Annotated in this window: 39 protein-coding genes and 1 riboswitch; of the genes, 5 read left to right on the forward strand and 34 right to left on the reverse strand. The window is 33.4% G+C overall.

What is annotated here, in order from left to right; genetic code table 11:
• The 8 genes from DES33_RS07190 to DES33_RS07225 form a co-directional block, all read right to left on the reverse strand.
• Positions 1 to 385 (reverse strand): helix-turn-helix domain-containing protein (locus tag DES33_RS07190; protein ID WP_110058531.1); only part of this gene is annotated, 385 nt, incomplete at its 3' end.
• The gene (locus DES33_RS07195) at positions 355 to 714 is read right to left on the reverse strand and encodes a CRISPR-associated endonuclease Cas3'' (protein WP_227930611.1); all 360 of its coding nucleotides are present in this window, start codon (positions 712 to 714) and stop codon (positions 355 to 357) included. The genes DES33_RS07195 and DES33_RS07190, both read right to left, overlap by 31 nt.
• Positions 715 to 726: 12 nt before the next feature.
• A complete protein-coding gene (gene cas5, locus DES33_RS07200; protein ID WP_227930610.1) occupies positions 727 to 1,530 on the reverse strand; it encodes a CRISPR-associated protein Cas5 in 804 nt (267 codons plus the stop codon).
• Positions 1,508 to 2,389 carry a type I-B CRISPR-associated protein Cas7/Cst2/DevR gene (cas7i, locus tag DES33_RS07205; RefSeq protein ID WP_094224249.1) on the reverse strand — a complete coding sequence of 294 codons (882 nt, stop codon included), beginning with the start codon at positions 2,387 to 2,389 and terminating at the stop codon, positions 1,508 to 1,510. The genes cas5 and cas7i overlap by 23 nt, the downstream gene beginning before the upstream one ends.
• Positions 2,390 to 2,411: 22 nt before the next feature.
• The gene (locus DES33_RS07210) at positions 2,412 to 4,181 is read right to left on the reverse strand and encodes a Cas8a1 family CRISPR/Cas system-associated protein (RefSeq protein WP_094224248.1); all 1,770 of its coding nucleotides are present in this window, start codon (positions 4,179 to 4,181) and stop codon (positions 2,412 to 2,414) included.
• Positions 4,182 to 4,190: 9 nt separating this feature from the next.
• A complete protein-coding gene (gene cas6 / locus DES33_RS07215; RefSeq protein WP_094224247.1) occupies positions 4,191 to 4,910 on the reverse strand; it encodes a CRISPR-associated endoribonuclease Cas6 in 720 nt (239 codons plus the stop codon).
• A gap of 228 nt (positions 4,911 to 5,138) precedes the next feature.
• Positions 5,139 to 6,749, reverse strand: a complete 1,611-nt coding sequence (locus DES33_RS07220) for a hypothetical protein (RefSeq protein WP_094224246.1) — start codon at positions 6,747 to 6,749, stop codon at positions 5,139 to 5,141.
• Positions 6,742 to 7,443 carry an ABC transporter ATP-binding protein gene (locus tag DES33_RS07225; RefSeq protein ID WP_094224245.1) on the reverse strand — a complete coding sequence of 234 codons (702 nt, stop codon included), beginning with the start codon at positions 7,441 to 7,443 and terminating at the stop codon, positions 6,742 to 6,744. Before DES33_RS07225 ends, DES33_RS07220 begins: the two co-directional genes overlap by 8 nt.
• 86 nt (positions 7,444 to 7,529) lie before the next feature.
• On the opposite strand from DES33_RS07225, the gene DES33_RS07230 reads away from it, so the two are divergent.
• On the forward strand, positions 7,530 to 8,084 hold the full coding sequence (locus DES33_RS07230) for a CD3072 family TudS-related putative desulfidase (RefSeq protein ID WP_094224244.1): 555 nt from the start codon (positions 7,530 to 7,532) through the stop codon (positions 8,082 to 8,084).
• Between the two features lie 57 nt (positions 8,085 to 8,141).
• Here the strand turns inward: DES33_RS07230 and DES33_RS07235 are convergent, their stop codons facing one another.
• From DES33_RS07235 to DES33_RS07245, 3 genes are read right to left on the reverse strand one after another with little or no spacing between them, the layout of a single operon-like run.
• On the reverse strand, positions 8,142 to 8,672 hold the full coding sequence (locus tag DES33_RS07235) for a hypothetical protein (protein WP_094224243.1): 531 nt from the start codon (positions 8,670 to 8,672) through the stop codon (positions 8,142 to 8,144).
• Positions 8,672 to 8,974 (reverse strand): MTH1187 family thiamine-binding protein, encoded by a 303-nt coding sequence (locus DES33_RS07240; RefSeq protein ID WP_094224242.1) that lies wholly within the window; start codon positions 8,972 to 8,974, stop codon positions 8,672 to 8,674. The genes DES33_RS07235 and DES33_RS07240 overlap by 1 nt, the downstream gene beginning before the upstream one ends.
• Positions 8,975 to 8,993: 19 nt before the next feature.
• Complete coding sequence (locus DES33_RS07245; RefSeq protein ID WP_094224241.1) at positions 8,994 to 9,863, reverse strand: D-alanyl-D-alanine carboxypeptidase family protein; 870 nt, start codon at positions 9,861 to 9,863, stop codon at positions 8,994 to 8,996.
• 159 nt (positions 9,864 to 10,022) lie between these two features.
• Here DES33_RS07245 and DES33_RS07250 point away from each other — a divergent pair, with 159 nt between their 5' ends.
• Positions 10,023 to 10,412: a hypothetical protein gene (locus DES33_RS07250; RefSeq protein WP_110058532.1), complete on the forward strand. Its 390-nt coding sequence runs from the start codon at positions 10,023 to 10,025 to the stop codon at positions 10,410 to 10,412.
• Between the two features lie 43 nt (positions 10,413 to 10,455).
• Here DES33_RS07250 and DES33_RS07255 read toward each other — a convergent pair whose 3' ends face one another.
• The 4 genes from DES33_RS07255 to pflB all read right to left on the reverse strand — a co-directional run bounded on the left by DES33_RS07255 (position 10,456) and on the right by pflB (position 16,062).
• Positions 10,456 to 11,625: a cation:proton antiporter gene (locus tag DES33_RS07255; RefSeq protein ID WP_094225160.1), complete on the reverse strand. Its 1,170-nt coding sequence runs from the start codon at positions 11,623 to 11,625 to the stop codon at positions 10,456 to 10,458.
• A gap of 40 nt (positions 11,626 to 11,665) precedes the next feature.
• A riboswitch (Fluoride riboswitch) is annotated at positions 11,666 to 11,740 on the reverse strand.
• Positions 11,737 to 12,153, reverse strand: a complete 417-nt coding sequence (locus DES33_RS07260; protein WP_094225161.1) for a hypothetical protein — start codon at positions 12,151 to 12,153, stop codon at positions 11,737 to 11,739. (Overlaps the previous riboswitch by 4 nt.)
• Before the next feature lie 72 nt (positions 12,154 to 12,225).
• Positions 12,226 to 13,731, reverse strand: a complete 1,506-nt coding sequence (gene pflA / locus DES33_RS07265; RefSeq protein ID WP_094225162.1) for a pyruvate formate-lyase-activating protein — start codon at positions 13,729 to 13,731, stop codon at positions 12,226 to 12,228.
• A 54-nt stretch (positions 13,732 to 13,785) separates the two neighbouring features.
• On the reverse strand, positions 13,786 to 16,062 hold the full coding sequence (gene pflB, locus DES33_RS07270; protein WP_110058533.1) for a formate C-acetyltransferase: 2,277 nt from the start codon (positions 16,060 to 16,062) through the stop codon (positions 13,786 to 13,788).
• Between the two features lie 171 nt (positions 16,063 to 16,233).
• Between pflB and DES33_RS07275 the strand changes: the two genes are divergently transcribed.
• Positions 16,234 to 16,746 (forward strand): hypothetical protein, encoded by a 513-nt coding sequence (locus tag DES33_RS07275; RefSeq protein WP_110058534.1) that lies wholly within the window; start codon positions 16,234 to 16,236, stop codon positions 16,744 to 16,746.
• Positions 16,747 to 16,761: 15 nt separating this feature from the next.
• On the opposite strand, the gene ypfJ is transcribed toward DES33_RS07275, so the two are convergent.
• The 5 genes from ypfJ to DES33_RS09815 all read right to left on the reverse strand — a co-directional run bounded on the left by ypfJ (position 16,762) and on the right by DES33_RS09815 (position 28,094).
• The gene (gene ypfJ / locus DES33_RS07280; RefSeq protein WP_110058535.1) at positions 16,762 to 17,622 is read right to left on the reverse strand and encodes a KPN_02809 family neutral zinc metallopeptidase; all 861 of its coding nucleotides are present in this window, start codon (positions 17,620 to 17,622) and stop codon (positions 16,762 to 16,764) included.
• Between the two features lie 49 nt (positions 17,623 to 17,671).
• Entirely contained in the window at positions 17,672 to 18,298 is a 627-nt protein-coding gene (locus tag DES33_RS07285; RefSeq protein WP_110058536.1) for a ComF family protein, read from the reverse strand.
• Positions 18,285 to 20,516: an SF1B family DNA helicase RecD2 gene (gene recD2 / locus DES33_RS07290; RefSeq protein ID WP_110058537.1), complete on the reverse strand. Its 2,232-nt coding sequence runs from the start codon at positions 20,514 to 20,516 to the stop codon at positions 18,285 to 18,287. Before recD2 ends, DES33_RS07285 begins: the two co-directional genes overlap by 14 nt.
• Before the next feature lie 63 nt (positions 20,517 to 20,579).
• On the reverse strand, positions 20,580 to 21,851 hold the full coding sequence (gene murA, locus DES33_RS07295) for a UDP-N-acetylglucosamine 1-carboxyvinyltransferase (RefSeq protein WP_110058538.1): 1,272 nt from the start codon (positions 21,849 to 21,851) through the stop codon (positions 20,580 to 20,582).
• 147 nt (positions 21,852 to 21,998) lie between these two features.
• Positions 21,999 to 28,094, reverse strand: coding sequence for a leucine-rich repeat protein (locus tag DES33_RS09815; protein ID WP_110058539.1), 6,096 nt, complete (start codon positions 28,092 to 28,094; stop codon positions 21,999 to 22,001).
• Positions 28,095 to 28,244: 150 nt separating this feature from the next.
• On the opposite strand from DES33_RS09815, the gene DES33_RS07305 reads away from it, so the two are divergent.
• On the forward strand, positions 28,245 to 28,796 hold the full coding sequence (locus tag DES33_RS07305; RefSeq protein WP_002835767.1) for an ECF transporter S component: 552 nt from the start codon (positions 28,245 to 28,247) through the stop codon (positions 28,794 to 28,796).
• 52 nt (positions 28,797 to 28,848) lie between these two features.
• On the opposite strand, the gene sdaAA is transcribed toward DES33_RS07305, so the two are convergent.
• From sdaAA to DES33_RS07370, 13 genes are all read right to left on the reverse strand, one after another.
• Positions 28,849 to 29,748: an L-serine ammonia-lyase, iron-sulfur-dependent, subunit alpha gene (sdaAA, locus tag DES33_RS07310; RefSeq protein WP_094225170.1), complete on the reverse strand. Its 900-nt coding sequence runs from the start codon at positions 29,746 to 29,748 to the stop codon at positions 28,849 to 28,851.
• A 9-nt stretch (positions 29,749 to 29,757) separates the two neighbouring features.
• A complete protein-coding gene (gene sdaAB, locus DES33_RS07315) occupies positions 29,758 to 30,420 on the reverse strand; it encodes an L-serine ammonia-lyase, iron-sulfur-dependent subunit beta (RefSeq protein WP_094204420.1) in 663 nt (220 codons plus the stop codon).
• Between the two features lie 111 nt (positions 30,421 to 30,531).
• Positions 30,532 to 32,052, reverse strand: coding sequence for a cell wall-binding repeat-containing protein (locus DES33_RS07320; protein WP_094225171.1), 1,521 nt, complete (start codon positions 32,050 to 32,052; stop codon positions 30,532 to 30,534).
• Positions 32,053 to 32,340: 288 nt separating this feature from the next.
• The gene (locus DES33_RS07325) at positions 32,341 to 34,374 is read right to left on the reverse strand and encodes a cell wall-binding repeat-containing protein (RefSeq protein ID WP_110058540.1); all 2,034 of its coding nucleotides are present in this window, start codon (positions 34,372 to 34,374) and stop codon (positions 32,341 to 32,343) included.
• Positions 34,375 to 34,427: 53 nt separating this feature from the next.
• A complete protein-coding gene (locus DES33_RS07330) occupies positions 34,428 to 36,263 on the reverse strand; it encodes an ABC transporter ATP-binding protein (protein ID WP_110058541.1) in 1,836 nt (611 codons plus the stop codon).
• Complete coding sequence (locus tag DES33_RS07335) at positions 36,247 to 38,049, reverse strand: ABC transporter ATP-binding protein (RefSeq protein ID WP_110058542.1); 1,803 nt, start codon at positions 38,047 to 38,049, stop codon at positions 36,247 to 36,249. Before DES33_RS07335 ends, DES33_RS07330 begins: the two co-directional genes overlap by 17 nt.
• Positions 38,050 to 38,128: 79 nt before the next feature.
• The gene (locus DES33_RS07340; RefSeq protein WP_110058543.1) at positions 38,129 to 38,794 is read right to left on the reverse strand and encodes a sensor histidine kinase; all 666 of its coding nucleotides are present in this window, start codon (positions 38,792 to 38,794) and stop codon (positions 38,129 to 38,131) included.
• 7 nt (positions 38,795 to 38,801) lie between these two features.
• Positions 38,802 to 39,497, reverse strand: a complete 696-nt coding sequence (locus tag DES33_RS07345) for a LytR/AlgR family response regulator transcription factor (RefSeq protein ID WP_110058544.1) — start codon at positions 39,495 to 39,497, stop codon at positions 38,802 to 38,804.
• Positions 39,498 to 39,580: 83 nt separating this feature from the next.
• A complete protein-coding gene (galU, locus tag DES33_RS07350; protein ID WP_110058545.1) occupies positions 39,581 to 40,444 on the reverse strand; it encodes a UTP--glucose-1-phosphate uridylyltransferase GalU in 864 nt (287 codons plus the stop codon).
• 730 nt (positions 40,445 to 41,174) lie between these two features.
• Entirely contained in the window at positions 41,175 to 43,760 is a 2,586-nt protein-coding gene (gene clpB / locus DES33_RS07355; RefSeq protein ID WP_110058546.1) for an ATP-dependent chaperone ClpB, read from the reverse strand.
• A gap of 18 nt (positions 43,761 to 43,778) precedes the next feature.
• Positions 43,779 to 44,723, reverse strand: coding sequence for a DnaJ domain-containing protein (locus DES33_RS07360; RefSeq protein WP_110058547.1), 945 nt, complete (start codon positions 44,721 to 44,723; stop codon positions 43,779 to 43,781).
• Positions 44,724 to 44,888: 165 nt separating this feature from the next.
• Positions 44,889 to 45,554 (reverse strand): nitroreductase family protein, encoded by a 666-nt coding sequence (locus tag DES33_RS07365; protein WP_110058548.1) that lies wholly within the window; start codon positions 45,552 to 45,554, stop codon positions 44,889 to 44,891.
• A 150-nt stretch (positions 45,555 to 45,704) separates the two neighbouring features.
• Entirely contained in the window at positions 45,705 to 46,244 is a 540-nt protein-coding gene (locus DES33_RS07370) for a sigma-70 family RNA polymerase sigma factor (protein ID WP_110058549.1), read from the reverse strand.
• 238 nt (positions 46,245 to 46,482) lie between these two features.
• On the opposite strand from DES33_RS07370, the gene DES33_RS07375 reads away from it, so the two are divergent.
• The gene (locus tag DES33_RS07375) at positions 46,483 to 46,938 is read left to right on the forward strand and encodes a hypothetical protein (protein ID WP_110058550.1); all 456 of its coding nucleotides are present in this window, start codon (positions 46,483 to 46,485) and stop codon (positions 46,936 to 46,938) included.
• Positions 46,939 to 47,038: 100 nt separating this feature from the next.
• Here DES33_RS07375 and DES33_RS07380 read toward each other — a convergent pair.
• Positions 47,039 to 48,539 (reverse strand): albumin-binding GA domain-containing protein (locus DES33_RS07380; RefSeq protein WP_146199872.1); only part of this gene is annotated, 1,501 nt, incomplete at its 5' end.

A 48,539-nucleotide genomic window follows, 5' to 3' on the forward strand; every position in this document is an offset into this window, starting at 1 on the left:
ATTTTTTATTTGATTTGGTCATTTCTTTTTTAGGCCTTCCTCTTTTATCTTCTAGCCCAGAAAGACCATGTTCTTGATAAGTTTTCTCCCATCTGCATACCATAGATTCATTTACAAGGTCGAAGTGCTCTACAGTCTCTCTAAGCGAAGTATTATTGATTTGCCTATATTGTATTACAGATAACTTAAATTCACTAGTGTAATTATTATTTTTTAACTTTTTAGATAAGTTATCAAATCCTCCAGATTTGTATTTATTTATCCAGTTCCGCATGGTTGAATATGGAATATCATATTTTTTAGCCACACTTTTATGACCCCCTGTTTTTCCTGATAAATATTCTAGTACTAATTTTATTTTAAATTCTTTTGTGTATTTTGGCATACAAAAACCCCTCCATCCGTATTCCGGATTTTGGGGTTCAGGTTATTTCGGAGTTTTTTAGTATCAATAAATAATGTACTTAGTACTCCGTGTGGAAATTCTTCATTATTCGTTATACTATCAGATAAATTTTTATCTACTTTTTTCTGGAAGCTTATTGAAATTTTACCCAAGTCATGATATAAACAAGCATAATACAATAAATCAAAATTAACGTTTATTTTAGGATATATTGATTTTAAAATTTCCAATTGTTTTAAAAGATTATCTGTATGTTGTTGTATAGTTTCTTCTGGATTTGATTTCGCTAAATATCTGTTATGATGCATTCAATTCTCCTTTTATGCAAAAAACACCAAATCTCCCGTATCATCCATTAAAATTTCAAAATCAGAATCTGCGTAAATATGGGATGTGTACAGCACTTCTATTTTATTCCATATTCTAAATTTTTTAGGATTTTTTTTATTTCCGTAATCTACGCTCTCGTAATCTTTGTTCAAGATATATTTTGTACCTCTATGAGGAACTCCTGATTTTGCTTTTGATCTGTAGATTGAATTATTCAAATAGTTGTACTTATCCGAATCAAAATCTTTACTGCTTTCAGAAAATTTTAAAGGAATATATGCGTACATATCTTTATCTAAATACACACTTCTCTCAACATCGCATTCTTTGACTTCAACAATTTTTACATCATCTATTATTACTAAGTCCTCTCTTCTTCCTAAAGATGGATACTCCCACGGCTTTTTAAATGCTTCATAAATTTCTGTTACTTGATCTTCATTTTTTGGCATTACGTGAATAACTAGTTCTACTTGCGAAAGCAACTCAGTGGTAGAAATACCTCGCCCTATTCCATATCCATCGACGTTTATTTGGTGTCTTGATGCTTCAAATTTGTATCCATTTTTGAATTCATATCTAGTGTACAAATCATTAACCTTAGAAACATACTTACCTTTAACGCTTATATTCATTTGTTGATATTGTGTATATCTACACATATTATGAACCATTCCAATTACCGTAGAATAAGGTGGAAGAGGATAAGTTTCTTTTATTTGAAAACTCATTGGTTTTCTATAATTTACTAAATCTTGAAATAAATGTAGTTTAACAGCCTTCATAATATTCATTAACCTTATCTTTAATGACCTTAAAGAATTCAGACATTGATATAGTATTCAATTCATTTTTTATTTGTGAATCATTTTCGAATTTCTTTGATAAAACCGCACAATAAGTTTCTTTTTCTACGCTTTCTGGCATTGCTTCTCTTATTGCTTCAACATCAATGTTTTTATCTTTTACATCTACCAAATTATGGAAAAATGGATTTTTGGTATCATAAACACCGCCAATAACGAATAATGGTTTTAAGTCTTCCCTTCTTCCTCTTATATCTCTATAAAGCATTGATACTGTATCCAACAGTTTATTTACTCTTCGTACTTTTTCTTCTTTTGGAAGATTAATATCATAGACTTCATCTATCCCAATTTGGTCCAAATCACAAGTGATAGTATATTTATATAATGATTTGTGGATTTCAGATTGCGCTAAATTCATGTTTTCAGATAATCTATCCGCTAAACCCTTATTAGTTAGAAAATCCAAATCTCCCTTGTATGTTTCTAATGATGTTGCGTTTGATAATCTAACTTTAGCGCTTCTCTTTTTACCACCAGTATTTTTTTCTGTCTTTAAATATCCAAAAAAGTCTATTTCAGGATACTTCTCAATAGTTGCATCTTTACTAAATTGTACAACCTTTTTTTCGCCTTTTCCTTCAGCACTTACAGGAGCTAAGTCTTCTCCTAATTGCTCAACAATATTATATCTAATGGCTTGTCTAGAAATGTATGAATATTGTTCTCCGTTATTTCTCGCAACTTTCTTTAATGATGCCACATTTCCAATTGATTCTCCATAATTGGCACTTTCAGCCTCAAATATTATTGTTAGTGTTAATCCTTTTGGTTTAAAATTATTCATTTGTATCCTCCTATTTGTTTTCTTATTTATCTTTGTTTTCTTCTTTTATATAGCCTATCATTCCAGTAATAAAAGCATATCCAATATTTTTAAATACTAAATCATCTTCCAAATTCTCAGCAAATATTTTTGGAATACTCTTACCAACATACATATAAGCGTTAATCAACGTATCCATAAAAGAATGCTTGTTATTAGTTTTTAGTGCATTTAACATTCTATAAGCTATGCCGTTAAGCTTTTTATTATATGCTAAATTATTATTCTTTTTATTATCTTCACTTTCACTAGATTCTTGTTGTAATACTTCGTCAATTTCCACTTTACCTTTTCCTGAAATATTGTATGCTTTTTGAAGATAGTACCCAGCAATCCTAGCTTCGTCAACTAAATTATTTTCTAGGTTTTTCACGTAACCTGCCTCCTCTAAATATTTAATATTAATTTTTAATATACTTGAGACAATACCCGCATTATAATACGTACTGTCAGGCATTGATAACTTATAATGAAGTAATTTTTGTACTAACAAAAATTGATTTTGATTATTTAATAACTTTTCCATTACCTCATTGTAGATATACTTATCATTGGAATTTTCGCTATATTTCCCTTGTTTTATCGTATTCAATTCAGTTTTGCAACTGGATATTGTCTCTAATACAACCTTGTTAATTATGTTGAAGTTATATTTTATAGAGTCTTTATCTACATCTCTATAAAATCTAACCACTTGCACATCTGATAGTTCATACTGAGAGTTATCGTTTAAATTCTCATTCATGTTATCTTGTATTGATTTATAAATAGATATTCCCGAATAGCTGTTTTCATGTAACTCAAAATTTATCTTCTTATTAATTTTAATTAGATTGTTCAAATCCATTGAATAATTAATGAAGATTCCTTTATTAAATGCGTAGTTAATACCAGCTGGTACACATGAATACACCAATCTACATATCGGACAGATAGCTACATAATTATTAAAATCCCATACATGAGATGTCTTTCTATTTGTATCAAATCCCATTTCTCGTATAAAACCAATATCTGAATTCAAGTCTTTTATTTTAGAAGAACAAGCTAAACATTGATACTTGTATTTTGCTTTGTTTTTATCGAAGTTTTCTATATATTCTATTGCTGGATTAACAAAATAATCTTGATATTCCTCATACATATCTGGATTTTTGCATTGACGATTTAAAAAGCTGACTCCGTCCCATGCATTTCTAATTATATTGTAAATCGCGTTTTTCGCTCCAATGTATTTAATTGCATCATAGCTTTTAAAATAGTTAATTATTTCTTTCATTGTAGCTATCTGACTTTTTATATCTTCTATTCTATCTAAAACCTTTTCTTTTTTCTTTAGTTTGATTTTTTGAAGTTTTTTTTCTAATAATTCAGGATCTACATTTCTACCTATCAATTTATAAGCACTTTTGTAGCTATTACTTTTTATATATTTCTTGAAATTTTCAATGTTCAAATTAAGTAAATCAAGTTCTTTTTTCTCAAATTTTTCGAAGTCATTTTCAATCCAGTTGTCTAATAATTTTTCTGTGTTAATAATTCTGAATAATGAGAAAGTATCCTTGTAGGTTTCTATCAAATAATTAAAAAACATATCTGAGAATCCTTTTAGCAATTCTACAGGAAATTTTATTTCATCCGAGCTCACTTCTATCTGATCTTTATATCCAGCTTTTTCCAATATATTGTATAAACCACAAATACCAGCATTTTTTAGCCAATCATCAGATCTTATTGTTATTATTTCTCCCAAACTAACCTCCTACATTAAATTCAACATCCCAAAACCTGCTGATTTTAAAGATCCTATTCCGCTTTTATGCAAATGATTAAGAATATATGGTTTTGTTTTAATATCAAATATGCAAAGATTTGATTGAATCCAAATGTCATAGTATTTTATTACTGTTTTCTTACTAGAAATAATTCTCACATCAATATTATCAACATCATACTTAGATTCTGGTAACTCTTCTAAAAGTTGATTTTTTAAATTTCTTATGAAAATTTCCTTCCCTTTTTGATCGCAAATATCATAGTACCAGGTATTTGAGTTGTCTTCGTGATCTCTAATCACTAAAGGTGACATAGTTTTAAAAACTACCTCATTGTCTATAATATTTCTTTCTTTAATCATTTGAATTTGTTTAATAGTTAATTCAATATTTTTGTACAAATAAGGATGTGATTTTCCTTCCACCATAGCATTGTAAAATTCAATGCCAAAAATCATATCAGATGTTGAAAAATACAAAATTATGGTTTTATCTGGAATATTTATGAAATCATTTTCAAACTTTGCGTCTTTTAAATAAAGCGAAAAAGTTGATTTTTTTCTGTCTACATTTCCTTTTTTGTACATTTTTTCATAGAATTCTTTATTGCTTCGTTCTAGATAATGTTTAAAAAATGATAATATCATCCTATTTTTATCTATTGGGATATTTGTAGTATTTAAATCAATACTTATTTTAAATCGCATTTTATTTCGCCTCCTTTTTTATTATTCCCTATATTAGTAATAGTATCACTGAAAAATTAAAAAGTCAACTGGTTTTTTAAAAAAATTTGTGATAAAATATTTTTATTAAAATATACTCATAGTGAAATGTAAATATATTTGTAATTCTTAATTCACAATAAAATCTAACCAAAATGGAAAAACAAGCCTTTCGGCTTGTTTTTTTAATTTAATATTGTATTTTCATTTCTAACTTTTCTTCAAATTAAATGTTTTATCCCCCTTAGCCAACACCAAGAAATATCCTACAACTGTATAAATCACGCAGATTGCCAATGCTACTAATCCTATATTGAAATTCAATTTTATTTGAAGGATTATTATTCCCCAAAAAAGTAATGATTCGAATGTGTTGAGTATTGAGTAGACTACGTTTTTACTTTTGAGTCCTACTGTGAATGGTTGAAGTAGCATGTACATGTAGAGTTGTTTTACTGATTGATACAAGTAAATTATGATGACTGACACTGCGGCTTTTATTAACAAATCTGTTGTGTTTAATTTTGCGGCGAATATCCAACTTATTATCAATAATAACACCAATCCAAATGTAGGTGCGTTGTCTTTTAAATTTTGTTTTATTCTAAAATTTAGTGTGTCTTTTATGTTTTGTTTATTTGCGTAAATCATTTGTTTCATCAAATATCTATCCATATTCAAAAACATAAATCTGTTGAATGATTCTGGAATTGCTATTTGTATTCCGAAATACAACAAGATTATCGGAAATACTGACACTAATATTTTCAAATCGCTTGGTTTTGGATTGATTATGAGTCCTCTTAGTACGATAAATCCAATTACACCAACAGCCAAGATTATCCCTGAACGAATTAGTATCATTTTTTTGTATTTGTGTTTGAATCTGTAGCGGAATAATTTGTTGATGTATTCAATCCCGTTGTAATTATCGTAAATTTTTCCTTTTTCTTGTGCTATTTTTTCGTCGTCGATTTGGTATGCGACTGTGTTGATGTCTTTAAATGTGTTGTCGCGATCGATTATGGATTTGTTTGTGATTTCAATTCTAGCGATGTGTCTGATTTTTTCTGTTTTATGAATGAAAATCGCACCGACAATATATGCAACAATTCCGAAAATAAGCGCGTAAGTTGAATAAAATATTTGTACAAAATATTTGGATTTCGTGCTGTACAACACCAAAAGTCCCATTCCAGATAATAAAATTATCCACATGCAGATGTAGTTTTTAGTTAAGTGTTTGTGACTTTTAGTCGAATACGCACAAATATTTATGTATTTTATTAATTTTCTAAATCCAAGGCAGAATACAGTGATATTCATTGCATTCATTGGGTTGATGTCGAATATAGCGAAAAATATCGCAAATATTATTCCAGAGATTGCAAAACTAATGTCTGACAAATAATCCTGCAAAATCGTGTATTTTTTGGCGTCAAGTTTCAAGGCTTTGACACAAATCGAATCCTCGTTATCGAAACTTACGTACATAAATTGTGAAATCATGCTTCCGATTACAACAGACAAATAAAAGAACGTTATAAGTATATTTTGTTGAATCGTTCCTTTGAAAATCTTTGCAGCTCCTATAACTGCTATTCCATAAACTGCTGCACAGTACAAAATTTTGAAAAATAGTGTCTTAACTACATATGAAATGTAAAAAATCGCAGAATAGCCAAAGCTCAACACGTCATTTCCGTAAATATCCGCAGGAATAATCTTCTTGAAAATTGAAAGTTCACGAAGTTGATACATTGTCTGATTGAGCTTCATCTTCATAACTAATCTCAAATAAGTGCTAAGATAATTACTCATCAGACTCATCCTTTAAAATGTCGTAAAGTTCTGCATCGAATTTGTCATCGTTCTTGTCCAAATCCAATTTTTGTAATTTCTTGTGGTGTAGTAGCACGATTTCTTCGCTCATTTGTTTTGCCAAATCCAACATGTGCGTAGACAAAACAATAATTCTTCCCTGTGATTTCAATTCCATCAGCAATTTTTTGATTTGCGTACTGATTACAACATCCAAGCTTGTCAACGGTTCATCTAATAACAAAACTTTCGGTCTTGAGATGAACAATGTTATCAAAGATATTTTACTTTTCATTCCATGCGAATAATCTTTGATGAGTCTGTTTTGATCTTTCTTGGAAAATTCCATCATTTCCATGTAATCTTCAACCGTTTTTATATCGTTAGGAGAGTTAATATCGCGATAGAATTTGATGTATTCGTAACCTGTTAGAAATTCAGGAAGGAAATTTTCAGAAAAAAGCATTCCTATGTCTTCTTTATCAAGTTTTTCAGTTGAACCTTCATTTTCCAAGTAGAATTCTCCTGAATCAAAATCTATCTCATCGTATAAGACGTTAAACAAAGTTGTCTTTCCGGCTCCATTTCTACCCAAAACAGAAGTGATGACTCCTTCTTTGAATTCGTAATTTACTTCGTCTAGTACCAATTTGTCATCGTATTTTTTAGTCAAATTTTTGATTACTAATTTCATTTTCTCCTCCTGTTTACTAATGTATTAATTATATCACACATTGTAGTGTTTGAAAAATATGCTATAATTATCTTACAGAGGTGCGTATGCAAGAATATAAGAATATAATTTTGGTGTCACATTGTTTATTGAACGAACTTGCTGTTGTAAAAAACGATGCTAGCAGGAAAGATAATTTGAGTTTGATTAAAAATTTAATGAAAATGAACGTTGGAATATTCCAATTACCTTGTCCAGAAAATAGAATGTACGGGCCCAATCGCTGGGGAAGCGTGTACGAACAATTCGACAATAATTTTTACAGACAAACAAGCCGTGATTTATTAAGCCCAATTGTCAACGAAATCTCCGATTATATCAAGGACGGAGTAAATTTTTTGGGAGTTATAGGAATAGACGGTTCTCCTAGCTGTGGAATCGGGCTTACTTGCAAATCAGAAGAATTCAAAGGAGAAATCTCCGCTATAAAAGACATTGCTCATTGTGTAAATTCCGTAGAAATGACAGATGACAAGGGAGTCTTCATGGAAGAATTGGAAAAATTATTCGAAAACAAAAATATCGAGTCAAAATTTTACGGCTATAATGACAGAAACGTAGATGAAATAACAGAAAAAATCGAACAATCTATAAAAAAATAACGCATTCAAAAACTGTGTGAAGTCAAATTCACACAGTTTTTTATTGAAATTAAATTATCAGCTGAACAAATTATAAAACACATTCGTCGGTATCAAAAACAGATACGGTGCTGTTATTATTGCCAATGTCAAAGAAACTTTTTTGATTTGAGATTCTGACAAATCAGTATTTCTGAATGAAAATTTGCGGTTGAATATATACACCAAAAATCCTGCAAACATTACTGCTAGAACCATAACCAAAATTCCCCAAGGCGTTTCGTAATAATCGTTCATTATCGGAATTGAAATATTATCGTAGAACCATTTTGCAATATTATTTCTTGTTCCATTAATCCCGAATGATAAAACCATCAATACCGCCGTAGCGATAATGTCTGCGACAAATCCAAGTGCAACTGTTTTTGCGATCGATTTTTTTATAACCTCCATCGGTTTTTCTATTTTAATTAATTTCAACGCCAACAAAGTTACCAAGAAATCCACTAATATATTCAACGGTACAATCCCAACCCAAGTTACTGGATAAAGCCACACAATCCAGACTGGAAATATCAAATTGTACAGTTTTACAGATTTTTTGTTCATTATTTTAATTTTTTATTTACAGAGTCTAATTTTTGCTCAAATGATGCATCCTTATCTCTTCTGTCATCAATTTTAATCACAGAATACACTCTGTCAACTCCTTCTTTAAATACAGATTCTTGCATATCGCGAACAGCTTTCAATAATTCGTCGATATCTCCTTGCATAACAGTTCCCATTGGATTCAATTCAACTTTTATATTTTCTTTATTTCTTACATTGTCATAAGCTTTTGCAACGTATTGTGATAAACTTGTAGTTTGTGTTCCTATTGGAACTAATGTTAATTCTAAAATAGCCATTGTAATCTCCTTATAAATCTTATAAATTCTTCAAAATCTTAATCGTATCTTGGATTTGTCCATCTCCAGGATTTTTAATATCGTCAAAATCAACACCCATTACAATAATGATGTATTTCTTGCCATTTTTTTCGGACAAAGTTGCCCAACAAAGCCCTGCTTTTTCCGTAGTACCACTTTTGCCGCCAATAATTTTGAAGCCATCTTGATCATAATCTTTCAATCTACCAAGAACTGTACTTTCGATTTCAATTCCTTTTGGATGATCCAAAGTTTTAGTAGAAATGTACTTATTGGTCGTGAAAATCTTGTAGAATTTTTCATTTTTCAATGAATTTTTCAACAAAAACGCCATATCTTTTGCACTTGAATAATGATCATCCTCATCCATTCCCTCAGGATTTTTGAAATTCGTATTAGTTAATTCCATATTCTTTGCGTTTTCGTTCATTAAATCCACAAATTTTTCCTTGGAACCACTTGCATTAATAGCCAAGCTGTCTGCACATTCTCCGGCAGAGGCAAGCATAGTACCATACAACAAATCGTCGAATGTTGTGGGTTCGTTGCCATAAAAACCTGCCATTGAAGCGTTTTGTGCAACAAGTTTTTGGTAGCTTTTCTTATCTATCGGAGCTTTTTTATCAAAATCTTCAATTTTTCCTATAGCTGTATACACCGTCATCATCTTGGTTAAAGACGCAGGATACACTTTCTTGTCTGGATTTTTGGAGAAAATTTCCTTCTCATCATCAATTGAGTAAACGTAAATACAATCCGCATTAAAACTAAGCTTGTCAAATTTATTCTCGTTTGCAAATTTGAAAATGAAGAACACTCCAACGACAATCAACAGAGTAATCCCTGCTATCTCAAGTTTCTTTTTCATAATTCACCCCATTTGTTCATTTCAATTATACCACTAATTTTTTCAAATAAATCTCATTTGACATATCTTAACATTTTTATCTTGACATTATTTTTTATTTTGATATGATTTAGGTAAATAAATGATTTAGTTAATTAATTATATATCAGAGGTGTTTTAATGAAAAAAATAATAATATTCGTAATGATATTCGTATTGATAATTTTCCTATTAATATATTTCTTTCATACAACTAAAAAAGAAAAAAAAGTAGTACTATTGGGAGTAGAATGTGAGATAATAGACGTTAATAGATCCGACAAAACACTTACAATTATAGGTGCTGAAGGTGGCAGAAAAATTATTCAACAAGAGTCAAAAATTGACTGCAAAGATTTAGAAAAAGATGGCAAAATAGTAGAATTTAATTCCTCGAACCAACCAAAGATTATAAAATTTGATGATTTAAAACAATCTGACAGGATTAAAATAAATATAGATGAAAAACAACTACAAAACAATAATGAATTTTTGAAAGTAAAACAAATCGAATTGATAAACAAAAACTAGAATAAATTGGCTCCAAACGCCAATTATTCTAGTTTTTTAATTTTTATCTTGTTAACAATTTCTTATACAAATTATCCACCATTATCGCTCCAAATGGTGCAGTAATCAAAATAGAAATAACCGCTACAGTCAATGCCATATCCCCCACTTTCAATCCCATAGATAGAGGAATTGCACCGATTGCTGCTTGAACAGTCGCTTTTGGAGTGTAGGCTATCATGCAGAATAATCTTTCTTTTGGTGTTAATTTTGTTTTCAAAACAGATGTGTACACTCCAATCATTCTGAAAATCAAAGCACAAATAACCAAAACGACCACCATGATTCCAGAATTTATCGCGTATTTTACATTAACAGTCGCTCCTACTAATACGAACAAGAATATTTCTGCGCCAACCCATAATTTATTGTATTTTTCTGATAATCTTTCAGCCAAATCTTCGTAAATCTTCTTCACAACCATGGACATCGTCATTATTGCGATAAGTCCCGAAAATGGAATCGGTGTTATTTTTTCCAATTCTAACAATAAGAACGAAATACTCAATACAATCAACACTTTCACAGTGTCACGCATGTGAAATTTCTTGAAAAATTTCACCAACAAAAATCCTATTCCGGCTCCTACGACACTTCCTATCAAAATAGAAAAAGGAATGGCGATGAATTTGAACACATTGATGTCTCCTGTTTGCGCGAGAGATGTCAGCGAGGTGAACACAACTATGCAGAACACATCGTCGCAGCTACTTCCTGCCAAGATAAGTTGTGGAATTTTGTGTTCATCTCCGTAGCCTTCTTCAATTAGTCGTATCATTCGTGGAACGACAACTGCAGGAGATACCGCAGCGATTATCGATCCGATTATAAATGCATCCAACACATCCACCTTCAAAAATATCGGTGCTAATATTCCCACAGCGCACATTTCAAAAACTGCCGGCACGAAACACATTAACACCGCCGGTCGTCCGATTTTTTTCAAATCGTCAATGTCCAGTGACAACCCCGCACGAGTCAATATAATCACAAGTGCAATAGTTCTAATTTCAGATGAAATATCCAAAATTTTCTTGTCAATCAGATTCATGGCGAACGGTCCGAGAGTTATTCCCACGATTAAGAATGCCAATATAGGTGGCAATTTTATTTTTTTGAAAAATTTCCCCAATATCAACGACAAAATAATTATAATTGCTATACTTTTTAACATAATTCCTCCATTTATATAATAAAAAAGCTGATGAGATCTGTAAAAAACAGAAGTCATCAGCAAAATTTTTGCGTTTTAGTTAATAACAAGGGAGCACTTCATTCCCCACATCTATTTCCATGAAAGTTCAAACTTACCACATGCTTTGTTGTAGTTAAAAACCAAGCGGTATTTCTCGGATTCGTTCAAATAATCAGAAGAATATCCATTCATCTTGTTTAATTCGAACACTTTGTTTCCCAATGAATCTATAAGGCTAACAGTAACGTTGCCGCTTTCCAATTCATTGTCCAATTTAAAATCGTAAAACCCACTTTTTTTGACTTTGAACACTTTTGTAGCTTTACCGCTAGTTTTTTTCAAACTTGCGTGGATATTGTCCTCCAAAATCCCATGTGTCTGATAAAACCACAAGGCAGACATGCTCCTAAAATATCCAACTCCATTCATATACATAAAGTATACCACTGCAACAATTGCAATTACCGAAAAAATAATTAATGAGCTCGGCTCACCGGGTAAATCCATAATAAAAAATCCTCCATATATTTCAAAATTTCTGATAATAATATACCACAACATCAAATTTTTTACAATAAACTACAACACCAATTCTTCTAATATTTTGACATTTTTAATCACAATGACCTTGCTTCCTATCAAATCGATATATCCAAGCTTTTTGAACTCACCTAGTTTTCTAGTAATAGTTTCTCTTGTTAGCCCAGAATAATTTCCAAGTTCTTCTCTGTTCATCGCAAGGTCTAGCCTTATTCCGTCCTTAGTTTCCACGCCCATTGTATCTTTTAATCGTAATAAAAGCGCCGCAGTTTTCATAGTAGCATTGCTAGTGGATAATCTTTGCACCAAATCTTCTGCAAGTCTAATTCTTTCGAAACTTTTCTTCAAAATTTTAGTAAGGGCAAGTGGTGAATTTATCAAATATTTATTGAAAATATCCCTAGGAATCATTATAACTTCACAGTCTGTCAACGCTTGACCCATGTAGATGTATTCCACATCTTCCAAAATATTATGACCACCCACAAAATCATTTTCGTGATACAAATACAAAATTTGTTCTCTTCCATCAATCGTATTGTGAAAAACTTTTATCGTACCTTTGTGGATTACATACATGTTTTCGGCAGAATCTCCAGGCTTAAAGATGTAGTCTTCTGCTTTTAATTTCAAAAACTTCAACTTGTCGATTACCTCATCGTAATCCACATCGTCAATTCCCTTGAAAAGCTCCACATCTTTTATAGCTTCCAACAAGTATTTTTTATCATCTTCCATATTAAATTGCTCCTCTGTTATTTTCCTAGCTTGAAAATTCAAAGCTTCATCACGTCTGCTGTCGCTTACGGTTTTCGCAAATTGTGCATTAACGTATTTTTCAAATTTTTCTGCAACTTTTTTATCCATCGCTTCGACATTTTCAAGGAAGTATTTCCTACCCAAATTTTTGTATTTATATACTCCACCTAAATGATATGGTAAAATTTCAATTCTTTCAACCATATTTTTTATTTTTCCTAAAGATTCTACAAACTTATCCATTTCTTCGTAGTTATCAGTAAATCCAGGAACCATGACATGTCTAGCCCAAATATTTCCACAAAAACCATTAGATTCTAAATTATTTACAAATTCTAGGAAATTCTTCTCTTCCATAAATGTAATTTGCTTGTACAATTTGGAGTCGAAAGCTTTGAAATCAAGTAGCATTGTGTCGATATAAGGAAGAATTTCTGAGTAGTATTTTTTATCGCCAACTCCAGATGTATCCAAGCAAGTGTTGAATCCTTCTTGTTTGAGTCTTTTCACCAATTCTTTTAAGAATTCTCCCTGCAACATAGGTTCTCCTCCAGAAATCGTGACTCCACCTTCTTGTCCGTGATATGGCTTGTATCTTTTCGCTATTTTTATAATTTCATCTACAGTGTATTCTTTTCCACCATGTATATTTTGAGAATCTGGATTGTGGCAGTAAACGCATTTCAATGGACAACCTTGCAAGAAAAATATAGTTCTGTTTCCCGGTCCATCGACAAGTCCCATAGTTTCGATAGAATGCACGTAACATTTTATTTCATTGTCCATAATTTTCTCCCATCGTCAAAAAGAGCATACGAATATGCCCTTAATAAAATTTATTTATACAAACTCATGGAATGTTCTGTTGATTACATCTAGTTGATGTTCGCGGTCCAATTGGTTAAATCTTACAGCGTATCCCGAAACTCTTATAGTTAAGTTTGGATATTTTTCTGGATTTTCCATCGCGTCTTCCAACAATTCACGATCCATTACGTTAACGTTCAAATGGAAAGCGTCTTGGTTGAAATATCCATTCATGATATTTGTCAAGTTTGTTATTCTTTCTTCTTCGTTTTTTCCAAGTGCATTTGGAATGATTGAGAAAGTATTTGAAATACCGTCTTGATTTACGTTCTTGTAAGGCATTTTTGCTACAGAGTTCAATGAAGCAAGTGCTCCTGATTTGTCTGCGCCATTCATTGGGTTTGCTCCTGGTGCAAATGGTTCGCCTTTTTTACGTCCGTCTGGTGTGCTACCAGTTTTCTTACCGTAAGTTACATTTGATGTGATTGTCAACAAACTCAAAGTGTGTTCTGCATTTCTGTAAGCTTTTGTTTTTCTCAAAGATTCTATGAAATATTTGCTTATAGATATTGCCAAATCATCTGCCCTATCATCGTCATTTCCGTATCTTGGGAAATCTCCTTCAACTTCAAAATCAACAGCCAATCCGTTTTCATCTCTGATTGGTTTTACTTTCGCATATTTTATCGCTGACAATGAATCTGCAGCAATCGCAATTCCTGCAATACCAAAAGCGATAAATCTGTGAACTTCTGGGTCGTGAAGAGCCATTTGTCCTTTTTCGTAAGCGTATTTATCGTGCATGTAGTGAATTGTGTTCATAGCATTCACATAAACTTTCGCAAGTTTATCGATAACTTTTTTGTAGTTAGTAACAACTTTATCGTAATCCAAAATTTCAGAATCGTCTCTTTCAATTCCGTCTATTACAGTTACGATCTCGCCTGTTTTCTTGTCTCTGTAAACTTCGTCAACTCCACCATTAATTGAATACAAAAGCGCCTTTGCAAGGTTTGCTCTCGCTCCGAAATATTGCATTTGTTTTCCAACTTGCATTGCAGATACACAACATGCTATTGCGTAATCGTCGCCGTAAACATCACGCATTACATCGTCGTTTTCGTATTGAATGGAAGCTGTTTTGATACTCATCATTGAACAGAAATCCTTGAAAGCGCGTGGTAAATTATCTGACCACAAAACTGTCATGTTTGGTTCTGGTGATGTGTCGATATTGATTAAAGTGTGCAAAAATCTAAATGAAGTTTTCGTAACCAAAGTTCTTCCGTCAACGCCCATTCCACCGATTGATTCTGTAACCCAAGTAGGATCTCCAGCGAATAATTCATCGTATTCAGGAGTACGTAAATGTCTAACCATTCTAAGTTTGATGACTAATTGATCTACCAATTCTTGTGCGTGGTCTTCATCCAAAATCCCTTTGTCCATATCTCTTTTGATATAAATATCTAAGAACGCTGTGTTTCTTCCGATTGACATCGCAGCTCCGTTGTTTTCTTTTACAGCTGCCAAATATCCAAAATACAACCATTGGACAGCTTCAGTCGCATTCATTGCTGGTCTTGATATATCAAATCCATAACTCATCGCCATGTCTTTTATTTCGTCAAAAGCTTTGATTTGTTCAGAAAATTCTTCACGTCTACGAATGATTTCTTCAGTAGCATCTCCTGTCAAATTTTCCTTGTCTCTTATTCTCATAGCTTTCAAATAATCTATACCATACAAAGCAATTCTTCTGTAGTCGCCGATAATTCTTCCTCTTCCGTAAGCATCAGGAAGTCCTGTCAACAAACCAGCTGATCTGAAAGTTCTCATTTCTTTTGTGTAAGCGTCAAATGTTGCTTGGTTGTGTGTTTTTCTGTATTCATTGAATTTTTCTTTGATAACTGGATCCATTTCCAAATCATAAGCTTTCAAAGAATTTTCAACCATTCTGAAACCACCATATGGATTCATAATCCTTTTCATAGGTTCGTCTGTTTGTAATCCAAAAACAACTTCATTGTCTTTGTCGATATATCCTGCATCAAAGTTATTAATTCCGCTGAATCTTTCAAGATCAACCTTGATTTTCTTGGATTTTACTTCCTCAACGATCATATCGTTTACTTCGTTCCACAAAGTTTTAGTTTTTTGTGTTGGACCTACTAGGAAAGAATCGTCCCCTTCGTATGGAGTGTAGTTTTGTTGAATAAAATCTCTGACATTGATTTCATCTGCCCAGTCTCCATCATTGAAACCTTCCCAAGCTTTTTTGAATTGTTCATTATCGAATAAATTGCTCATACATATCTCCTTTTCTTATTCATAATGTTATATTAAGTATATGTTAAAAAAGTTTTAAATACTGTGATTATAATCACTCTGTGATAATTTTTATCATAGAATTCTTACAATCTTTCAATATTGCTTGTAAATAAGTAAAAAATAGGATATATTTTAATTACGGAGGGTTTTATGAGAATAAAAATATCTAACAGTAAACTAATAATTCTAGCAATTCTAACATTTGTGATAGAAACAATCGCTATTGTTGCGACTCAAAATCTCACAGGAATCAATAGAATTTTCATTATAATTTCATTTACATTAATCACAACGTTCGCACTTTTTCTAAGTTATATCTTGATTCAAGTGCTTTACAATATGATAATGGATAGAAAAATCGCCGGCGAAATCAGAAAATACATGCTGGATTACGAACAAAATGGAAATTTGGACAAATTATTTCAAAATTTCAAAAAAATAAAAGACAAACCAAAAACAGATTACGCAAAAAGCTTGTATTATTTTAACTTGGCGATTGCCTATGTGGAAGATCACCAATTCCAAAAAGCACGAGAAGTATTACAAAAATCCACATTTCAAAAACACAACCAATCATTTAATCAGATTTTCAAAATGCTTTTAAATGATATCGACAAACACGAAAAAGAATACAACGAAACCAAAAAGACGCCAGAAAATTAATTCTGGCGTCTTTTGTTATTGTATTCTAAGTCCCATTTCACCGAATGTATCTGCGTGGTCAAAATCGTGGTATTTAAATCCTCGTTGGAACCATTCGTTTCTAAGTTCAGATGATCCGTGAGTGAATTTTTCTGGTTGGACATATCCTTGTCCCATTTTTTGAATGTGATCGTCGCCGACACTTTGAACTGCACTTATCGCTTCTTCAATATCTCCTTCTTCCAAGTAGCCTTTCTCTTTAATATAATAACTGAACACTCCTGCAAAATAATCTGCTTGTGTTTCCAAAGCTACGGAGTATTTATTGGCATCTTTTTCATTTAATCTACGTTGAATATTGTGAACTCTATCCAAAATTCCTAGTTCTTTTTGGACGTGGTGGCCAACTTCATGCGCCAGTACATAAGCCATCGCATAATCTCCACCGTCAGCTCCAAGCTTTTGAGTCAACATGTTATAAAAAGTTACGTCCATGTAGATTGTTTGATCCAGTGAACAATAAAACGGCCCTACGTTTTTGTCAGCATTTCCGCAACCTGTAGACACTGCTCCTTCAAAGAAATGAAGCTTTGGTTCTTCGTAATTTTTGTTTATTTCAGAAAATTTTTCGTGCCACACATCTTCTGTGTCTTTCAACACAACACTTAGCATCTTTTCAGCTTCTTCAACTTCCTTGCTGCTAGCTTTTTCAGAATTGTTAACTTGTTGTTCTTGCTGTGTTCTGTTTTGTTCATTGATAATATCTCGTGGATTTCCTCCAAACAAAGAATACACAATCACAAGCAAAAGCAGTCCGACGCCACCGATTTTAACCGGTCCTCCACCGGAAGAACCTCTGCTTACATTTGAACTTCCTTCTCTACCTCGCCATTTCATATTTTGCCCCCAATATATTAATCTTTCGTTAAATTATTTATACCCATTTTTAATATTTTTCATTAGATCTGCTAGACACTGCGACAAATTTCAAATCCACATACTTTTCATTCAAAGTTTTCTTGATTTCTCTTAAAGTGTTTTTCGTCGTCACAATATCATCCAAAACCAGAATTTTCATATCCGACACATCAGCATTCATCTTAAACGCTCCTTGTAGGTTTTCAATTCTTTGAAGCTGCGATAAATTATGCTGAATTTTGGTTTCCTTCACTTTTACAATCGCATCTTGCAAATACTCCATGTCCAAATTCTTTGCCACTTCCTTTGCAATCTCGTGAACGTGATCAAACCCACGTTTATTTATCGTAGATTTTGTCGAAGGAACTATGAGCAAAGTGTAGTCTTGTAAATTTTTTTGCTTTATTTTATCAGCCACTGCATCTGCCAAGAAATATTTCACAACTTGTTTGCGGCTAAGCTTGTAATCGTAGATGAGTTTCTTCGTCAAGCCCTGATGAAGTAATGGAAAATAGCAATCCGTCCCGTCGATATCCCTGTAGCCGTCCACAAAAACCAATTTGTCAAAGCAATCTTCGCACAACAAATATTTGTACTGTTTTTTCTCGTGACAAATTATACAACGCTTTTGAAATAATAAACTAAAATCCCTCATCTTCGAATATCTCTCTCATCATTTCTTGTTCGTCATCATCTATGTCAAAATCCATGTATTGTTTGATTCTCCTGTCCAGTCCAGAATTTCTCTTCATTATTTTATTGTTAGATATCATTTGTCTCAAAATTTTAAGGCTTCCAACCAAAACGACTATTTCTCTCGCTCTTGTGATTGCGGTGTAGAGCAAATTTCTCGTCAACAACATAAAAGGAGCTTGTGTGACTGGAATTACAACAATCGGAAACTCACTTCCTTGTGATTTGTGAATAGTAATCGCATAAGACAACGTCAAACCGTCACATTCTTTTTTCGTGAAACTTGCAGTTTTATCGTCAAACAACACATCAATCGTCTCATCAATCGGATCAACGTATGTAACTCTTCCTATATCTCCGTTGAAAACGCCCATCGAATCATCATCAATAAATTCCTTCGTGTACTCATTTTTGATTTGCATAACTTTGTCGTTGAGCCTGAAAATCCTGTCTCTTTGTTCGATTTCTTCTGTCATCGGAGTTTTGGGATTCAAAACTTCTTGCAAAGAAGCATTTAATTCCTTCGTTCCACAGCTAGATTTTTTCATCGGAGTTAAAACAATTATATCGTCAAACTCATCTTTTTTGTAAAAATTTGGTAGTCTCTGTGCACACAAATCCAGAATTGTCTGTTTGGCACGTTCTGGATCATTTTCTTCTATAAAGAAAAAATCCTTGCCCTTTTCATTCAAAATAGGAAACTCTCCGTTGTTAATCCTGTGCGCATTCACAATAATATTGGAGTTTTGAGCTTGACGGAAAATTTTAGTAAGTTTTATCGTAGTGATTTCTCCGCATTCTATCAAATCGTTAAGCACATTTCCAGCTTGTACACTTGGAAGCTGGTCACAATCTCCCACAAAAACTACTCTCGTGTTAGAATCCAACGCTCTCAATAAACTATCCGCTATGAAAATATCCATCATACTAGCTTCATCTATGATTATCAAATCACAATCTATAGGATTATCTTCGTCGTGATCAAAAATCGTTCCATTTTCAACTGGAATGTATCCCAGAATTCTGTGAATAGTCTTCGCTTCTTCGTTGCAGCTTTCAGAAAGCCTCTTAGCTGCACGACCAGTAGGCGCTGCAAGAATTATATCCTTATCATTATTCTTGAAAATTTTCGTAATATTGTTGATTATCGTGGTTTTACCAGTACCAGGTCCACCCGTAATTATCAACATTTTTTCGGTCATAGATTTCTTGATGGCTTCGATTTGCAATTCATCCAAGTGTTCTGATTCTAGTTTTGAAAGCTCGTATTCCACATCGAACTCATCTTCTATTTCGCTGTTCAAAATATTTGCAATATTCATCGCACATCTCATCTCTGATTTTTCGATTTGTGGAAGGTAGACTCTGTTCTCATCACCAGTATCATCGATTGCAATAATTCCATTTACGATCAAAGATTCCAACGTTTCCTGTCTGTTTTTGATTTCAATATCAAGAAGTTTTTCCACTCCAGCTATCAAATCATCTTCGACTACGTAGCAATTCCCGTTAGAATTTGCTTCCTTCTCCATAAAATATTTGAATGCAGCCTTAATTCTAAAAGGAGAATCTGGTTCAATGTCAATCCTCTGTGCAATGATATCCGCCGTTCTAAACCCAATTCCCCTAATATCATCAATCAAAGTGTATGGATTTTGCATGATAATCTTTTTAGTATCTTCCTTGTAAAAATCAGAAATAATATTTGCTTGATGAAGACTTAGTCCCAATGATTGCAAATACAAGAAAATCTCTGCGTATTCTTTTTTCTCGTCGAGTGATTCTTTTATTTTTTTGTAGTTTTTCTTACCAATTCCTTTGACTTGTAATAATTTGGATGGAGAATTTTTCAAAATTTCCATTGTATCTTCGCCAAATTCTTCTACGATTCTTCTTGCAGTCGTCTCTCCAATTCCTTTAATCAAACCACTTTGAAGATAATTTATAATATTGTACATGCTAGGCTTACTGGATCTTTCAACGAAAATTATGTTGTATTGTTCGCCATATTTCGGATCTTGAACTTTATTTGCCTCAATATTCAAGAAATCTCCCGGCATAACCTTGAAACTATTGCCCTTGATAATTCTCTCTTCACCGTCTTTGTCTACAGAAAAAATCCTGAAACCATTGGACTCGTTTTCAAATATTATATTTTTGACAGTTGCTGAAAATTTCATACACTCACCTACAAAAAAGAGGGTTGTTCATTCAAATAACAATCCCTCTGTTTATATAATTTATTAATCTTCGATTTCAATTCTTTCGATATTTGCTCCTAATTTCTTGAATTTCGAAACAATATCGTCATATCCTCTGTCAATATGATAAATGTCTGTTACATTTGTAGTGCCATCTGCCACAAGTCCAGCCAAAATCAAAGCCGCTCCAGCTCTCAAATCTGTAGATTTAACAGTAGCACCTTGAAGAGAATCGACTCCAGCAATGCTCGCTTCATTTCCTTCAGTTGCAATAGCAGCGCCCATTTTTTGAAGTTGTTCCACATGCATAAATCTATTTTCAAAAACAGTTTCTTCTACACTACTTTGACCCTTGCATACAGTCATCAACGCCATAAATTGCGCTTGCACATCTGTAGGAAAACCAGGATATGGTAAAGTTTTAATCTTCGTTCCTTTTAATCTGCCAGTCGATATAACTCTGATAGAATCTTCGTCCTCGTTTTCAATAACCTCGCAACCAACTTCACGAAGCTTTGCAATAATCGGCATAATATGAGATGAAATACAATTTTTCACAGTAACATCTCCACGTGTAATCGCACTTGCCACCATAAAAGTCGCAGCTTCGATTCTATCTGGAATAATCGTGTGTCTTGCACCGTGTAATTTGTCAACGCCGACAATTCTAATTGTAGAAGTACCAGCGCCACGAACCTTCGCTCCCAATTTGTTCAAGAAACTTGCCAAATCTACAATTTCCGGTTCCTTTGCAGCATTTTCGATAACAGTTTCTCCCTTTGCCATCGTAGCTGCCATCATAATATTTTGAGTCGCACCAACACTAGGAAAATCCAAATAAATTTCCCCACCAATCAAACCATCTTTTGCGATAGCTTCTATCTTTTCGTCAGTCGATTCAATCTCAGCACCCAATGCCTTGAATCCTTTTAAATGCAAATCCACAGGTCTCGAACCAATCGCACATCCACCTGGCAAATACGTTTTGGTTTGACCAAGTCTTGTCAACAAAGGTCCCATTACCAAAAATGAAGCCCTCATCTTGTTCATCAATTCGTGTGGAGTCACAGAATTATTGACATTGCTACTATCTATCTCAACCTTATTCTTATCCAAATAAGTTACTTTTGATCCCAATTCTTCTAAAACTTTTAATATAATTGAAACATCCTTTAACTTTGGAACATCTTCTAAAATTATCGGTTCAGTTCCTAAAAGAGATGCTGCTATAATAGGAAGCGCTGAGTTTTTGGCTCCGTCAATCTTGACCTCGCCTTTCAAATTTAAACTTTTTTTTACTTGTATAACTTCCAAAATAACCTCCATCAGTCATTCGTTTTTCTTATTTATATATAAAATATTATATCATATCCATTTATCGTTGACTAATTTTTAAGGGTTTTACAAATATTTTACAAAGCAAAAACCCCCTTGGGTAAGGAGGTTTTTGTGAAATTTTATTTAGTTTTTGATAATTTTTACAGTTTCATCAAATGCTTCTTTTCCTAATTGAGCATCCTTAGATACGGTAACTTCTTTCAGATTATTCTTTTTGAATGCACCTTCACCTATAGTCTTAACATTTAATCCAATGTCCAATTTTTCAATTTTATTATTGAAAAATGCTGCATCTTCAATAGTTTTAACAGTTGAAGGAATTTTAACATTTACCAAATGATTTACATACAAACTTCCTTGCCCAATAGTTTCTAATCCTTCTGGTAATTCTACAGTTTCCAAGAAATTTTGTGCAAATGATTGAGCGGCTAACTTCTTCGTGTTTTTAGGAATTACAACAGATTTTAAATTATTGTTTTGGAATGATTGTACCCCTATATCGGTGTCATCAGCAAATTTTACTTCATTTAATCCACAAGTATAGAAAGCTTGGAACATTATTTTTGTTGCTCCTTTAAATTCTGCTTTTTCTAGTGGGTTTTGCATAAATGCTTGCTTTCCTATTAATTCCACATTTTCAGGAACAATTAATTCCTTTATTCTGCAGTAACTAAAAGCACCATCTCCTATTTTTTTCAAATTCTTAGATATATTCAAAGCTTGAATTTGATTACCATAAAAAGCTCCTGTTTCGATTTCAGTTACTGACTCTGGAATTTTGATTTCTGTTAAAAAGTTACCCGAGAATGAACCATCTTTGATACTTTGTAAACCTTCAGGTAAATCAATGTTTTGCAATTTGTTATTCATAAAGCATTCGCTACCAATATATTTAACTTTACCTTCCATTTTTACGCTTGATAAGTTATTATTTCTAAATGTTCCATCTTCAATTCTAGATACATTCTTAGGAATAGTTATGGTTTCAAGTTTATTGTCAGAAAAAGCTTCTTTTCCTATTTTATTCAAAGATTGAGGCAATACAACTTCCTTTATTATATTGTTCTTGAACGCAGAATCATCAATTGTTTCAACTCCTTCAGGAATTGTTAACTTCATAATTCCTTTATCTTGGAATGCCCCTACCCTTATTTTTTTAATTCCAAAATAATCTTCAAATCCGCCGATTGTTTTTACATCCACGCCATCGATTTGCTTTGGAATTTTCACAACTAAGTCATTGCCAATATATTCAGTAATTGTTTGAGTATTCTTGTCAAATACAAAGTCTTTTTCTTCTGATACTTCTTTTTCTGGTTTTTTCGGGATATTAGTTTCTACATTTGAATCGAATGCCAATGGATGAACATCACAATCCTTAGCTAGTTCTACTTTTTTGATGTTATTATCTGCAAAAGCTAATATATCTATTTTCTTTACAGAATCAGCGAACTTTACACCGGATAATTCATTGCTCTTGAACGCCTTTGCTCCTATTTCTGATACTGTATTTGGAATTTCTAAGTTTTCCAAGATATTATTCTCCACTAAACTTTCTGGAATACTAGTAATATTCTTAGGTATTGTGAATTCTTTCAATTTATTATTAGCGAAAGCTCCTTTTCCTAATTTTTTAGTATTTTCAGGTAATATAATTTTATTAAGACCTGATGAGTTGAACGCATTTGCACCTATTTCCTCTACCGATTCTGGAATTGTAACTTTTCCCAAGTTATTATTGTTAAAAGCTAATTCGCCAATAGAAATTACTGTCTTTGGAATTTTTACACTATTTAATCCTTTGTAATAAAATGCGTATTCAGCTATATGTTTTACTTCAACGCCATTAATCTTTTCGGGAATTATTACATCTTTTCTTGCATAAGGCTTGTAATCTATAATAGTTCCTGTTGTAGCATCAAAATCAAAATCATTTGCTGCGTTTGGTTCTGTTGACTTTTGGGTGTATTTAACTTCTATTGTCGTACACTTGTCTAAATAAAACTCATAAGTATTATTCAATAATTGAGTTATTAAGTTTTTCCCATTTACTAAAAATTCACTAACCGCCTTATCGTCATCTGGATCTACTGTAATCTTTATTCTAGTACCCGGTTTTATTTGATTGCTTGGTTTGACACTTGATTTTATATTTTCGCCCTTTAAAATAAGTTCACATCTTTTTTCATAAGTTGGTTCTATTTTTGTGTCTTCGTTCATTATGAATGTATACTTATTATCTTTAATTTTAGTCACTTCATCTTTACCATTTACTAAAAGTTTAGTCACAAAATGTTTCTCTTCTGGATTGAAAGTTATAACTACTTCTGTTCCTTTTTTTATTTTGTCACTAGCTTGATTAGATGACATATTATCGCCCACTAAAGTTAGTATGTGTGTTTCTGGCTTTTCTTCTGGTTTTTTCACTTGTAATTTTACGTCATTCAAGTTCCATCCGTAAGCTTCTGCAAATACAATTTTTAAGTTAGCGCTTACTGTTTTCTCGTCATTTGCTTTTAAGAATTCATCTGTAACTTCTAAATTTATTTTGTCATTTTTTACATCAAAAGTAGCTTTTACTCCTTCTACATTAGTTGTTACATTTACAAGTGCAGATGCATCTCCCAATTCAAAAGCTTTGGCAAATTCATTAAATAAATTTCCTAGTCCTTTATATTCTGTTACAAATGAAACTTTGTTGTTATCAACTGTAACTGATTGCGTTTGAGTTACATTTTGACCGTGGAATCCAATGCTTCCTGCTCCTTCTTCTTGTTCCATATATCTTGGTAAAATATAATCAGCTAATTTAGAATAATCACTGATTTTATTATCCGAAAAATCTAGATGATTTATTTTTTCCATTCCAAGAATTATATCTACATTTTCGATTCTGTTTGCAGACACGTCAAAAAATGTCAACTTAGTTAAGTTCTTTAGAGAAGAAATATCTGTAATTCCATCGTAGTTTATCCTCTTTTCTCCTTCTTTTATAACATTAACATTATTGTGCAGATCCAATCCTGTTAGATTTGTCAAATCTTTAAGTGGTTCAACATTTTCAATTAAGTTGTTGTATAATTTCAAGAACTCTAAGTTTTTAAGGTTTGCTAATGATGATACGTCCGTAATCCTATTTCTTTGAAGTTCCAAATATTTCAAGTTTTTCAAATCTTTTAATGGACTAATATCTGAAATCTCATTTTCATTTACTTTTAATTTTTCCAAATTAGTAGCGTATTCAATTCCTTTTAAGCTCTTCATCCCTCTTGTTATTGAAAATTTGAAATCTTCTGTATTGGATAAATTCTTGGCTTTTCCTAGTATTGAATATGTGTCTTTGGATTCTTCTGTAAATATTGGCTTATTAGTCTTCTTGTCTAAGAATATGGATACTTCCTTCAAAGATTCCATTTCTTGTTTTGTGATTGGTTTGTCGTCAGGTCTGTTAACATCTAAGTTTTTGTTCAAAACTTTCAATAACTTAGCATCTTCAATGTCTACATATTCTGGCTTTTCTGCTTCTGAGTCTTTCAAGTTTATAAGTTCAATACTATAACTGTACACTGGATCGGAGTATGATTTACTATCGAATGAATATTCCAATTTCAATCCTTCGATATCTTTTAGTGTCATTTTATCTTCCAATGTAAGTTTGATTTTGTTGTCTTCAGTTACTTCTGCTTTTACTTTAGGATTATCTGATTTGATTTCTTTGAATTTCGTAAATACTTTGTCTATTAACTTAAATGGATTATCGAATTTTACAATATTTCCATTTAATTTAACGTCCGATACTGTTGTAGATAATTTGTCAGCTTCTAATGAGTAAATACTTTCTGCTTTAAGTGGTGTCAAGTCAGTAATTTGTGTTTCACTTACATTGATATCTCCCAATTGCTTCAAATCTTTTGCTACTGAAATGTCTTTAATAGGATTGGAATGTACATCTAAATTGTACAATTCTTCTAACTTTTTAAGTGGTGCTATATCTTTTATTTGATTTTTGGATAAATCTAACATTCCCAATCCCGTTAAATCTTTCAACGCTTCTACTGATGTAATTTTATTACCAGACAAGTTTACATCATTTAATTTCGTTAACTTAGAAATAGAATCTATAGATTCTAATCCGTTTTGAGCAATGTATAATTTTGTTAAATTAGTAAGCTTAGATGCGTCTATTTTTGTAATTTTATTATCATTTAGATTCAACGTTTCTAGTTTTGATAAATCTGTAATGGAAGATACATTTTCTATTTGGTTATTTTCTAAGTCCAAATAATTCAATTCTTTGTTGTTTTGCAATGGAGATATATCTTTTATTTTGTTATTATTGGCCATTAACCAATTCAATTTCTTGTAATTTTTAGTAACAAAAATATCGGAAATTTCATTATTTCTAATATCAAGATTTTCAACATTTGTTAAATCTTTCAATACTGATATGTTGTTAACTTTGTTTACTGAAATATCTAAACTTTTAAGATCTTTCAAGTTATTTATAATTGATACATCTTCAATTTGATTGTGAGAAATATATAATTTTTCGAGTCCCGTTAAGTCTTTCAATGGTGTTAAATCTTTTATTGCATTATGTGATAATCTCAATAATTTTAGCTTCTTCAAATCTTTCAATGGTGTTAAATCTTCAAATGACTTAGAAGAATCTTCTGGATCTCCACTAATTGTAAGTGTTTCTAAATTCTTCGCAGCTTCCAAGCCTTTGATGCTGTTAAACTCTAATACATCAAAATTTTCATCAAATGATCTATGACCAAAAGATTGAAGTTGTTCCATGTCTTTTACTGTCAAATCTGTTGCATTTGGGTCGATTCTGTAGTTTTTGTCAAGCAATTTAAAGTTATATTCATTTATATCTTCTTCAACTATATCTTTTCCATCGTAGTTCTTGAAGAAGTTTAGAAGTTTTTCTTTTAATTTTGCATCACCAAATTCTACAACTTTGTCTTCTGGTTTTTCATCTGGTTTTTCTTCTTCACTCTTTTTGTGTGCTTTGATGATTTCATCTTTTAATGCATTAACACCTTCTACTGTTTTGGCTTTGTTAATTTGGTCAATGTACACTGGTGATGTTATTCCATTTTCCTTTAATTCTTCAATCGCTTTTTCTTTGGCTTCTTTTAAGGCTTTTTCTTTTGCACTATCATCTGGCTTTTCTTCCGGTTTTTCTTCTGGCTTTTCTTCCGGTTTTTCTTCGCCTGGTTTTTCTTCCGGTTTATCTGGTGTTGAAGGATTGTCTGGTGTTGGTGTTACTGAAGGTGTATCTGGTTTATTGTCTTTAGTTATTTCCACACTTGCTATTTCTTCAATTTGTTTTGAAGATACTGATAACTTTCCACCTACTACTGTTATTTCTTTCGTTTTGTTATCTTTAACTATTTGTTTGATAAATTCTGTATGACTAGGGTCTGTAAGTAGTATTGGTTCATTATTTTTATGGGCTAATGGAGCTACTGACAATGCATCAGGATAGTTTCTTCCGTCTGCCAACACAAACTTTTCTAAATTTCCGAATTCTTTTGCGATTATCAAAGCTGTTTCATAACGGTCAGCTCCTGCTAATCTTCTTGTGTTTTCTAATCCTTTTATATTAACAGATTTTTCTCCTCCAAAAATTAAGGAGACCTTGTCCTTTGTGATTCCTTTCGGTAAATTGTGTCCATCTGTCAAAATAATTGGCAAGTTTTCTTTTGAGGAAAGTGGTGTTGCACACAATGCATCGGCAAATGTTAATCCACTTGCAAGCGCAACTTTTCCATTAGGATTTAAGTATTTGTACACTTCAACTGATGTTTCGTATCTGTCAGCTCCTGCTAATCTTTTAACGTTTTTAAGTCCTTTGACATTAACCGATTTTTCTCCACCTACTATTATTATTTGCTCTGGGTTAAGTCTATCGACTTCGTCTTTAATGGCTTGTGGAAGCTTTTCTTTTTGTGTCAATAATACTGGTGCATTTTCCTTGTTAGCCAAGCTTCCTGCAACCAAACTATCTGCAAAATTTTCCCCACTGGCAAGTACAACGGTTTTTATGTGATTTGGAAATGTTCTTTGACTGATTTTTGCTGATGTTTCGTATCGATCAGCCCCCGCAATTCTGTCTACCTTGATTTTGTTTTGTTCTTCTGCGAGAACTGGTGTGAACGAACTCATTACCATGCTCGCCGTCAGAATTACTCCTAATATTTTTTTCATACTACCTCCTAATTTCATCTTTATTTTATTATATAGGCTAAAATTCATATTTACTAGTGATTACTTATTGAAATTTTCTATATATCTCTTAAGTTTTTATGTTTTTATCTATAAGTGGTATAATTGTATAAATGATTTAAGGAGGAAAAAATGAAATTAACTACAAAAGATTTGACTAAAATCGGAGTATTTGGTGCTTTAACTATCGTTCTTGGGCTTACTCCTTTGGGAATGATTCCGATTGGACCTGTTAGAGTGACCACACTACATATTCCAACTATTGTTGCTGCTTTGGTTGCAGGACCTTGGGTTAGTTTATTCGTGGGATTATTGTTCGGTTTGTTTTCATTGGTAAATAATATTATTGCACCGACAATTCTTTCATTTATGTTCTACAATCCATTGGTTTCTGTGCTTCCAAGGGTTTTGATAGCTGTTGTAACTTATCAAGTTTACAACAAATTAAGAGACAAAAACGATGTGATTCGCTACGGAATTCCAGCAATTTGTGGAAGCGTTATGAACACAGTTGGCGTTTTGGGAATGGCGTTTATTTGTCATTCAAAGCAAATCGAAAGCGTTATGCATGTCAAAGCACAATATTTTCTTGGAGGAATTGTCGCTACGAATATGCCTTTTGAAATCGTGATATCATTCGTGTTGGCGATTTTGATTGCAAAAAGTGTAAACAAAAATAAATAGTTCAATTAAAAAATCCACAAGATTTTGAAAATCTTGTGGATAATTTTTTGTTTTAATCTTCGACGTCATCACTGATGTTGCAAGATCCCAAAAATCTTCTTCTGATATCTTGACCAGTTTTTGTTCCTGCAACTCCACCCATTCCTGTTTCTCTCAATGATGGTGGAAGAGTTTTGCCGACTTTTCTCATCGCTTGGCACACTTCTTCGAATGGAACTATACTTGTGATTCCTGCCAATGCCATATCAGCGCTAATCATTGCGTTTGTAACTCCCATTGCATTTCTGAATGTGCAAGGATATTCTACAAGTCCTGCGATCGGGTCGCATACAAGTCCCAATACATGTAGGATTGCAAATGATGCTCCGTGGAATATTTGCTCAATAGATCCACCTCTTAAAAATATCAATGCACCTGCTGCCATCGCTGCTGCAGATCCTGTTTCTGCTTGGCAACCTCCGTCAGCGCCAGAAAATGTTGCGTATTTTCCCAACAATTGTCCAACACCGATAGCTACTAACATTGCATCGATAAGTTCTTCATGTGAGCAGTTGTATCTTTGTTTAAAACTCATAAGAGCTGCTGGCAAAATTCCCGACGAACCTGCAGTAGGTGATGCTACGATTTTTCCCATAGCCGCACTGATTTCCAATGTTGAAAAAGCCATCGCCATTGCTTCTGCTGTAAATTGTCCTACTATTGGTTCATTTTCATTTGCATAAACGTGCATTTTATGTGCAAATCCGTCTATCATTTTTTGATTAGTCACTGAAGGTGTTTCCAAGAAATCTGTCGCAGATTTTTCCATAACATCTAGCATATGTGACAATTCACTTCTGATGAATTCTTCAGATTTGCCAGTTCTTTCATTTTCTATTTCTATAACGTATTCGTAAAAAGGTCTGTTTTCCCTCTTAACAGTATTGATTATTTCTAATGATGTATCAAACATAAACTCTCCTTAATTTCGTTGAATATATTTTGTGAAAAGAAATCTATCGTCTTTTAATAAATTTTCTGTCAAATCTTCGCCGATATTTTTGTCTAATTCAACAATCAAAGTTACTATTCCGTCATGTTTCAACGTCTTCATTCCTTCGATGTTGTAACCATTTCTGGCAAGTTCTGAAGAAATATCCGCAATAATTCCTCTTACATCCACGTATTTCAATAAAATTGTAGGATAGCTTCCTGTAAATTGAACAGCTATTCCGTTGATATCAATGATTTCAATATTTCCTCCACCAATTGATGAGCCAACGATGTACATAGTAGTTCCATCTTCGTATGTAAATGTAATCTTCGCAGTATTTGGATGCACATCCCCTAAGTCAGCTTCTCTGAAAACATAGTCAATTCCTCTTTGATCAGCGATTGCAAATGAATCTCTAAGTCTAATGTCGTCTGGTTCAATTCCCAATACACCAGCTAATAAGGCTCTGTCTGTACCGTGACCTTTGTAAGTTTTCGCAAATGATCCATGAAGATCAAACTCAACTTTTGTGAACTCATTTCCAGCAATCATAAGAGCAGTCTTTGCAATTCTACAAGCACCTGCAGTGTGAGAGCTAGAAGGTCCAATCATTACAGGTCCCAAAATATCAAATATATTATATTCTCCCATAAAAACCCCCTAAGTATTTTCCTTAACAATTATATCATATCAAATTCAGTGGATAAAGAAAAACAGGAAAATTTTCCTAAAAAAAAGAGAGGCTCAAAGCCTCCCTCAATTTTATTTTAAGTTGAAAAATCCTGCTGGATCGTTGGTTTCATCTGCAAACCAAATATCAGCATATCTACCGTTAATTGAAACTCCCATCACGCTAATAGTGTTCCAGCCTTCTTCTCCAATGATAACTTTGTTGTGACCTGGAGAATTCTTCCAAATATTAAGCGCTCTTGTTGCTGCATCTTCTGTTGTGAAATCACTCATTGCAGAAATTTCGTATCCGTCAACTTTGAAGTTTGTCAATTCTTTTGGTTTGTTCCACATACCTTCTTTGTATTCGTGATCTGGTGTGTACATTACCGGTTTCCATTTTCCGTGATTTGACCAACTGTGAAGATTTGCTGCTATTCCTCTTTTGTCCTTCCAACTTTCGCTGTAATATTTGTTTTGGTCGTTGTTGTGAGTTCTTGCAACAAATGTCAATGACTTAGAAACCTTTAATGGCTTCAATCCTTTTGATTTACGATAGTCATTGATTCTTTTAGCTAATTCTTCTTCTCTTAATGAAAGAGGTGTGTTGATGTTGAAGTTAGAAAGATTAGTGTCTTTTACTCTTTTTCCTTCAGTATTTGGTTTTTGTTCTGGTTTCTTTTCTGGTTTATATTCGCCAGTTAATTTTTCATATTGAGTTTTTGAAACTGATTTTTCGCCACCAACAATACTTATATTTTTAATTCCTTTTTTGTCTATAAATTCTTTTATTCTGTCAATTGCTGAATCGTCAGATAATAAAATTCCTGAATTCATTTTAACTGCAAGTGGTGCTGCTGATAAAGCATCTGGATAATCTCTTCCATCAGCGATTACAGCTTTTTCAGTTGTACCGATTTGTTTCATTACTTCTATTGAAGTATCATTTCTATTCTTGCCGGAAATTCTTGCTACATTTTCCAATCCTTTAATACTTACAGAATTTTTGCCGCCAATTATAGTGCTGATGTCTTTTGCTTCAACACCTTTTGGCAAGGTTTTTCCGTTAGTTAATACAAGAGTTTTGTTTTTTGAAATAGCGTAAGGAGCTGCAGACAAAGCATCAGCGAACTTTTCACCATTAGCCAATACGATATTGTTCTTAGCATTTAATGCTTCAGCTACTTTTGTTGATGTTTCGTATCTGTCATTTCCAGAAATTCTAGTGATTTTTTTACCTTGAAGTTTTAGTGTTTTTTCTACACTTTCAGATACAGATCCTTTACCACCGATAATGATGATTTCTTTCGCTCCAAGTCTGTCGATTTCTTTTTGCAAATCAGAAGATGCTCCTGCTTTTTCTGTCAATAAAATTGGTGCTTGATCCGCAAAGTTTCCAGCAGTCAATGCATCAGCAAATTTTTCGCCGCTAACTACGACAACTTTATCACTCTTTGAAAAAGCGTGCTTGCTAATTTCGATTGATGTGTCGTATCTATTATTGCCTTTAATTCTTTGAACATCTACATCTTTTGCAGCAAATGACACTTGTGGAATTATGTTTGCTAGTATTACTCCTGCTAACATTAATCCCAATACTTTTTTGTTTTTCATAATTTTTCTCCTTCTCATTATTAATACTAGGTTTCCTTATGTATGGATATCGTTTTTTTATTTGCAATTATATTATACATCATAAATGTATTAAAGTAAAAATCTTTTTGTGACGTTATTTCCTATTAAAACAGTCCACATTTTTTTATAACAAACTATTACAATTTTGGGTTTAACTTTTCCAATTTTAAGATTTAGAAATCAACAATTTCAGTAGTCTAGATATTCGTGCATGAAGTTTGCTATTACTATAAATAAAAAATGGTCCCTATAAAAGAGACCATTCATCTATCTTACTACTACTGCCATTCTTCTTGACAAATAATTTTCAGATAATTCACTGTATGATTTTGTGATTTCGTTTGAGTACCAAGGATCTGCAATGTAGAATCTGTTTGTTTTTGGATTGTAGCCGTTGATGCAGATTCCGTGGTTGTTTGCAAAAAATCTCTTTCCGTAAACATTAGTTGACCATTTTGGTTTTTCCCATCTTAATGTTCCGTAGTACATAATTGTGTTACCATTTTGAAGTTCCGCTATTATATCTCTCATATTTGAACCAGAAATATTTTCTGCTTTTCCATTTGCAAATCTGTTCGCAAACTTAGTCATCGGTTCTGGATTCATATATGTCGCCATAACTCTTGTGTGGTAATAAGCATCCCAAACATAAGGATTTCTTGAAAAACCTGTGTTGTTATTATTAGTGTTCATAGGAAGTTGATTCAAAAATTCGTTGTAAGTGTACTCTAACGCATAACCTTTTGCTTGTAATGCATGATACATTGCAGTAGGTTCGCAACCAATTGGGGCAGCTTTTTGTTTAATGCCACGTTGTGATTTTGGATTCATTTGGTTCATTATATTTGGAACTGTAATGTGTGAAATTCCAAAATCTTGTGGATTGTAGTATTTGAATCCTTCCGGTCTAATCCATCCCTTAATTCCGTTAAATGACAAATTAACCCATTTATCTTCAACCTTAACAACCTTCAAAATCTTGTTAACTGCAACATCGATTACTTTTTTCGCTGTGTCTTTCATTTCTGTTAACAAAGTGATAGCTTTGTTATTAACAACGTAATCTTTTAATCTGAATACATTTCTATCAGTTTTATAAACTTTGATTAATTCTTTCTTTAATAAAGCGTTCTTGATATTTGTGAAGCAATCATCTGAGATAGATTTTTCTCCGCCAAATACATAAGATTTTTCTTCTACATTTAAACCTTTCAAGTAGTTTTCATGAGTTTGAGTTTTGTTAGAAGAATTCGCTTCTTTTTCCAATTGAATGTTATCTTTTGGAACTAAAACAATTGGCGCGTCGATTTTTTGACTAACCGGAGCTGCTGCTAATGCATCTGCATACACCTCTCCTGTTGTAAATATAGCTTTTTTGGCGTTTGGATAAGCGATTTTGGATACTTCAACGCTTGTTTTGTATCTGTCATGACCTGCAATTCTTGTGGATTTCAAATTAAGAATTCTGTCGATTTCTGCTTTTACAGAATCGCTAATGCTGTTAGCTCCACCTACGATATAACTTTTTAAAATCTTTGTCTTATCGATTGATGATAAATACTCTTTGATTGATGTAGGTAGTGTGTTTTTTTGTACTAGAAGAATTGAAGATTTTGTTTTGTTTGCAAGTCCAACCGAACTCAAACTATCTGCATAATTTTCCCCACTTGCAAACACCAAAGTGTCCGCATCTTTCTTGTTCTTTGCTAATTTTGCGTTGACAGCGTATCTGTCATGTCCGTCGATTCTTTCAACTTCGATTCCCATTTTTTTCAAAAATTCTTCAACATCTTTGCTGATTGTCTTTTCGCCACCAATGATGTGAACTTTTTTGATGTTTTTGTTCTTTAGTTGTTCTCTAGTCTTTTCGTTTAGCTTTGAACCTTCAGTGTACAAAATCGGCATCTTACCGTCAGTGATGTTGCCAGAGCTTATCGCATCGGCAAATACTTCGCTTGATGTAAGTACAACTTCTTCTGCCTTGTCGAAAAACTCATCGTGAATCTTATTTGCAGATTCAAATCTGTCATGTCCTTCGACTCTTTCAGCTACGTTTTTGTCCGTAAGAACTTCCTTGTGTTCTTCCTTTGTTGGTTGTTCATTTGGTTGTTCTTCGTCCTTTTTTTCTGCTTGGTCAGCTTTTTCTGTAGAATTTTCTTGTTCTGAACTATTTTCGGGATTTAATTGTTCGTCATTTACTTCAACTTTTGGTGAAATAATGTTTTCTTCTTCGGCGTAACTAATTCCTGTTGTCATTGAAAATGCTAGTAGAAAAGCTATCAATAACTTCTTTTTATTCATACCTTCCTCCTTAATAAAAATTATACCACATATTTAGGAAGTAATATCATTTTCTATACGTAAAATTCCGCTTGTGCATCCCACAATTTCTTGTACATTCCTTTCTTGGAAATCAAGCTATCGTGATCTCCAGTTTCAGCAATTTCTCCTTTGTCGAACACGATAATTTTGTCGGAGAATTTGCAACTAGACAACCTGTGTGAGATAAAAATTGCAGTTCTATCTTTGATTATTTCGCCCAATTTCTCGTAAATTTCCGCCTCACTTATAGGGTCAAGGCTCGCAGTCGGTTCATCCAATATCAAGAACGGACTGTCTTGGTACAATGCTCTTGCGATAGCGATTTTTTGTTCTTGACCTTTGGAAACGCTAATTCCATTTTCGTCGATATCTTTGTACAGATAAGTTTGGATCCCCTTGTCCCATTTTTGAACATCATCGTACATCCCAACATCTTTTAGCGATTGAACTACTTTTTCTTTGTCGTAATCCATTCCCGAAGCGATATTTTGCGCCAATGGATATGCGAACAAATTAAAATCTTGGAACACAACTGAGAATATTTTCAAATACTCATCGTATCTGTATTTTTTGATGTTAATTCCATTCAACAAGATTTCCCCTTCAGTAACATCGTAAAATCTAATCAACAACTTCACAAAAGTAGTCTTGCCACAACCGTTTTGCCCTACAATCGCCAATTTTTTCCCAAGGTCGAATTTCAAATTGATATTTTTCAATACCCAACTGTCAGTTCCAGGATATTTGAAGCTGACATTTTTGAATTCGACTTCGTATTTTTTGTCGGATCTTTTTTCCGTAGTCAAACTTCCATTGTAAAACTCCGATTTTTTGTGCAAATAATCCATCGTAAGTTCTGCGTACGGAGTGTTACCTTTGTACAATGCAACGCCTTCCAAGAATTTCGACAAATTGCTCGTAAAATTTATCAAACTTCCCAAATATTGGCTGAGCATTCCTATTGAAATAGCACCAAGTAATGATTTGGATACTACAACAAGATAAATCAACAAAACTTGTAATTTCGAGAAAAATTCGCTGAGTATTTTGTATGTGACACCTTCTGTCGACATAATTCTGTCAAAAACTCCACCAGGATTGAAAACCCCACATTCATTAAGCATATTAGATGCAATATTATATTGACGATACATTCTAGTATCAAGCATTCTATATTGATCTCTCATCCTAGAACAATAAAATGAGAACACTCGATTTCCAAATTTTCCTTCTTCATTTATTTTATGCCAAATTTCAAATTGTTTTGCGTTAATTTTCTGTGAAATCCACGATAAAAATACAACCACTACAATCAACAAAACATTTATCCAGACGCTATTTAGAAACGAAAAACTTTCTGGTGCGTTCCAGCTTGTAATGAGAAATTGATACGACAACACCAAACTACCTATCATCGCCAATAAAGACTCCAATATCATATCGTATGCGTAAAGAACTCTTATAATTCCGAATTCACCGAAGTTTATGTTTTGTTCTATATTCGATTTTTCTCCAATAATTTCTGTATCTTGGGATTGTTTGTAATCCAATTCATTGTATTTTTCGGATAAAATATGAAAAAATATCTCGTATTTCTTGTCATTGTATGTGTTTTGGATTTTATTCGTCAAGGCGATAATAATTTGAATGAAAAACACTGACAACAAAGCAATTACTGCCCATTTACCTACAAATCGCACAGGCATCTTGTTGACAATTCCATCTATCATTCTAGCAGATGCGTAAATACTAATTAACGGGAAAACTGCTGAGAATAAACAGTTAAGAGTGTAGTTGATGATTAGTTTTTTGTAATTTTTCCACAAAACACTCCAAGTATCTTTGAATAGTTTAAGATTCTTTTGCATTGTAGTCCTCCCTGTAATATTTCGCTTGAGTGTCGAACAAATACTTGTACGTTCCACCTTTTTCCATCAATTCTTCGTGAGTTCCACGTTCTTCAATCCCGTTATTTCCAATCAACAAAATGTAATCGCAAAATCTCGTCGAAGCCATTCTATGAGAAATAAAAATCGATGTGTGGTTTTTCGTTAGTTCATTGTATTTGTTGTACAAGTCCCTTTCTGCCAATGGGTCAAGCGCTGCTGTTGGCTCATCTAATATCAAAAACTTCGAATTCTTGTACAAAGCTCTCGCAAGAAGTAGTTTTTGAGTTTCTCCACCCGATAAAACCGGTGAATCTTGGTAGATATATTTTTCAATCGTGTTGAATACACCATTTGGAAATTCCTTAACCTTGTCGTAAAGACCTGCTAATTTCAACACTTCTTCCACGCCTTCCACATCATCTGTAGATTTTGATTGAGTTACATTCATGTAAATAGTTTCTGGCAATATCGAATAATCTTGGAACACCGCAGAGAAAATCTCGTAATATTTTCTTCTGTTGAGTTCTCTCAAATCAATTCCATTGACAAGCACACGACCCTCTGTTGGATCCAAAAATCCTATCAAAAGTTTAATCAACGTAGTTTTCCCCGATCCATTGAGTCCAACAACAGCGACCTTTTCTTGTGGGTTGACTTGGAAGTTCACATTCTTCAATACATATTCGTCACTACCTGGATATTTATATCCCACATTTTCGAATTTTATCGTAATATCATCATCAGGATTTAATTCGATTCCTCCGTCTTTTTTGAACTTTTCTTCCAAATCCACAAACTCTCTTACAGTTGCGATGTCCTTCGCTTCCATAAAAAGCACACTGAGAAAATTGAACAATCTTTGAACATCATAGCCGAATTTTGTTTGTGCGGAAAAAGCCAACAAAAACATACTGGCATCGATTTTGCCATTCACTGCAAAATTTATCAAATAATAATATGTAACGGAATTCCTCAAAAGGTTGAACACGCAATCCAAGAAATCTGCTATCAACATTTTGTTGCCCATTTTGTTCAAGAAATCATCGTACAACACAAAAACGCTGTCGTATATATCGTCCAGCCAATTTCCTAGGCCAAACATTCTGATATCTTTTGCGTATTCTTGACTGCTCACTGAATAAATGTAGTTGAATTCCTTCTCAAATTTAGCCTGAGTTTTCCTATTATCGTACTTCCATTGTTTAAATTTTTTTGAATACAGAAAACTAATCAAACTAGCGATAATCGACACCAAAATTATGAAAATAGGAAGCCTTGCAAGTAAAATCAAATACACACTTGTGCTGATTAATAAATACAAAACGTCTTTCATCGTAAGCCAGATATTTTCCGTCGCTACATCATTTCCTTTTAGATTTGTGTTCGCCTTTTCTGATATATCCAACACATTCTTGTCCAATGTCATCTCATAATCCATCGACAAGAATTTTTCTATACATTGATTCATCAAAATACTTCTTATGTAGATTTTCTTGGACAATATTCTCAAATCCAACGACTCTTTTGTCGCTGAACAGACGAAAATCAAAACCGCAAACACAACAACAGTAAGCATAATTGTTGTGAAATCTTGTGAATTTTCAACCATTTTGATAATTTGTGGAGTAAAGTACAACTGTAAAATATCAATTCCAGCAGTCGTGATAGCCATAATTATCAGAATGAAAATCAAACTTTTTTGGTTGTTCCACGCAAGATTGAACATAAATTTTATATTATCATTTGTAGAATATTTTTTATTCATAACTACCTCCCAATAATATATTAACCGAAATACTCTCGTATTTACGTTTTAGGGATAAGCACATCAAAAACAGGGATGACTATATCAAAATCTCCGTCGTAAAAGCATTGTCCTCTGAATTTCTGTTGATGTAACCGTCGTATTTGTCGACGATTTCGTCGATACTGATAAGTCCCAGACCTCTGTTCTCGCCCTTTGTCGATTTGAAAATTCTGCCAAACTTCTCCTGTTTTTTGCTACTTGTCTTGTTAGTAAATGAAATGTACAATTTATTGCCCTTCATATCCATATAAATCCTGATAAATCTGTCCTCTTCTGTCAAATTTCTCACCGATTCAATCGCATTGTCGAACAAATTCCCAATAATCGTCGCCAAATCAATATCTTTTATATCCAAAATATTCGAAATCTTGCAGTCGGCAATGCATTTTATATTTTCATTAGTCGCCATAGTTATCTTGGAATTCAAAATAGCATCCGCCATCCTATTTCCAGTTCTAATCACAGGTGCTATTGAATGCAAATTCTCATCCAAATTATCCAAGTAGTTCTTGATAGATTCCATATCATTTTCAGCAACAAAAGAGCGCAAAGTTTGCAAGTGATTTCTGTAATTGTGGCGAAATTTTCTGATATCGCGGTACATATTCTCCACTTCTTGATAATGAGTGTTCAACAGTTGTTGTTGATATTCAAAAATATCTTTTTTTGAAAATAAAATCCTAATTTTACTCAAAAATCTCATATCTCACCTAATAAAACTCAATAATTTTTCTGTTAAGCTCGTTGAACTTCGCCTTTGACAACAAAAATTTGCTATCATCTTCCAACAAAACATAATCCTTCTTTGTTTCTGCGATTTTTTCAATATTAATAATTTCCGAACGACTCACCTTGAAAAACCTATCATCCAACATATCCAATAGTTGTGTCAACGTCATCCTAATTCTGTAACTTTTATTTTGTGCAAAAATATCCACGTAATTTTTGTCCGAAATACAACTTAAGATATCCTTCAACAAAATCTTCGTATTAATCCCGTTGTCTTTTACGATAATGAACTTCTCCTTATTGTTCATTTGATTGGTCGCCTTGTCCAAAAGTTCGAAAAGTTTCTCCTTTTTTATAGGCTTAATCAAAAAATTCAAAGCATTGACATCGTATCCGTATCCGATATATTCTGGATAACCACTTATGAAAATAATCTGAATATCGGAATTTTTCTCACGAATTCTCTTGGATAATTCCACGCCATTAATTTTTTTCATCTCAACATCCAACAACAAAATATCTATATAATCATTTTCATCGTTATTGAATATAAAATTCTCACCAGATGAAAAAAGCTTAGTCTTCAAATCGATTTTGTTGATATCCGCCCATTCTTCGCAGTATTTTGCATACAAATTTCTTATATTTTCTTCGTCATCTACGATTGCAATATTCATAACACACCTCTGTAATATTTTATCACAATAAATTATTTTCAAATAAAAAAAAGCTACTGACACCTTGTGCCAATAGCTAATAATTATTTTTCTCGTAAAAACTCCAACAATTCGTCCTTTATTTTCTCATCATGAAGTGCAAAATCAACCGTAGCCTTCACAAAACCAAGCTTGTTACCTACATCATATCTCTTGCCGATAAAATCATACGCAATCATCTTGCGTTTTTCGGCTAACTTGTTCAAAGCATCAGTCAATTGAATTTCGTTATTCTTGCCAGGTTTTGTTTCGTGAAGAATCGGAAAAATATCTGGCGTTACAATGTATCTTCCAAGAATTGCCAAGTTAGTTGTAGCCTCTTCACGACTTGGTTTTTCAACCAACGACTCAACCTCAGTAATTCTATCCGAAGTCTTCACACCATTCACAATCCCGTACTTATCGACATCATCCCACGAAACTTCTTGCACACCCAAAACCGGCGCCTCTTTCTTTTCGTAAATATCAGCCATTTGTTTGATACAAGGAAGCTCATCAGAAGTATTGTAGATAATATCATCACCCAACAAAATCGCAAAAGGCTCATCACCAACAAAACTTTCTGCGTATTTTATCGCATCTCCAAGACCGTTTTTCTTCTTCTGTCTAATAGTGTAAATGTTCGCCATCTTCGAAAGCTCGTGAATTTCTCGTGATATCTCCGAAGACTTCTTGTTCAATTCGTATTCCAATTCGAAATTCACATCAAAATAATCCTCGATAGATCCCTTATCCTTGCTTATAATAATCAAAATATCCGTAATTCCAGAATCCACAACCTCCTTTACAATATGATGCAAAGTTGGTTTGTCGTAGATTGGAAGCATCTCCTTCGGAACAGATTTCGATGCAGGAAGCATCCTCGTACCAAAACCCGCCGCAGGAATAACCGCTTTTCTTACCTTCATTGTCACTCCTCGTGTTATAATTTTACGCCATAAATCATTTGTCTCTAATAATATTGTAACAAGAAATGTTGATTTTTGCTATAAGGGGCGTGTAGATAGGTTCAAAGTTGCAGGATTTTGAAGTTGCGTATGCTATCAAAAAGTGCAAAACCGATTTGCGCACTCCCTCTTTTGATTCTTGCTGTGATAATTTCAAAAGCTTGTCCATGAAATAAAAGCAGATTACTGCATTTGCTAAGAATATCGTCTGGAGAAAATAATCAAAAATCCAAGCGAAATGACCCGTCAAAAATCTCACTCGTGCCAGCCGAAGGCGCACTTGAGATTTTAGGGGCATGAGCGTTAGGATTTTTTTATTTTTGTAAGCCAGATATTCGTGCAAATCAGTTTTTCTGCTTTTCTATTAATATATATAGTGTTGGCAATTTTCTCCCTCGTTATACAATTTTTCCATTTTTTGTTATGGTAGCGGAAATAAAGTCGCGGCACAAGGATACGGAATAAAAGTCGTAACACGCATCGTCTGGCTTACGAAAATTGGCAAATTCTAATCTCGAAATTCTAAAATCTCAAACTCGTGCTACGCACTCAGACAATGAGATTTTTTAACGAATTTCTTCGATTGAATTTGGCACAATTTTCTCCAGATGACTCGCTTAGTTACGAGCTTTTATTATGAGTGCTACAATTTAAAAAAAATAGGCAACCCCCGTTGCCTATTCTCCAAAATCTATTTCTTTTTAATTCCCAATTCACCATCTACATTTGTAATAACGACAGTGTCTTTGTCAGTTACAGTACCTTTTATCAATTCACGTCCGAGTTTTGTTTCGACGTTGGATTCGATATATCTCTTAACTGGTCTTGCACCGTACAATACATCGTATGCTTTGTAGATAATCAAATCTTCTGCGGATTCGTCGATTTCGATAGTGATTTGTCTGTCTTCCAATTGTTTTTGCAACAATGAAACTTGTTTTTCAATAATCTTGTAGATGTCTTGTTTTGTCAAAGGTTTGAACATTACGATATCGTCTATTCTGTTCAAAAATTCTGGTTTGAATCGCACTTTCAATTCATCCATTACAGAATTTCTGCTTTCATCAGAAATATTTCCGCTGTCGTCAATTCCTTCAATCAAATCCATCGAGCCAATGTTACTTGTCATAATAATGATCGTGTTTTTGAAGTCGACAGTTCTACCTTTGTTGTCTGTCAAACGTCCGTCATCCAAAACTTGCAACAAAATGTTGAACACATCTGGATGTGCTTTTTCTATTTCGTCGAACAAAATCACTGAGTATGGTTTTCTTCTGACAGCTTCAGTTAGTTGACCACCTTCATCGTAGCCAACGTATCCTGGAGGCGCTCCGACAAGTCTACTTACTGCGTGTTTTTCCATATATTCTGACATATCAATACGAATCAAATTCTTTTCGTCATCAAACATATTTTCAGTCAAAGCTTTTGCAAGTTCTGTCTTACCAACACCAGTTGGTCCAAGGAATATAAATGAACCGATTGGTCTGTTGAGCGATTTCAAACCGCTTCTAGCCCTGATGATTGCATCAGTCACAGCAGTTACAGCTTCATCTTGTCCCACAACTCTCTTGTGTAACAACTTATCCATATTCAAAATCTTGTCACGTTCTGTTTCCACTAATTTTGTCACAGGAATTGATGTCCACTTGCTCACAACTTCTGCGATTTCATCTTCAGTTACGCTTTCTTTTATAATTGAACTGTCGTCTTCGTCCATTTTCTTGTTCAATTCTTCAAGCTTGTTTTCAAGTTCAACTAATTTTCCGTATTTTAATTCAGACAATTTTTCAAAATCATATTTTCTTTGAGCTTCTTCCATTTCGTGTTTTACGGCTTCGATTTCAGATTTTGTGTCCTTGATTTCGTCGACCTTGGATTTTTGTTGAGTCCATTCCATATACATCGCATCAAACTCGTTTTTAGTATCTTGCAATTCTTTTTCCAAATTTTCGAGTCTGATTTTACTCATTTCATCGTCTTCTTTGTTCAAAGCAGCACGTTCGATTTCAAGTTGCAATATTTTTCTCTTAGTTTCGTCGATGCTTTCAGGCATAGAATCAATCTCAGTTCTAACCATAGCACTTGCTTCGTCCATCAAATCAATAGCCTTGTCTGGCAAAAATCTGTCAGTAATATATCTATCCGACAAAGTTGCCGCAGCGATTACAGCATTGTCAGTGATTTTAATTCCGTGATAAATCTCGTATTTGTCCTTAATACCACGCAATATCGAAATCGTGTCTTCTACTGAAGGTTCTTCAACCAAAACTTTTTGGAACCTTCTTTCCAACGCGCCATCTGTTTCGATGTATTTTCTATATTCATCCAACGTTGTAGCGCCGATTGTTCTTATTTCACCACGTGCTAACATTGGCTTCAACAAGTTTGCTGCATCCATTGCGCCTTCTGATTTTCCAGCTCCGACCAAAGTGTGAATTTCGTCGATAAACATAATGATTTTGCCGTCAGATTCTGCCACTTCTTTTAGAACAGCCTTCAATCTTTCTTCAAATTCTCCTCTGAATTTCGCACCGGCAATCAAACTTCCCATGTCCAATGCAAAAATAGATTTGTTTCTCAAAGTTTCTGGAACATCGTCATTGACAATTCTAAGCGCCAAACCTTCCACAATCGCAGTCTTACCAACACCAGGTTGACCAATCAACACTGGATTGTTCTTCGTCCTACGACTCAAAATCCTAACGCTGTGTCTGATTTCATCGTCACGACCGATAACTGGATCAAGTTTGCCTTCTTTCGCCAAATCAGTCAAATTACGACCGTATTTTGTCAACACATCAGTTGTATCTTCTGGATTATCAGAATCTATCTTTTGATTTCCCCTCAAATCCTTCAAATTAGATGCAAAGTTTTGCTTGTTGACATTATAATCTTTCAACAAAACTGCACTAACAGTGTTTTTTTCTCCTAAAATACTCATAAAAATATGTTCCACTGACACGAAACTGTCTCCCATTGACTTAGCTTCGTCCTCTGCTTTCAACAAAATTCTTTGGAAAGCAGTGCTTGGATACACACTCGATTGACTGTCGTTTTTAGGAAGAGAATCTATTTTTTTATTAAAAGCGCTCACAACTTTTTTGTAATCTGCGCCCAATTTTTGAATAGTCTTTGCAACTATTGAATCTGAATCAGACAACAACGCATAGCTCAAATGAACATCCGTAACTTCTGGATTGCCCAATTTTATCGCAGTATTTTGCGCATCTTGAATTGCTTGAACAGATTTTTGTGTGAATTTGTTTAAATCCATAATCCTTACCTCCTAACATTATTCAGAAATATCGTATAATTTTTTGTATAATTCTTCTTGTTCTTCGTTTAATTTTGTAGGATTTACAATGGAAATTTCAAGATACAAATCCCCTTTGACACCTTTCATATCCACAAATCCCTTATCCTTAATTCTAATTCTTTGATTAGCCTTGATATTTTTCGGAATCTTAACCTTGATTCTTTCGCCACTAATCGTTTCAACATTGATGGATTTCCCAAAATAAGCTTCCCATGGTTTAAGTTCAACCTTCTTGATGATATTGTGATCTTCAAGCTTGTTGTACACATCAACCAGGTTAATCTTCACGTAAATGTCCCCGTCAACTCCGAACTTTTCGCCCTTGACCTTAATCTTTTTACCAGGCAAAATCCCTTTTGGAACTTTCAAATTCAAGTTGACACTTTTATCTCCAATCATAAGTCCCAATCTTTTTTCTACACCGTTGTAGATATCTGATAAGGAAACGGAAATATCTGTGTCATATCTTTGCCTTGGTTGTGATTTTCTTCCAGCATTTTTGAAACCACCGAAAATATCGGAAAATCCTCCGCCGCTACCTTGTCCACCCGAGAAAAACGCATTGAAAAAGTCCGAGAATCCTCCGCCACTTCCACCTGTTGTGTAAGTGTACGAACCAGAATTTTTCCCAAATCCGCCAAATCCTCCGAAATTTCCAAAATCGTACGCATTCGGATCGAAGTTTTGTCCGCCTTGGAAATTATAATTTGATCCGAACATATCGTATTTTTTACGCTTATCTTCGTTACCCAAAACCTCGTAAGCCTCGTTGATTTCTTTGAATTTTTCTTGTGATTTCTCATCGCCTTTATTTAAATCAGGGTGATATTTCTTGGCGAGTTTTCGGTATGCTTTTTTAATTTCTTGGGAGCTCGCCTTTTTATCCACCCCCAAAACTTTGTAATAATCTTTATATTCCATAAAAAACCTCCCATAATTTGTTTTTGACTTTCTTTGACCTTGATATTATTATACACCCTTACGAGTGCATAATCAATAGTATTTTCAATCTTTGCAATTTCTTTGACTTTTAAATTTTATCTTTGACTTTTGATTTTGATTTTTTGTTTTGATTCTAAAATTAAATCATATCCATATGGAATGATCCTTGCCACTTCCCACTTCGAAATGGTATTTCACAATTCCCAAATCAACCTTTGCTGACGGAGCAAATTTCGCCTTTGCCTTAACTTTATCATCAACCAAAGTCAACATAAATTTTTGTTGATTAATCGCAGTCGGAGCATTAAGTGCACAATCGACACCATCCTTGAACCATTGTGGCGAATTATCACTCACATTTGACACTTGTCTTGGAAGTTTACTCTTGTGATTGTAACCCCAGTTTTGAGGAATACCGAACGCAATCACAATTACCAAGTTTTCGTTTGGTTCTATGTATTTTTTAATATTCTTCTTATTATATGTAAGAGCAACCCAGCACGAACCCAAACCCAAATTCATAAGTTCCATCACAAGCTTCTCGCCGTAATATCCGCAAGTCTCGCTCAAATCATTGCCTACACCCTTCATAATCAGAAAATTATTCACATTCTCAAACTTTCCGTACTTGGCAAGCTTTGAATTAAAACCTTCCTTATCATCAAACACAGCCCTTATATTCAAATTCGACTCATGATTAACCTCGTCAACCTTCTGTTCAATAATCTTCTTCACAGAAGAATCAATCTCTTCATTTATGTATTTTCTAACAGAATGCCTCTTGTGCATCAACTCTAAAATATCCACCATGTCCCCCTCATTAAAATATATACTTATTATAATATACCACAAATCACGAAAATTCACGCACCACCACGCATACAATTAAATATTTCCACACAAACAAAAATGGAATCCACCGATTCCATCTATATTAACCCACCACTCCACACCCAAAGCTCAATACATCTTGCGCAAATTTTCCAAAGCCTTGCTTCTCGTATTGTAGAATGTCGACTGTTTCATATTCAATTCTTTACAAATCTCCCTCGCGCTTTTTTCACGAAGAAAATTCTCATAAATAATCTTCTGTTGCTTTTCAGGAAGCTTACGCACCTTCTCATAAAGCCTTTTAATCTCCAACCTATCCTCAAAATCCTGTTCGATATTCTCATCAGATTCAATCAAATTCATCACCTCATCTCCATCCTCATTAGTATAATTCAACGACGAAACGCTCCTTCTAGGATTCTTCTTCAAATAGAAAAACCTCAACCTCTGCTTCAAATAATAATTGAACGGAACCTTCTTCGAACCATCATACTCCATAATCGCATACATAATCTCAGTCTTGCCATCATCCACAAGCTCCTCAAAAATATCCGTCCTATCATAATATTTTTTTATACTACTAATAATCAACGGCTCAAAAGCCTTGTAAATTCTCTTATCATTCAAAATTTTGTTATTCACAATATAATCTATCTCATCAAAATTCATGATTTCCATCTCCTTTTACTCAATTTTACAATCGATAATAAGATTTTATTAATCAAGAATGAAACGTAAAACCACACCAAAACAGATAGTAATAGCGTGAACTATTCGACTATTTTGTAAAAAATCATCATCATTCTTCACAAAACAAACCAATTCATTGTAAATTCAAATTGAAAACGCTTGAATGAGAACGTATGTTCTGTTATAATAAAATTATCATAAAATAAAAGGAGAATCAATGAAACAATTACAAGCAATCATTCCGATATACGTAGACAATATCGGCAATGCAGTCCAACTTTATTTTAATGATTTCACCACTACCAATTATTGTTCAATGGATTGTTGCATCAAAAAAATCGCCCGCAACCAATTAATAGACATCACAGAATCCAAGAAATTAATCAAAAAATCCTTGAACATAACCAAAAATCCTCCTATTTGTTTTAAAAACGGAACGTACTGCATGATCAAAGTCAGAAAACCAATATCCAAAAACGATGGAAGTTATGGACTGTTCAACATCGAATCCATCGAAGAAATAAAAACAGGACACATAATACTTGCGAATAATCAAAAAATCACAACACTGGAATCCAAGAAAAGCATCGAAGACAAAATCCAAAAAGCGAAACTCGCCAGACTTTTGATAGATGATTATACGACAAACTTGGACATACTCACAAGAAAATAAGCATAAAAAAACTGATACAAGAAAATGTATCAGTTTTTCGCATTAAAAAATGGGACCATTTCTGGTCCCATTTTTATAAATCTTCTCTGAGAAAGATTAATTATTTACGTTTTTTAAGTGAAACGTAAGCACCTGCTGCTGTTGATAAAGCTGCTGCTGCTAATGTTAAGATTTCAGCTTCGCTACCAGCTTTTGGTAATTTAGCTTTTTCTTTTTTCTTTGGAGAATCTTTATCTGTTTTACCTGGTTTTTTGTCTTCTGGTTTTTTATCTTCACCAGGTTTTTTGTCTTCTGGTTTTTTATCTTCACCAGGTTTTTTGTCTTCTGGTTTTTGTCCTTCACCAGGTTTTTCATCTTTTTTATGAGCTTTTAAGATTTCATTCTTTAATGCTTCTACGCCTTCAACTGTTTTTGCTTTGTTGATTGCATCAAAGTATATGTCAGAAGTGATTCCTGCTTCTTTTAATTCTTTGATTGCGTCTTCTTTAGCGTTCTTTAATAACCATTCATCGATTGTGATTCCTGGGTTTGATTCTTTGTGTGATTTAATTAATTCATCTTTTAAAGCATTAACGCCTTCTATAGTTTTTGCTTTTCTGATTTGGTCTAAGAAGAAGTCTGAAGTAATTCCTGCTTCTTTTAATTCTTTGATTGCATTTTCCTTAGCATATTCTAATTCAGCTGCTTTTTGATATTCTTCTTCTCTCTTTGCATCTTCATCAACTGGTTTATCTTCACCTGGTTTATCTTCACCTGGTTTTTCTTCGCCTGGTTTATCTTCACCTGGTTTATCTTCACCTGGTTTTTCTTCGCCTGGTTTTTCTTCACCTGGTTTATCTTCACCTGGTTTTTCTTCGCCTGGTTTTTCTTCGCCTGGTTTTTCTTCGCCTGGTTTTTCTTCACCTGGTTTTTCTTCGCCTGGTTTTTCAGCGTGTGCTTTTAAGATTTCGTTTTTTAATGATTCTACGCCTTCTACTGTTTTTGCTTTGTTGATTAAGTTGAATAGATATTCAGAAGTGATTCCTGCTTCTTTTAATTCTTTGATTGCAGCTTCTTTAGCATATTGTAATTCTGCTGCTTTTTGATATTCTTCTTCTCTCTTTGCATCTTCATCAACTGGCTTGTCTTCGCCTGGTTTTTCTTCTTCTGGTTTTTCTTCGTCTTCTTTGTCTTCAATCTTTAATACATATTCCCAGTTTCCATCTGCTCTTTGTGTTACTTCGTATGCATTGTTGATTTTTCCAGGGTTTAATAATTCATTTTCTAAAGCTTTTTTAGCTGCTTCTTCAGCTTCTTCTTTAGTTCTGAATGCGAATTCATCTTGAATATATTGGTTACTATCTTCTGGTGCTTCACCTATATCACTGTTGTCGATATATAATGAATAAATATATTTACCATTACTGTTTTGTGCTATTGTATATGCATTGTTTATATCATCATTTTCTAAAGCTTTCTTAGCTGCTGCTTCTGCTTCTTCGTATGTGTCATATTCATCTTTTAATTCTGGTTTTTCTTCGCCTGGTTTTTCTTCACCTGGTTTTTCTTCGCCTGGTTTTTCTTCACCTGGTTTTTCTTCGCCTGGTTTTTCTTCACCTGGT

It is taken from the genome of Finegoldia magna, from assembly GCF_003182075.1.
GTDB classification, from domain to species: Bacteria; Bacillota; Clostridia; order Tissierellales; family Peptoniphilaceae; genus Finegoldia; species Finegoldia magna.

Coding starts and splice junctions, on each gene's coding strand:
- sdaAB (WP_094204420.1), bottom strand. CDS start 30,420: ATGGGAGAATATAATATATTTGATATTTTGGGACCTGTAATGATTGGA.
- DES33_RS07285 (WP_110058536.1), bottom strand. CDS start 18,298: ATGAGGGATTTTAGTTTATTATTTCAAAAGCGTTGTATAATTTGTCAC.
- cas5 (WP_227930610.1), bottom strand. CDS start 1,530: ATGAATATTATGAAGGCTGTTAAACTACATTTATTTCAAGATTTAGTA.
- cas6 (WP_094224247.1), bottom strand. CDS start 4,910: ATGCGATTTAAAATAAGTATTGATTTAAATACTACAAATATCCCAATA.
- DES33_RS07305 (WP_002835767.1), top strand. CDS start 28,245: ATGAAATTAACTACAAAAGATTTGACTAAAATCGGAGTATTTGGTGCT.
- DES33_RS07330 (WP_110058541.1), bottom strand. CDS start 36,263: ATGCAAAAGAATCTTAAACTATTCAAAGATACTTGGAGTGTTTTGTGG.
- DES33_RS07260 (WP_094225161.1), bottom strand. CDS start 12,153: ATGGATTTACCCGGTGAGCCGAGCTCATTAATTATTTTTTCGGTAATT.
- DES33_RS07240 (WP_094224242.1), bottom strand. CDS start 8,974: ATGGCTATTTTAGAATTAACATTAGTTCCAATAGGAACACAAACTACA.
- DES33_RS07255 (WP_094225160.1), bottom strand. CDS start 11,625: ATGTTAAAAAGTATAGCAATTATAATTATTTTGTCGTTGATATTGGGG.
- galU (WP_110058545.1), bottom strand. CDS start 40,444: ATGAAGGTAAGAAAAGCGGTTATTCCTGCGGCGGGTTTTGGTACGAGG.
- DES33_RS07375 (WP_110058550.1), top strand. CDS start 46,483: ATGAAACAATTACAAGCAATCATTCCGATATACGTAGACAATATCGGC.
- DES33_RS07230 (WP_094224244.1), top strand. CDS start 7,530: ATGCAAGAATATAAGAATATAATTTTGGTGTCACATTGTTTATTGAAC.
- DES33_RS09815 (WP_110058539.1), bottom strand. CDS start 28,094: ATGAAAAAAATATTAGGAGTAATTCTGACGGCGAGCATGGTAATGAGT.
- DES33_RS07345 (WP_110058544.1), bottom strand. CDS start 39,497: ATGAATATTGCAATCGTAGATGACGAAGAAAATATAAGAAATTTGTAT.
- clpB (WP_110058546.1), bottom strand. CDS start 43,760: ATGGATTTAAACAAATTCACACAAAAATCTGTTCAAGCAATTCAAGAT.
- DES33_RS07195 (WP_227930611.1), bottom strand. CDS start 714: ATGCATCATAACAGATATTTAGCGAAATCAAATCCAGAAGAAACTATA.
- DES33_RS07365 (WP_110058548.1), bottom strand. CDS start 45,554: ATGGTGGATATTTTAGAGTTGATGCACAAGAGGCATTCTGTTAGAAAA.
- sdaAA (WP_094225170.1), bottom strand. CDS start 29,748: ATGTTTGATACATCATTAGAAATAATCAATACTGTTAAGAGGGAAAAC.
- DES33_RS07245 (WP_094224241.1), bottom strand. CDS start 9,863: ATGAAAAAGAAACTTGAGATAGCAGGGATTACTCTGTTGATTGTCGTT.
- DES33_RS07275 (WP_110058534.1), top strand. CDS start 16,234: ATGAGAATAAAAATATCTAACAGTAAACTAATAATTCTAGCAATTCTA.
- DES33_RS07340 (WP_110058543.1), bottom strand. CDS start 38,794: ATGAGATTTTTGAGTAAAATTAGGATTTTATTTTCAAAAAAAGATATT.
- DES33_RS07235 (WP_094224243.1), bottom strand. CDS start 8,672: ATGAACAAAAAATCTGTAAAACTGTACAATTTGATATTTCCAGTCTGG.
- pflA (WP_094225162.1), bottom strand. CDS start 13,731: ATGGACAATGAAATAAAATGTTACGTGCATTCTATCGAAACTATGGGA.
- DES33_RS07335 (WP_110058542.1), bottom strand. CDS start 38,049: ATGAATAAAAAATATTCTACAAATGATAATATAAAATTTATGTTCAAT.
- DES33_RS07250 (WP_110058532.1), top strand. CDS start 10,023: ATGAAAAAAATAATAATATTCGTAATGATATTCGTATTGATAATTTTC.
- DES33_RS07325 (WP_110058540.1), bottom strand. CDS start 34,374: ATGAATAAAAAGAAGTTATTGATAGCTTTTCTACTAGCATTTTCAATG.
- DES33_RS07320 (WP_094225171.1), bottom strand. CDS start 32,052: ATGAAAAACAAAAAAGTATTGGGATTAATGTTAGCAGGAGTAATACTA.
- DES33_RS07220 (WP_094224246.1), bottom strand. CDS start 6,749: ATGAGTAATTATCTTAGCACTTATTTGAGATTAGTTATGAAGATGAAG.
- pflB (WP_110058533.1), bottom strand. CDS start 16,062: ATGAGCAATTTATTCGATAATGAACAATTCAAAAAAGCTTGGGAAGGT.
- DES33_RS07370 (WP_110058549.1), bottom strand. CDS start 46,244: ATGAATTTTGATGAGATAGATTATATTGTGAATAACAAAATTTTGAAT.
- recD2 (WP_110058537.1), bottom strand. CDS start 20,516: ATGAAATTTTCAGCAACTGTCAAAAATATAATATTTGAAAACGAGTCC.
- cas7i (WP_094224249.1), bottom strand. CDS start 2,389: ATGAATAATTTTAAACCAAAAGGATTAACACTAACAATAATATTTGAG.
- ypfJ (WP_110058535.1), bottom strand. CDS start 17,622: ATGAAATGGCGAGGTAGAGAAGGAAGTTCAAATGTAAGCAGAGGTTCT.
- DES33_RS07225 (WP_094224245.1), bottom strand. CDS start 7,443: ATGAAATTAGTAATCAAAAATTTGACTAAAAAATACGATGACAAATTG.
- DES33_RS07360 (WP_110058547.1), bottom strand. CDS start 44,723: ATGGAATATAAAGATTATTACAAAGTTTTGGGGGTGGATAAAAAGGCG.